This is a genomic window from Candidatus Binataceae bacterium (assembly GCA_036495685.1).
GTDB lineage: Bacteria > Desulfobacterota > Binatia > Binatales > Binataceae > JAFAHS01.
In genome coordinates this window covers 56,127-103,691 of record DASXMJ010000090.1, presented here as the reverse complement: position 1 = coordinate 103,691, position 47,565 = coordinate 56,127, and the positions used below count along the sequence as shown (strand labels likewise).

At 61.5% G+C, this 47,565-nt stretch carries 41 protein-coding genes (1 of these 41 cut by a window edge); 15 read left to right on the top strand and 26 right to left on the bottom strand.

Going from position 1 to position 47,565, the window contains the following annotated elements; genetic code table 11:
* The 11 genes from VGI36_09850 to VGI36_09800 all read right to left on the bottom strand — a co-directional run.
* Positions 1 to 197 (bottom strand): hypothetical protein (locus tag VGI36_09850; protein HEY2485441.1); only part of this gene is annotated, 197 nt, incomplete at its 3' end.
* A gap of 179 nt (positions 198 to 376) precedes the next feature.
* Positions 377 to 1,135 carry an isoprenyl transferase gene (locus VGI36_09845; protein ID HEY2485440.1) on the bottom strand — a complete coding sequence of 253 codons (759 nt, stop codon included), beginning with the start codon at positions 1,133 to 1,135 and terminating at the stop codon, positions 377 to 379.
* Between the two features lie 46 nt (positions 1,136 to 1,181).
* Positions 1,182 to 1,718 (bottom strand): ribosome recycling factor, encoded by a 537-nt coding sequence (frr, locus tag VGI36_09840; protein HEY2485439.1) that lies wholly within the window; start codon positions 1,716 to 1,718, stop codon positions 1,182 to 1,184.
* A 17-nt stretch (positions 1,719 to 1,735) separates the two neighbouring features.
* Positions 1,736 to 2,533 (bottom strand): UMP kinase, encoded by a 798-nt coding sequence (pyrH, locus tag VGI36_09835; GenBank protein ID HEY2485438.1) that lies wholly within the window; start codon positions 2,531 to 2,533, stop codon positions 1,736 to 1,738.
* A 54-nt stretch (positions 2,534 to 2,587) separates the two neighbouring features.
* Entirely contained in the window at positions 2,588 to 3,199 is a 612-nt protein-coding gene (gene tsf, locus VGI36_09830) for a translation elongation factor Ts (protein HEY2485437.1), read from the bottom strand.
* 98 nt (positions 3,200 to 3,297) lie between these two features.
* Complete coding sequence (gene rpsB, locus VGI36_09825) at positions 3,298 to 4,077, bottom strand: 30S ribosomal protein S2 (protein HEY2485436.1); 780 nt, start codon at positions 4,075 to 4,077, stop codon at positions 3,298 to 3,300.
* 98 nt (positions 4,078 to 4,175) lie between these two features.
* Positions 4,176 to 5,423, bottom strand: coding sequence for a transcription termination factor Rho (gene rho / locus VGI36_09820; protein HEY2485435.1), 1,248 nt, complete (start codon positions 5,421 to 5,423; stop codon positions 4,176 to 4,178).
* Positions 5,424 to 6,033: 610 nt separating this feature from the next.
* Positions 6,034 to 6,987 (bottom strand): RluA family pseudouridine synthase, encoded by a 954-nt coding sequence (locus VGI36_09815; protein HEY2485434.1) that lies wholly within the window; start codon positions 6,985 to 6,987, stop codon positions 6,034 to 6,036.
* Positions 6,988 to 7,081: 94 nt separating this feature from the next.
* The gene (leuD, locus tag VGI36_09810; GenBank protein HEY2485433.1) at positions 7,082 to 7,714 is read right to left on the bottom strand and encodes a 3-isopropylmalate dehydratase small subunit; all 633 of its coding nucleotides are present in this window, start codon (positions 7,712 to 7,714) and stop codon (positions 7,082 to 7,084) included.
* Positions 7,715 to 7,825: 111 nt separating this feature from the next.
* Positions 7,826 to 9,232 carry a 3-isopropylmalate dehydratase large subunit gene (gene leuC, locus VGI36_09805; protein HEY2485432.1) on the bottom strand — a complete coding sequence of 469 codons (1,407 nt, stop codon included), beginning with the start codon at positions 9,230 to 9,232 and terminating at the stop codon, positions 7,826 to 7,828.
* A 158-nt stretch (positions 9,233 to 9,390) separates the two neighbouring features.
* A complete protein-coding gene (locus tag VGI36_09800; GenBank protein ID HEY2485431.1) occupies positions 9,391 to 10,203 on the bottom strand; it encodes a methyltransferase domain-containing protein in 813 nt (270 codons plus the stop codon).
* 90 nt (positions 10,204 to 10,293) lie between these two features.
* Between VGI36_09800 and VGI36_09795 the strand changes: the two genes are divergently transcribed.
* Together VGI36_09795 and VGI36_09790 are read left to right on the top strand one after the other, a co-directional pair.
* Complete coding sequence (locus tag VGI36_09795) at positions 10,294 to 11,184, top strand: LysR family transcriptional regulator (GenBank protein ID HEY2485430.1); 891 nt, start codon at positions 10,294 to 10,296, stop codon at positions 11,182 to 11,184.
* Positions 11,185 to 11,330: 146 nt separating this feature from the next.
* Positions 11,331 to 12,236 carry an alpha/beta hydrolase gene (locus tag VGI36_09790; protein HEY2485429.1) on the top strand — a complete coding sequence of 302 codons (906 nt, stop codon included), beginning with the start codon at positions 11,331 to 11,333 and terminating at the stop codon, positions 12,234 to 12,236.
* A gap of 251 nt (positions 12,237 to 12,487) precedes the next feature.
* Here VGI36_09790 and dinB read toward each other — a convergent pair whose 3' ends face one another.
* From dinB to VGI36_09770, 4 genes are all read right to left on the bottom strand, one after another.
* Positions 12,488 to 13,741 (bottom strand): DNA polymerase IV, encoded by a 1,254-nt coding sequence (gene dinB, locus VGI36_09785; GenBank protein HEY2485428.1) that lies wholly within the window; start codon positions 13,739 to 13,741, stop codon positions 12,488 to 12,490.
* 7 nt (positions 13,742 to 13,748) lie between these two features.
* A complete protein-coding gene (gene hemG, locus VGI36_09780; GenBank protein HEY2485427.1) occupies positions 13,749 to 15,167 on the bottom strand; it encodes a protoporphyrinogen oxidase in 1,419 nt (472 codons plus the stop codon).
* 212 nt (positions 15,168 to 15,379) lie between these two features.
* Positions 15,380 to 16,657, bottom strand: coding sequence for an LLM class flavin-dependent oxidoreductase (locus VGI36_09775; GenBank protein ID HEY2485426.1), 1,278 nt, complete (start codon positions 16,655 to 16,657; stop codon positions 15,380 to 15,382).
* A 107-nt stretch (positions 16,658 to 16,764) separates the two neighbouring features.
* Positions 16,765 to 17,970, bottom strand: coding sequence for an amidohydrolase family protein (locus VGI36_09770; GenBank protein ID HEY2485425.1), 1,206 nt, complete (start codon positions 17,968 to 17,970; stop codon positions 16,765 to 16,767).
* A gap of 131 nt (positions 17,971 to 18,101) precedes the next feature.
* On the opposite strand from VGI36_09770, the gene VGI36_09765 reads away from it, so the two are divergent.
* The gene (locus VGI36_09765) at positions 18,102 to 18,728 is read left to right on the top strand and encodes a glutathione S-transferase (protein HEY2485424.1); all 627 of its coding nucleotides are present in this window, start codon (positions 18,102 to 18,104) and stop codon (positions 18,726 to 18,728) included.
* 87 nt (positions 18,729 to 18,815) lie between these two features.
* Here VGI36_09765 and hemH read toward each other — a convergent pair whose 3' ends face one another.
* Together hemH and hemE are read right to left on the bottom strand one after the other, a co-directional pair.
* Entirely contained in the window at positions 18,816 to 19,745 is a 930-nt protein-coding gene (gene hemH / locus VGI36_09760; GenBank protein ID HEY2485423.1) for a ferrochelatase, read from the bottom strand.
* 7 nt (positions 19,746 to 19,752) lie between these two features.
* Complete coding sequence (gene hemE, locus VGI36_09755; GenBank protein ID HEY2485422.1) at positions 19,753 to 21,717, bottom strand: uroporphyrinogen decarboxylase; 1,965 nt, start codon at positions 21,715 to 21,717, stop codon at positions 19,753 to 19,755.
* A gap of 130 nt (positions 21,718 to 21,847) precedes the next feature.
* Here hemE and VGI36_09750 point away from each other — a divergent pair, with 130 nt between their 5' ends.
* Together VGI36_09750 and VGI36_09745 are read left to right on the top strand one after the other, a co-directional pair.
* Positions 21,848 to 22,660, top strand: a complete 813-nt coding sequence (locus VGI36_09750) for a hypothetical protein (GenBank protein ID HEY2485421.1) — start codon at positions 21,848 to 21,850, stop codon at positions 22,658 to 22,660.
* A gap of 15 nt (positions 22,661 to 22,675) precedes the next feature.
* Entirely contained in the window at positions 22,676 to 23,560 is an 885-nt protein-coding gene (locus tag VGI36_09745) for an LLM class F420-dependent oxidoreductase (protein HEY2485420.1), read from the top strand.
* On the opposite strand, the gene VGI36_09740 is transcribed toward VGI36_09745, so the two are convergent.
* The 5 genes from VGI36_09740 to VGI36_09720 all read right to left on the bottom strand — a co-directional run bounded on the left by VGI36_09740 (position 23,557) and on the right by VGI36_09720 (position 29,535).
* Positions 23,557 to 24,843, bottom strand: coding sequence for an amidohydrolase family protein (locus tag VGI36_09740; protein HEY2485419.1), 1,287 nt, complete (start codon positions 24,841 to 24,843; stop codon positions 23,557 to 23,559). The genes VGI36_09745 and VGI36_09740 overlap by 4 nt on opposite strands.
* Before the next feature lie 3 nt (positions 24,844 to 24,846).
* A complete protein-coding gene (locus VGI36_09735) occupies positions 24,847 to 26,235 on the bottom strand; it encodes an amidohydrolase family protein (GenBank protein HEY2485418.1) in 1,389 nt (462 codons plus the stop codon).
* Positions 26,236 to 26,282: 47 nt separating this feature from the next.
* Positions 26,283 to 27,281, bottom strand: a complete 999-nt coding sequence (locus VGI36_09730) for an aldo/keto reductase (GenBank protein HEY2485417.1) — start codon at positions 27,279 to 27,281, stop codon at positions 26,283 to 26,285.
* 57 nt (positions 27,282 to 27,338) lie between these two features.
* A complete protein-coding gene (locus VGI36_09725; GenBank protein ID HEY2485416.1) occupies positions 27,339 to 28,424 on the bottom strand; it encodes a Zn-dependent alcohol dehydrogenase in 1,086 nt (361 codons plus the stop codon).
* A 367-nt stretch (positions 28,425 to 28,791) separates the two neighbouring features.
* Entirely contained in the window at positions 28,792 to 29,535 is a 744-nt protein-coding gene (locus VGI36_09720) for a TetR/AcrR family transcriptional regulator (protein HEY2485415.1), read from the bottom strand.
* 116 nt (positions 29,536 to 29,651) lie between these two features.
* Between VGI36_09720 and VGI36_09715 the strand changes: the two genes are divergently transcribed.
* The 10 genes from VGI36_09715 to VGI36_09670 all read left to right on the top strand — a co-directional run bounded on the left by VGI36_09715 (position 29,652) and on the right by VGI36_09670 (position 44,183).
* Positions 29,652 to 31,295 carry an amidohydrolase family protein gene (locus VGI36_09715; GenBank protein HEY2485414.1) on the top strand — a complete coding sequence of 548 codons (1,644 nt, stop codon included), beginning with the start codon at positions 29,652 to 29,654 and terminating at the stop codon, positions 31,293 to 31,295.
* Positions 31,296 to 31,313: 18 nt separating this feature from the next.
* A complete protein-coding gene (locus VGI36_09710) occupies positions 31,314 to 32,396 on the top strand; it encodes an NAD-dependent epimerase/dehydratase family protein (protein ID HEY2485413.1) in 1,083 nt (360 codons plus the stop codon).
* A 149-nt stretch (positions 32,397 to 32,545) separates the two neighbouring features.
* Complete coding sequence (locus tag VGI36_09705; GenBank protein HEY2485412.1) at positions 32,546 to 33,358, top strand: SDR family oxidoreductase; 813 nt, start codon at positions 32,546 to 32,548, stop codon at positions 33,356 to 33,358.
* A complete protein-coding gene (locus VGI36_09700) occupies positions 33,355 to 34,854 on the top strand; it encodes an MFS transporter (protein ID HEY2485411.1) in 1,500 nt (499 codons plus the stop codon). The genes VGI36_09705 and VGI36_09700 overlap by 4 nt, the downstream gene beginning before the upstream one ends.
* A 59-nt stretch (positions 34,855 to 34,913) precedes the next feature.
* Positions 34,914 to 35,870: an ABC transporter ATP-binding protein gene (locus VGI36_09695; GenBank protein ID HEY2485410.1), complete on the top strand. Its 957-nt coding sequence runs from the start codon at positions 34,914 to 34,916 to the stop codon at positions 35,868 to 35,870.
* 6 nt (positions 35,871 to 35,876) lie between these two features.
* Positions 35,877 to 36,983 (top strand): ABC transporter permease, encoded by a 1,107-nt coding sequence (locus tag VGI36_09690; GenBank protein ID HEY2485409.1) that lies wholly within the window; start codon positions 35,877 to 35,879, stop codon positions 36,981 to 36,983.
* Positions 36,984 to 36,987: 4 nt separating this feature from the next.
* Complete coding sequence (locus VGI36_09685; GenBank protein HEY2485408.1) at positions 36,988 to 38,070, top strand: ABC transporter permease; 1,083 nt, start codon at positions 36,988 to 36,990, stop codon at positions 38,068 to 38,070.
* Between the two features lie 21 nt (positions 38,071 to 38,091).
* Positions 38,092 to 39,969, top strand: coding sequence for an FAD-binding oxidoreductase (locus VGI36_09680; protein HEY2485407.1), 1,878 nt, complete (start codon positions 38,092 to 38,094; stop codon positions 39,967 to 39,969).
* Between the two features lie 142 nt (positions 39,970 to 40,111).
* The gene (locus VGI36_09675; GenBank protein HEY2485406.1) at positions 40,112 to 41,734 is read left to right on the top strand and encodes an SbmA/BacA-like family transporter; all 1,623 of its coding nucleotides are present in this window, start codon (positions 40,112 to 40,114) and stop codon (positions 41,732 to 41,734) included.
* A 577-nt stretch (positions 41,735 to 42,311) separates the two neighbouring features.
* A complete protein-coding gene (locus tag VGI36_09670) occupies positions 42,312 to 44,183 on the top strand; it encodes an FAD-binding protein (GenBank protein HEY2485405.1) in 1,872 nt (623 codons plus the stop codon).
* Between the two features lie 43 nt (positions 44,184 to 44,226).
* Here the strand turns inward: VGI36_09670 and VGI36_09665 are convergent, their stop codons facing one another.
* From VGI36_09665 to pal, 4 genes are all read right to left on the bottom strand, one after another.
* On the bottom strand, positions 44,227 to 45,360 hold the full coding sequence (locus VGI36_09665) for a MaoC family dehydratase N-terminal domain-containing protein (protein ID HEY2485404.1): 1,134 nt from the start codon (positions 45,358 to 45,360) through the stop codon (positions 44,227 to 44,229).
* Positions 45,361 to 45,600: 240 nt separating this feature from the next.
* Positions 45,601 to 46,524, bottom strand: a complete 924-nt coding sequence (locus VGI36_09660; protein HEY2485403.1) for a bifunctional riboflavin kinase/FAD synthetase — start codon at positions 46,522 to 46,524, stop codon at positions 45,601 to 45,603.
* 140 nt (positions 46,525 to 46,664) lie between these two features.
* Entirely contained in the window at positions 46,665 to 47,519 is an 855-nt protein-coding gene (locus tag VGI36_09655; GenBank protein ID HEY2485402.1) for a tetratricopeptide repeat protein, read from the bottom strand.
* A gap of 10 nt (positions 47,520 to 47,529) precedes the next feature.
* On the bottom strand, positions 47,530 to 47,565 hold the end of the coding sequence (gene pal, locus VGI36_09650) for a peptidoglycan-associated lipoprotein Pal (GenBank protein ID HEY2485401.1). The gene runs 483 nt beyond the window's last position; only the last 36 of its 519 coding nucleotides appear in the window; the start codon falls outside the window, past its right edge — the gene reads right to left on this strand; it ends in the stop codon at positions 47,530 to 47,532.

Sequence of the window (47,565 nt, the reverse complement as noted above, 5' to 3'; positions counted from 1 at the left end):
AGCGGTACAACCCCAAGTCCGAGCAACACCAGTATCGAAATCATCCCGCCAGTCGCCGTCATCGACGCGACTTCGTAGAGGCCCCATCCGCCCAGCAGCGCGATGAACACCGAGAATCCGGCGCTCGATAGAAAAATGATCGCCGCCAGCACCACCGGGAGGGCGACCGCTGCGGTCCAAAGCCTAGCGCGCAGCACCGATGCTCCGTGGTTTCGCTAGTGCTGTGCCTTTCCAGGTTGGAAGGAGGCAAGGCGGGAAGCCGCTCTCATTTTCTCGCGCGCGATTACGGATTGCCTTGCCGGCGGGGCCGCGACTTCCGTCACGCCTCATCGCAGCCCGGTACGGATTCGGCAGCAGCTGGATTGGGCGCGAACATTCAACCCGGGCTTAGGGTGCCGAAGCGGCGGTCGCGCATCTGATAGGCGGCCAGCGCGCTCAGCAGTTCGCGCTCGCGGAAATCGGGCCACAGCGTGTCGGTGAAATAGAGCTCCGTGTACGCAACCTGAAACAGGAAGAAATTCGAGACTCGCAGTTCACCCGAGGTGCGGATCAGCAAATCCGGATCGGGCATACCACCCGTGGTGAGCGCGCGTGCGAATACTCCCTCGTCGATCTGATCAGGATTCAATTCGCGGGCGGCCACCGCCTGCGCGATCTTGCGCGTTGCGGTGATAACGTCCTGCCGGCCCCCATAAGAGAGGGCGAGTGCGACCGTCATGGCGTCGTTGTCCTGCGTCGCCACCACCGTCTCCGCCAGCACCTGCCTAAGCCGCACCGGCAGCCGCTCGGTGTCACCCAGGGCCAGAATCCGGATCCCCCGCTTCATCAGTCGCTTGGTCTCGGTCACCAGGTAACGATGGAACAGCTGCATCAGGAAATTCACTTCGCCGGAAGGGCGCTGCCAATTTTCCGCCGAAAACGCGAACAAGGTCAGGTATGGGATCCCCAGCTCGCGCGCCGCTTCGACCACCGCGCGCACCGAATCCTTGCCGCGGCGATGGCCTTCGTTGCGACCCAACCCGCGCCGCCGCGCCCATCTGCCGTTGCCGTCCATTACGATTGCGACGTGCCGGGGAAGACGTGAGGGGTCGAGCGAGAGCTCGGGAAAATCGTTAAGTGGGAGAGTGATGGCCACTTGGCTAAAATCGGCGGCCGGGGAGTTCGCGGCAAACGCCGGCCGCTCAGACCTCCATAATCTCGGCTTCCTTGCCCGCCAGCACCTTGTCGATCCTCTCGGTGAACTCGGTCGTGAATTGCTGAATCCGGGTTTCGGCGCTGCGCATCTCGTCGTCGGTAGCCTGTTTTTCCTTGTGCAGATCTTTCACCATCTCGTTCGCGTCGCGGCGATGATTGCGGACGCTGACCCGGAATTCCTCCGCGATCTTCCGCACGTGCCTCACGAGCTCCTTGCGGCGTTCCTCGGTCAGCTCCGGAATCGCGATGCGGATCAGCTTTCCATCGCTCATGGGGTTGAGGCCCAGATCCGAGGTCTGTATGGCTTTTTCGATATCATGGAGCGAAGATTTGTCGTAAGGGGTTATGACCAGCAGCCGCACCTCGGGCGCGGCCAGCCCAGCCAGCTGGCGCAGCGGCGTCTTGGCCCCGTAGTAATTAACCGGCAGATTCTCGATTAGTGCAGTGGAAGCGCGCCCGGTGCGCACCCGGGCAAGTTCGTGCTTGAAAGCCTCGACGGCTTTCTCCATTTCTTTGCGGGCCATCTCGATGACTTCGCCGGTCATGAGGCTGCGCTGTCCACCCGGGTTCCGATGGTCTCTCCAATAACTGCTCTCCTTATATTACCCGGTTTGCGCAAATTGAAAACGATGATGGGGAGCTGATTGTCCATGCACATCGAAATGGCGGTGGAATCCATCACCTTCAGGTTCTTTTGCAAGACCTCGATGTACGTCAGCCGGTCAAATTTCCGCGCGTCGGGGTCCTTCATCGGGTCGCGGTCATAGACCCCGTCGACATGATGGCTGGCCTTCAGAATGACTTCCGCGCCGATTTCCAGCGCGCGCAGGCTCGCTGCGGTGTCGGTCGTAAAATAGGGATTGCCGGTTCCCGCCGCGAAGATCACTACCCGGCCTTTTTCCAGATGCCGCACGGCTCGGCGGCGGATATAAGGCTCGCACATCGCCTGCATCGCGACCGCCGACAATACCCGGGTGCTTACGCCGGCATGCTCGAGCGCGTTCTGCAGGGCGAGTGCGTTGATCACGGTAGCGAGCATGCCCATCTGGTCCGCGGTCGAACGATCCATCCCGCGCCGCTCGTATTCGCTGCCGCGGATCAAGTTGCCCGCGCCAATCACGATCGCGAGCTCGACCCCCAGCGCGCCGATCTCTTTGATCTCGAGCGCGATGGTGGCCAACGCGTCGAGGTCAACGCCGCCGTTCTGGTTGGCAGGGGCGAGTGCTTCGCCTGAGAGCTTCAGCAGGACTCGATTGAAGCGAGGTTTCCTTCCGGGAACGCTCTCAACCATCGCCGTGGTTTCCTCTCGGGCGCCTCCGTGCTCAGTCCCCTTCAGCATCCTGCAGAAATCTCTTATACGATGCCGAATCCTTGTCTGCTAAAATTAACCGCCCTAGGCCACGCCCTTCTGGTCGATACCTTCGCCCAACTGAAAGCGCGAGAAGCGCCGCACGTCGAGCTTTTCACCAATCTTCGCGGTGTACTCGCCGATCAGGTCGGTAATGGTCCGATTCGGGTCGCGCACCCAGCTTTGTTCCAGCAGACAGACTTCCTTGTAGAACTTGTCCAGCTTGCCGTCGACGATCTTGCCGATCACGTTCGCGGGCTTGCCCGCCGACTGCTGCGCGTAGATCTGGCGCTCCTGCTCGATAATCTCCGCAGCCAGCTCCTCGCGGCGTATGCAGCGCGGGTTGGTCGCCGCAATCTGCATGGCGATTTCCTTCACCAAGGCCTGGAAATCCGGGCCCTTGGCGGCAAAGTCGGTCTCGCAATTCACTTCCACCAGCACCCCCAATTTTCCGCCCGCATGAACGTAGGAACCAACCGTGCCTTCCGAGGCGATGCGACTGGAGCGCTTGGCCGCCGAAGCGATTCCCTTCTCGCGCAACCAGAGCGCAGCTTTTTCCGGATTTCCGCTGCTCTCGGCGAGGGCCTTCTTGCAATCCATCACCCCTGCACCGGTCTTCTCGCGCAGATCCTTAACCACTTTCGCGTCTATTTCCATGGTGAGAATGTCCTAAGCAGGTCGTCGCATTTCCGGCCTCCCCCCGGCGCGTCCTGGGCGACGGGCAGTGCGCAGAGAATCATGATGCACCGCGCGACTCAGACCGCGCTCGGCGATTCAGCAGGTCCGCTCCGATCCCCGCCTCCACCGCCGACCGGACCGCCATCGTCCTGGCCCTTCTGCCGTTCCTCGGCGAGCTGCTTGCCTTCCAGCACCGCATCGGCAACCGCCGCCGTGAACAGCTTGATCGCCCGAATTGCGTCATCGTTGCCGGGAATGCGATACGAAATGAGGTCGGGATCACAGTTGGTGTCGACCACCGCCGCGACCGGAATTCCCAGCCGGTTCGCCTCTGCCACGGCGATATCTTCCTTCTTGGTATCGATTACCCACAGCGCGTCCGGAAGCTTGCGCATGTTCTTGATTCCGGCCAGGGTCGCCATCAGCTTGCGATGCTCGTGCTCGTTTTCGCTCATTTCCTTCTTGGTGAGCGCGCGGATCATTTCCGGATCGGCCATGATCTCCTCAAGCTTTTTGAGCCGTTCGATCGAAGCGCGGATGGTCTGGAAGTTGGTGAGCATGCCGCCCAGCCAGCGGTTGTTCACGTAAAACATCCCGCAGCGTTCGGCTTCATCTTTCACGATATCCTGGGCCTGCTTCTTGGTACCGACCAGCATGATGGTTCCGCCCTGTGCGGCCAGGTCGCGCACGAAGTCGTAGGTGTCGCGGAACATCTTAACCGTCTGCTGAAGGTCGATAATGTAAATTCCGTTGCGCGCGCCGAAGATGTATTGCTTCATCTTCGGATTCCAGCGGCTCGTCTGGTGGCCGAAATGGACCCCAGCCTCGAGGAGCTGCTTCATGCTGATTTCGGTCATGTATTTGGCAACCTCTTATAACGGCTCTGGTTAATCGTCCATTATTAGCAGGACACCTCGCGCGGGTCCAAACCGGGGGCGGCGGCCAGCCTCGAAGATCAGGCGTTCATCGATTCCAGGAATTCCTCGTTGGTCTTGGTGCCTTGCATCTTGTCGATGAGAAATTCCATGGCTTCGACCGCGTTAAGCTGCGACAGGAGCTTGCGGAGGATCCAGACCCGGTTGAGCGTGCTGCGTGGGAGCAGCAGCTCTTCCTTGCGGGTGGTCGAGCGCTGCATGTCGATGGTCGGAAAGATACGTTTCTCGAGCAGACGGCGATCTAACGACACTTGCTGGTTACCGGTGCCCTTGAATTCCTCGAAGATCACCTCGTCCATCCGGCTGCCGGTATCGACCAGCGCGGTCGCGATGATCGTGAGGCTACCGCCGTCTTCGGTGTTGCGCGCCGCGCCGAAAAACTTCTTGGGCTTATGCAGCGCGTTGGAGTCGACGCCGCCGGAGAGAATTTTTCCGGAAGGCGGGACCACCGTGTTGTAGGCGCGCGCCAGGCGCGTGATCGAATCGAGCAGAATTACGACATCGCGCCCATGTTCGACCAGTCGCCGCGCCTTCTCGATCACCATCTCTGCCACCTGCACGTGCCGGGTCGCGGGCTCATCGAAAGTGGAGCTCACCACCTCGCCCTGCACCGAGCGCAACATGTCGGTCACTTCCTCGGGGCGCTCGTCGACCAACAGCACGATCAGCACGACTTCGGGATGATTATGTGAGATCGCCTTGGCGATCGCCTGCAGCATCATCGTCTTGCCGGTAAACGGCGCTGCCACCACCAGTCCGCGCTGGCCTTTGCCGATCGGCGCGACCAGGTCGATGATGCGGGTGGTCAGGTCTTCGTGATCGTATTCGAGCTTGATCCGCTCCTGTGGATAGAGGGGCGTCAGGTTGTCGAACAGGATCTTGTCGCGCGCTTTTTCCGGGTCCTCGAAGTTGATCGATTCGACCTTGAGCAGCGCAAAATACCGCTCGCCCTCCTTGGGCGGCCGGATCAGGCCGGAGACGATATCTCCCGTGCGCAGGTTGAATTTGCGGATCTGGCTCGGGGAGATGTAGATGTCGTCGGGCCCCGGCAGGTAGTTGTAGTCGGGTGCGCGCAGGAAGCCGAACCCGTCGGGCAGGATTTCCAGCACACCTTCACCGAGGATCGAGCCGTTGCGCGCGGCCTGCGCCTGCAGGATCGCAAAGATCATCTCCTGCTTGCGCAGGTTGGTCGCATTGTCGACGCTGAAATCGCGCGCCAACTGCGCCAATTCGGTGATCTTGGATCCCTTGAGAGCCTTCAGGTTCAGATCGCCCTGATCGTTGATCACGATGAGCGGCTGAGTCTGAACGGTTTGAACCTGACGCGGCGGTGCCACCTCGAGATGATCGTGGCTTTCGCGCGCGGCGCTTCTGCCTTTAGCCATGTGCCTTCCCCGCAAACTAAAATCTCTCTTTTTTATTTTCGCTGCCGCACCGATAAGGTCCGTGCCGCAGGTTAGCGACGTTTTGGCGAACCGGAGTCGCAAACAGGAAATCTTTGTACAGTCACTTGCCCCAAGCGGTCGGGATTCGAACGAAAACGCCTTGAGTTCGGAATAGCGGGCCGGTTGAGGACGGGGAACAATCTCCTTCAACCCCGCCGCAGCGTCCTTGGTGTGGAAGCTAAGTGAAAACCGTAACCGAGCCGATGGGTTCTGTCAACGGCACTTGCGGCGGTCGCGATGGTCGAGGAGCGGCAAAAAAAGTAGGCGCAGGAGTGTTCCGGCCTTGCCTTCGTAATCCAGGCGACGCCTTCCGGCGCGGCTGATGCATCCGCGCCACTCAAAGCAACCAAACCATCTTTACTTCTCAAGAAGTGGCCGGCGAGCAGCGCGGGTCGAATCGATTGCGCGGGTCCTTTTTGGGTGTCGACGTGGGTTACTTGGAATCGATCCACTCGCGGAGCACCTCGCTAGTCGCCGGTATACCACGAGCGGACAAGAACTGCCGGAAGTCCTCCGGCAACGGCGCTACGAAGTCCAGCCTTTCACCCGATCGTGGATGCGCAATCGACAGGGCAAGCGCGTGCAGTGCCTGACGCGTGAACCCGGGTGTCACGCTATCCGTGCCGCGTCCGTACAGGCGGTCGCCAAGACAGGGATGGCCCATTGACGCCAGATGCACACGAATCTGATGGGTCCTGCCCGTCTCGGGTCGCACCCGCACCAGGGTCGCTCCGCGGTCGTCGTGCGCGCTGCTGGCAAACCGTGCCAACGTGGTGACGTGACTCACCGCAGCGCGCGGGGCGCGTGATACGACCGACATGCGCTTGCGCTCAGTGGGATGACGTCCGATTGCTCGGGTGAGCGTTGTGCGCTCGCGCGCGACCACGCCGCGCACGATCGCCAGATAGGTTTTTCGCACTACCCGATCCTTGAACTGGCGCGCCAGCGCGGTTCGCGCGAACGGTGTCCGCGCCACCACCAGCACACCAGATGTTTCGCGGTCGAGGCGATGAACGATGCCGGGGCGCAACACTCCGTCGGGCTCGGCCATCCGCGCCAGCTCGGGAAAACGCTCGAGCAAAGCATCCACCAGGGTTGCATCGGGATGACCAGGCGCCGGGTGCACCGTCATGCCTGCGGCTTTGTTAACCACGATGAATTCCGGGTCCTCGGCAAGCACCTCGATCGCGGGTGCGTCGGCGCGCGACTGCCGCGCCAATGGTGCAGAGGGAGGTGCGATTTCGATGCGGTCGCCGAGGCGGATGCCGCTCGACGCTCTGGTGGCCAGCCCGTTGACTGTCACCAGCCCCGCTTTGATCATTCGCGCCACCTGCGACCGTGAATATTCGGGCGCGAGACGCGCCGACACGAACACGTCAAGCCGCATGCCGGTGCAGCTACTATCGGCTGTGATGGTAGCCCCCGCGCTCATGCCACCAGATTATTTCACCACCGAGTCACCGAGGCATCAGGATCGGGGCTTACCTGCTGCCTTGCTGCTTCGACTCATTCAGGAAACGATAGGAAATCGGATGCACGGCTTCGAAGCGGGTAATTTCCTTTTCGTGGACCAGCGTCAGGGCGATATCATCGAGGCCCTCAAGCAGGCATTTTTTCTGAAAGGGCTCGATTTCAAACTTCGCCGACCAGCCGAAATCGTCGGTGACAGTCTGGCCTTCCAGATCGATCCGTAATTGGTAGCCTTCGTATTTCACGATCGCGCGCAGCAGCACTTCGACCTGATCGGGCTTCAGCACGATCGGCAAAAGCCCGTTCTTCATGCTGTTGTTGCGGAAAATATCGGCGAACGAAGGCGCGATGACCGCTTCGATGCCAAAATCCATCAACGCCCACACGGCGTGCTCGCGGGAACTTCCCGAACCGAAGTTGTGCCGCGCCACCAGCACCGAGCCATTCGCATAGCGCGGCCGGTTAAGAACGAAGTCGGGATTGGGGGAGCCGTCGGGATTGAGCCGCCAATCGAAGAATAAACCTTTTCCCATTCCGCTGCGCACAACCGCCTTGAGAAACTGCTTGGGAATGATCTGGTCGGTATCGACATTGGCGCGATCCAGCGGTACCGCAAGCCCGGTGAAGCTTCTAAATGGTTGCATCAGCCCCTCCACAGGAGCCGCTCCCACTGCGGGAGAAGCCGGATAGGGTTATTCTGCGTTTTGCCATCTTTATCCTCGCGCAACCAGGCAACCCCGTTGGTGACGGCGTTCTCACTTCGCCCACTCGCGAATATCCACAAAATGTCCGGCAATCGCGGCCGCGGCGGCCATTTGCGGGCTTACCAGGTGGGTCCGGCCGCCCTTGCCCTGGCTGCCTTCGAAATTCCGGTTCGAGGTGCTCGCGCATCGCTCGCCGGGCTTCAGGATGTCGGGATTCATGCCGAGGCACATCGAGCATCCCACTTCCCGCCATTCAAAGCCTGCCTCGCGAAAGATGCGATCGAGTCCTTCCTTTTCGGCTTCGGCTTTGACCTGCTGAGATCCGGGAACCACCATCGCGCTCACGGTGCGCGCGACCTTTTTGCCCTTCACTATTCCGGCCGCAGCGCGCAGATCGCTGAGCCGGGAATTGGTGCACGAGCCGATAAACACACGGTCGACGCGGATTTCCTCGATCGGCGTGCCCCCGCGAAGCCCCATATATTCGAGCGCGCGTTCCACGGTCACGCGCTCGGTGGCATCCGCGATCGCATCCGGCCTGGGAACCCTCCCGGTTACCTCGGTGACCATTCCCGGATTGGTCCCCCAGGTCACCTGCGGCACGAAACTGGAAGCCGGGAAACTGATGGCGCGATCGAACCGGGCGCCTTCATCAGTGCGCATAGTGAGCCAGCGCTTTGCCAGCGCATCGAACTCGGCACCCTGCGGCACGTACCGGCGGCCGCGCAAATATTCCACGGTCTTCGAATCGGCGGCGAACATTCCCGCGCGCGCCCCCGCCTCGATGGACATATTGCAGACCGTCATTCGCTCTTCGATCGACAACGCCTCGAACGCGTCGCCCCGATATTCGATCACGCATCCGGTGGCGCCGTCGGTGCCGAGGCGCCCAATAATTCCGAGAATCAGGTCCTTCGCGGTTACTCCGGTTCCCACCTTGCCATCGACGCGGATCTCGAAGGTTTTCGGTTTCGTCTGCCACAGGCACTGGGTTGCAAGCACGTGCTCGATCTCGCTGGTGCCGATTCCGAACGCGAGCGCACCCAGGGCGCCGTGGGTCGAGGTGTGGCTGTCGCCGCACACGATAGTGAGACCGGGCTGCGAAACTCCAAGCTCCGGCCCGATGACGTGCACGATGCCCTGTTCGCGCGAGCCCAAATCGAAGAGGGTGATGTCGAATTCGCGGCAATTCTTGCGCATCATCTCGACCTGGAGCCGGGAATCCGGGTCGGCGATGGGCTTTAGCTGATCGATAGTCGGGATATTGTGATCGAGAGTCGCGAAAGTCCTCCGCAGGTCGCGGACCTTCCGGCCTGCAGCGCGCAGCGCCTCAAAAGCCTGCGGCGAGGTGACTTCATGGATCAGATGAAGGTCGATGTAGAGCAGGGCGGGCTCACCCGCTGTCTCGATGACCACGTGGTCGTTCCAAATTTTTTCGAACAGTGTCTGAGCCGCCATCTAAACGCGCCTCCGAACCGATACAAATCCCGTATTATTGGTCAACTTCCCAGTTTGGCAAAGCCGGGAGTTTCACTACAAGGCAACTGCCGGAACAACCAGCACGGTTTCCGTGCTCGCTGCCGGATGGTGTCGGGGAACCCGGGCGCTGCAATCTTTCAGTCCTTGGTCGCTGCGATCGCGATCTGTGGCACGCAAAAGCCGATTTGCTCACCCGCGATTTCGATTCTCAGGGCCTCGACCAACGCCGGCGTTGCGGTTCGGAAGAGACGCCTAAGCTCTTCTACCGCGCCGGCGGGAGTCTTCATGCGCCGCGTCCAGGCGTCGAAATCCATCGCCTGGCCGTTCTCCGTGTAGAAATCCAGATGCTCGGCGAGAATCCTCAGCCCCGCCCCCTGGATCATGGCGCGCCATTCACTCGGCCGCCAGTTGCGCACGTGTGAAGAGTCTCGCAGCTTCTCGATATGGTTGAACGCCCGATCGAGCTCATCGTCCTCGGGCGCCCGGCTGTCGATAATCACCACCCGCCCGAGTCGTTTCACAACCCGGGCCATCTCGCGCACCGCCAGGCGCACGTCGGCATAGTGGTGAGGTGCCTGGCGCACGGCGACTATGTCGAAGGTGGAATCGGGAAACGGCAGCCGCTCAGCGGCTCCCTGGCGGGTAACCACGTTCTTGAGGCCGCGCGCGGCCGCGTTACGCGCGGTTTCTTTAAGCATCTGCTCGGTGAGATCGAAGGCGACCACTTCCGCAACGTGGGGAGCCAGGACGAGCGCGGTGTGTCCCGCACCGGTGGCGATATCGAGTGCGCGATCGGAGGGCCGAGGCTGCGCCAACTCGACCACGCGCCGGAGCAGGGTCGGATCGCTATGACCGACACTAGTGGTGTACGCGCTCGCGGCCGCGCCAAACTGCGATCGGACGCGCGCATGTACATTGCTTGCGGGGGCAGAATCGGGGACCGGCTTCACGGCACTCTGTGTCCTCCAGCGGGTCCAAGGATACGAGATCAATGCATATCTGTCCAATATAATAAACTGATAAGTTGATATGTATAGCATATGGAATTGAGACACCTGCGCTATCTCGTCGCGGTCGCAGAAGAACTGCATTTCAGCCGCGCCGCCGAGCGCCTGCACATCGCGCAACCCCCGCTGAGCCAGCAGATCCGCCAGCTCGAGGATGAACTCGGAGTGCGACTGTTCGATCGCACCAAGCGGCGCGTGCAATTGACCGACGCTGGACGGTTGGTTGTGGAAGAGGCTCGCCGCGCACTCGCCCAGGCCGGGCGGGTTGCCGAGGCCGCCCGTCATGCCGCCCAAGGGTCAGCGGGGCTCTTGCGGGTCGGCTTTTCCAGCTCTGCCCCCTATACGACGCTGCCCGCGATTCTGCGCAGCTTTCGGGGCCAATTTCCCTGCGTGGTGTTGAACCTTTTCGAGCGTAGTACCGAAGAACAGGTTGAATTGCTGGCTGCCGGCACAATCGACATTGGGTTCGTGCGCCGTCCGATCGAAAACGCCCCCGAGTCCCTGGCCGTCAAAACGATTCTTAGAGAGCCGCTTGTGCTGGCCCTGCCCCATGACCATCCCCTGCGCACCCATCGTGCGGTGAATCCGCGTGCGCTGGCACGCGAGCCATTCATCCTGTTTCCGCGGCACGCGGCGCCTGGACTCTACGACCAAATTGCTTCGATTTGCCGGCGCGCGGGCTTCCGACCGCAAGTCGCGCAAGAGGCCGTCCAGATGCAGACCATCGTCAGCCTGGTATCCGCTGGGCTAGGTGTCGCAATCGTGCCCGCCTCCATCCGCAAGCTGCATCGCGAGCGCGTCCTCTACCGTCCGCTTCGGCCGGCAACTTCCGCGACCGAAATGGCGATCGCCTACCATCACGGCAGTCGATCCATGGTGCTGCAATCCTTTCTGCGCGTAGTGGCAAAAATCTCGGACCGCTGAGCGTTCTCCTCTAAGAAAAGCGGCTCGCGATAGCGAGCGGGCGATTGTTATGCTTGTATGAACGGTAGGTTACCGGTTCGCGAAGCCGTTCGACCTTAGACCCGATGTTTGACGATATCTCACTGCAAAGCAGCAATACCCCGCTCTTGAGTCGTAGGGCAGGCTATGGGGTACGTAGTGTGGTCGCGCACACTGCGGCGGGTCCTATCGAATATTTCAGCGTCGGCGAAGGTCCGGCGATCCTCGGGATGCACGGCACTCCGGGTGGCTTCGACCAGGTCGCACTGATTGGCGAAACGGTCGAGGCACGCGGATTCCGCATCGTGGGGTGGTCTCGACCGGGATACCTTGGAACTCCGCTCGAAGTCGGCCGGACCCCTGCGGAGCAAGCGGACGCCGCGGCGGCGCTTCTTGATACCCTCGGGATCGATCGCGTTTGCGTCTACGGCGCATCGGGCGGCGGTCCGGCCACCTACACCTTCGCGGCGCGCCATCCGGACCGGACCTGGGCGATGGTCACTGAATGCGCCATTAGCAAGCGCTTCGGAGACGATCTTGCCCCGCTGCAAAGGATGCTCCTGCGCGCAGCGATCAACGGTCTGACCGTACCGATTTTCGATTGGCTGGCCAACCGGTTTCCCGATACGCTTGCGCGTCAGATGATCCGCGTGGAGGGCACACTCGATCGCAGATCGGCGCGGGCTCTCGCATCTCAAGTGAGTGCCGACCCGGCCAAGGCCGCCTTCGTTACCGGCCTCTTTCAGACCCTCAATCCCTTGAGTCTGCGCAAGGCCGGGCTGTTGAACGACCTCGACCAATTCGAGCGAATCGATCGTTTGCCGCTCGACCAGGTACAATGTCCCGCGCTCGTGATTCACGGCACCCACGACGCCGACGTGCGCTTTGAACACGGCGAGTTTGCAGCGCGTTCGATCCGCGGCGCCGAGTTCGTTGCCGTCGAGGGTGGCACGCACGTGTTGTGGGTGGCGCAGCAGGCCGCGGAGCTGCAGGCGCGGCGTCTCAAGTTTCTGAGGTGGCACGCTCCAATCTGATTGGCGTGCGGGTAGGGAAGCGGGTGGAAAAGGCGATTGAGAAAATCGCCACAGCTCTCAAGCCCGCGTTGCCGCTGCAGAGGCGAATGAGACCTCTTTAGTCCGCTGCGACGCCTGCGGCGACGATGATGCCACTGTAGGTACTGGTGCTCCGCAGCTTCCTGCGAAAACTACCACGACGTCATGCGACTGGGTCCCGGTCTCTTGCCCGCGCGGACCGGAAGTCTTGTGCGGGGAGCGACACGGCGGAGTTATTTTATTCTCCTCGAGGGCGCGCTCTTGTCGGCCCGCGCCAGCCCGCGGGTGAGCGCATCTTCGCCGAAGCGGCTGGTTACTGCGTCCAGGGCACGGTTGAGGCGCGTTCGCTTAGATTCATCGAACAGTCGCGGGTCGAACAATCCTGACTGTGCGGAACTCGCGCGCTCCAAGTTGTGTACCTGTACTCCCGCGAGGCGAATCTTGTCACCGGTCGGAACCTTGTCGAGCAGACGAATCGCCGTGCCCGTGATCTCCGCTCCGTCATCGGTTGCCCTCTCCAGCGAAAAGCTGCGCGACAATAGCGGATAACGGCCCTGCCCGAGTGGACGCGCCAGTTTCAGTTTGACCGAGACAGTGCGCGCCCGCACCCGATCCGCGCGCAGCCGGCGCGCGATCGCCTCGCCGTGTGCAATCAGAATGCGGCGCAACTCCTGGGACTCGAGCGTGAGATCGGTCGCAAAAGTATTTTCCTCGCCGTAAGATCTGCGCTGCCAATCGCCGACCACCGGCCGTGGATCGATGCCGCTGGCAAGCGCATGAAGGTGTGGTCCCAGCGAACCGAGCGCCATCCGCAACTCGCAGACGTCGCGCCTGGCCAAGTCGGCGATCGTCCGAATACCGAATTGATTCAAACGGGCCAGAGTGACGCGGCCGACGCCCCAGATACGTTCGACCGGCAGGCTGTGCAGAAACGGTACGACCTCGCCGGGGCCGATGCTGAGAAGCCCGTCGGGTTTGGACAGGTCGGACAGAATCTTGGCGACCATTTTAGTCGGTGCGACCCCTACCGAGACGACCAGCCCCGTCTCTTCCGTCACGCGCCGCTTGAGGGCACGGGCCGCATCGAGCGCGGAGCCATGCATGCGCTCAGTTCCGGTCAGGTCGATGAACGCCTCGTCGAGTGAAAGCGGCTCGACCACTGGACTGAATTCCTCGAACACTCGGCGCACGACCTTTGAGACCTCGCCGTAGCGATCCATGCGCCCGCCCACGAAGATCGCCTGCGGGCAGAGCTTGCGCGCCTGCACTGACGGCATCGCGGAGCGGATCCCGAACTTGCGCGCTTCGTACGATGCCGAGGTCACCACGCCGCGCGCGCTCTTGCCCCCGACGACTACCGGCAGGCCGCGCAGAGCGGGATTGTCCAGTTGCTCGACCGACGCGTAGAAGGCGTCCATGTCGGCGTGCGCAATCACCCGCGGCCATTTTGCTTCGCCGGCGCCGTCGCTGTGCTCCAACCCACCCATCGAAATCTCACGCGGATTCCGCGAGCTGGGCGAGAATGGTTTGCGCGGCGTCCTCGCCGCTGCGGACACAATCCGGAATCCCCACCCCGCGATAGGCGGCGCCGGCCAGCACAAACCGCGGCAGGCGCGCGACTGCGTGTTCGATCTCACCGACTCGATCGAGATGTCCCACCTCGTACTGCGGCATCGAATCTGGCCATCGCTGGATTGCGACGATTCCAGGCACCGCCGTCACCCCGAGCAACGCGCGGAACTCGTCGCGCACCGCCTTGACGATCTCCTCGTCCGGCAACGCCATCATCTCGTTCTGCAACACCCCGCCGACGAAAGCACGCACAAGAGTTGAGTCGGAGGGAGCGCGCTCCTCGAACTTCAGGCTGGAAAAACTGCCAGCTATTATTTTTCGATGCTCCACAATCGGCACCACGAATCCGAAGGTACGCGGCGGACTCGGAAATTCACTCTCGCGAAACGTCATGTTGACAGTGGCCGCGGAAGCGTAGCCCATCTTTCCGAGCAGGTTGGCAAGGTCGGGATCAGCTGCCCTGAGAAACAGCGCGGCAGCGAACGCGGGGGCGGCACAGATCACCCCGTCCGCGTCTATTCGGCCGCCGTTGCCAAGCACCAGGTACCAGCGCTGATTGCGATATGAGATGGCGCTCACCTCGGTGCCGAAGCGGAGCGACCCGGCAACTCGCGAGACGACGGCGTCGACCAGTGATCCCATCCCTGCGCGCATCGATAGAAACAAGCTCCATCGGGCGCCGCTGGTGCCGGGCGCCTTGCTCGCCCGCACTTTCTCAGCCGCCTGCAGACCCCGAATCAGACTTCCGTGGCTTTTTTCCATCTCGACAAAGCGCGGCATGGTGGCGGCGACGCTGAGCCGTGCAGGGTCGGCGGTGTAGATTCCCCCGGCCAAAGGCTGCGCGACCCGGTCGAGCACTTCCCGACCCAGGCGGCGCGTCACGAATGAGGCGAGGCTCTCGTCACCACTCTCGGTTCGGCGCGGAATGGTCGGCTCCAGCGCGATTCTGCGTTTGCCGTCTTCCGAGAAAAGCGGACTCTCCATCACCGGTTCGAGATGAGTAGGCGCGAGCAGAGAAAACCCTTCTGGAATCTCCACGAGCTTTCCCTGGTGAACCACAAAGGTGCGGCGGAACTGCACGCGTGTGGGAATCAAATCGTTCGCGAGCCCGAGACGCTTGGCTAGCTCGGCAGCTGCGGGCTTATCGGTCAGGAACGAATCGGCCCCGGTCTCCATGACGAACCCATCTCGGCGAATGGTCTTGAGCGGTCCACCCGCGCGATCGCTGCGTTCGAGGATTACCGTTTCCACCGGGGTCTCGCGCTGCGCCGCGAGTTCGCCGATCCGATGGGCTGCCGCCAGGCCGGTAATGCCCGCTCCGATTATGGCAATGCGCTTCATTCGCGAACCCATGGCGCGTGCACGCGGCAGCCCCCCGCACCGGATTTTCCTCCCCCGGCGTGGTTCGGGAAAGAAGACCCACGGGGAGCTCGAACTACCGTGGGTCGCGCCGCGAGTCGAGGTAACTCAAGAGGCACGGGCCTGGAGACCGCTATCTTTATGCCGCGGGGAAGGTCGGCTGCGCAGTCGTGCGAGCTAGAGTGCAACGCCCGCTAGGCTTGCGCGCGGGTGCCCCCATTTGGCGCGTGTCGCGCTGCATTGGCGAGCACAAGGGCCTGACTTATCTCCGGGGTCCAACGGTCCGGCTGGTCCGCCCACAGATCGCGCAGATGGGGGGCGACCTCGAGCCCAAACAGGCGTGTGTTCTCCGCGCCTACTTCTTCGGGAAGATTGCCCATGTGCGGAGTAGCGATTAACTGTCCAACCCGCAGGTCCTTGATCAATTCTCTAAGCCGCTGCCGCACACGTTGCGGGGTGCCCGCGATGATGTAGCCCTTGTCGTCGTATTCCCAAAAGCTCATCTCGCCTCGGCCCGCGCGCACCCGGTCCTGCGAGGTCAGCCTAGTGTGCCCAATCTTGAGTTGCTCGGACTGCGACTTCATCGAGCGCACCGTGGTGTAGCCGGGCGGATTCAGGAACCCCTGCGCGGGCGCTGCATTGCGATGGAAATAGCGCACCGCCTGGTAATACTGCTTCTCCGCTTCGGCATCGGTGTTGGCGACGCATACCATCTGCGTGAAAGCCATCCGATGGGGGTTCAGCGTGCCGCCCCGCTTGTCTACATATTCCCAGAATGCATCAACCAGCGGCTTCGACGAAAACAGTCCTGAGAACGACAAGTGCCCGTAGCAGTAGTCGTGCTCGATAACCAAGTCCCAGGTCTCGACGCTGCCACCCCCGCCCGGTACCCAGATTGGCATGCGCTGTTGAACGGGCCGCGGCCAGATATTCACGTAGCGTAGCTGCGTGTATTTGCCGTTGAATGCGAACGGCTCCGGCTCTGACCATGCGCGCAGAATCAGCTTGCGCGCCTCCTCGAATCGCTCGCGCATTTCGACCGGAGTCACGCCATAGGCGAACGTCGAGTCCATCGGGGTGCCCAGCACGAATCCTGCGGTGAGCCGGCCCCCGGAAAGGCAGTCCAGATATGCATATTCCTCGGCGACGCGGGTCGGGGGGTTGTACAGGGCCAGCGAATTGCCGACCACCGTGATGGCTGCGCTTTTGGTTGAGGAAGCCAGGCTAGCTGCGAGCAGATTGGGCGAGGGCGTCACCGCGAGTGGTGTCTGATGGTGCTCGTTCACGGTCAGTCCGTCGAAACCGACCTGGTCCGCGACCTGCATCAGCCGGATAAACATCCGGTACATCTCGCCAGCTTTGCCCGGGTCGATCAGATGTGCCGGGGGAGTTACCCAGGCGGACTTGTAGCGTTCCTTAAAGTCGGCCGGCAGATGCGGATAGGTCACCTCGGCGAACCAGTGAAATTTCATGTTGTTGCAATCCTTTCCCCGAACATACCGATCGTTCAGGGTAACTGTAGCATGTTCTCCCCGACCGCCCTCAGGCTCTCACCACCCGCAGCGCGCGCTTCCAAGGATCAACTTTGTCGATAGGCGAGCAGCCGCTCGACCTCGAAGTTGAACATTCGCGCCGCATTCAGCCCAAGAATCCTCGCGCGCTGGTCTTCGTCGAAGCGGCCCATCTGCCGCTCGATTGCCTCGGCGGAATGCGGCCATGAGCCCTCGTGATGTGGATAGTCATTGGACCACAGGAAGTTGTCTACCAGGTCGAATTGCAGTGCCAGTCCGAGACCCGCGCGGTCTTCCTGGAACGCCACCGCACCATGGGAGCGAAAATATTCGCTGGGCAGCATCTTGAGCTTGGGATACGCCCACATGTGATGCTTGACATATGCCTCATCCATGGCGTCGAGCGCCCAGGGCACCCATCCAATGCCCGATTCGATCGCGGCAAACTTAATCTTGGGGAAACGTTCCAACACCCCCGAAGAGCACAACGCCGCCATCGGCTCGATGGCCTGGACCAGCGCATGCGCGACGTAGTTCATCACCGCGCCGCCTTCCTTGCTCGCTCCCCGCGGGTCGCGGCCCGTCCCGATATGAAATGTGATCGGCAGGCCGGTCTCCTCAATCACCGCCCACATCGGATCGTAGACCGCCATGTTGTAGTTGGGATCGCGTGCATCCTGCGAATTAAAAACCGGCTTGCAGGGCAGGGTTAGTCCACGGAAGCCGAGCCGCGCGACACGCTCGACCTCCTTGACCGATCCGGCGAGATCGGCGGTCGCTATCGATGCCATGGGTGACATACGGTCGTTGTACGGACCGAAGGTCTCCCACGCCCAGTCGTTCCAGACCCGGCACTGGGCCTGAGCGAATTCCGCGTCACGGGTGGCCCACATGAAGAGTCCCTTGTTGGGAAAAATGATTTCCGCGTCCACTCCGTCGCGACGGCGATCCGCCAAGCGCTGCGCGACATCTGCACCGGCACGGTTGCGCATCAGGTCTTCGCCCTCAAAAATACTCTCCTGCAGGCGAGTCCGCCGGAGTCCGTCGCTGACAACCCACTTAACGCCCTCCTTGTCGACCTCGATCTTCGGCAGTCGAGTCTTGTACTTTTCCTCGATCCGCTCTGCCCACAAGTTGGCTGGTTCGTTGGCATGACAATCGGAGGAGATCATCAGGAAGCGGTCTGGATCGTCAGGCCGCACGGTGCGCTTCCATCCCTCGTGTCCGGGAGTTTTAAGCCGCCATCGATTGGCGGGATCGACTGCTGTTTCCATCGCTTTCCCCCTCCGCCGTCAGTGGGCTGCTCCCGCACCGTACCACTTTTCCGTAGACTCTCAGCAAGCGCCGGTGCATGGTGGAGGCGCGCACTCAAAACCTTGGTTCGATTTGGAAAGTGAGGACTCCAATGATTGTTGTCCACCATCTGAACGATTCCCGCTCGCAGCGGATCTTGTGGTTGCTCGAAGAGCTCGCGCTGCCGTACGAAATCAAGCGCTACCAGCGCAACGCCGAGACGCGTCTGGCACCACCCGAGCTCAAAGCCGTGCATCCGCTTGGCAAGTCGCCGGTAATCACCGACGACGGTCGTACCATCATCGAGTCGGGAGCGATTGTCGACTACCTCATCCGACGCCACGGCGGCGGCCGCCTGCAACCACCCGCGGACAGCGCTGCCTACGATGAGTACGCGCAATGGCTGCACTATTCGGAAGGATCGGCAATGTTGCCTCTAATGCTCAACCTGTACGTCTCGCGGCTCGGCGAAGCCGGCGCGCCGCTACGCCCGCGAATCGACACCGAGCTCGCAAATCACCTCGGCTACATCAACGGTGCGCTCAAGGGTAAGCAATTCCTGGTCGGCAACGCTCTGACCGGCGCCGATGTGCAGATGAGTTTCGTGGGCGAAGTCGCCGGAGCATTCGGCGTTCGCGGCGCGTATCCGGAGCTTGATGCGTGGACCAAACGCCTGCACGAGAGGCCCGCATACCGGAAGGCCCTCGAGAAAGGCGGCGCCTACGCCTACGGAAACTAGCCCAGAGGAGGGCTTTGGCTGAATGTTGGGGGGCGGAGAGGCGACCTGACCCCTATCTATCCACCCCAAGGGCGGGGAGGGCAGATCTTACTCAATCAAGTGCAGGCGAACGATCTCCGCCATCATGGCGATGAATTCCGGGTGGTCGCAAACCGTACCTGCTCTCTCCATCCGCACCCCCGACTCGCGCGCGATTCGCGCAGCCTCAACGTCGAGATCATATAGAACCTCGACGTGATCGCACAAAAATCCAATCGGGACGAGCACCGCGATGGCCCCACCTTCAAGCTTCTGCAGCGCGGAACCAATCTCCGGTTCGAGCCACCGGTCTTGCGGACTTCCGCTGCGGCTCTGGAAGGCAAGGGTCCAGGGCTCGATGCCAAGGTGCGCGGCCACTAGGGCGCAGGATTCGGTGAGCTGCTCGACATAGGGTGCGCCGGACGCCATGCGGACCGGGATGCTGTGTGCGCTAAAGATAAGTCGCACCCGCCGACGTTCATCCGGTTTCAGGCGTGTGAGCGCTTCGGACGCGCGTGCGGCAACTGCGGCGATGAACTTCGGATGGGTGTGCCAGGGCTCCGGATACTCCACTTCGGGCGCGCGCGGTCCCATCGCCTCTCGGGCCGCTCGTACCACCCCCTGGTAGCGTTCCCAACTCGCCTCGCTGCGAAACGCGGCCATAATAAATCCGAGTGCTCGGCGTGCGCCTGCCCGCTGCAGTGCGACCAGCGCATCAACTACATATGGTTCCCAATTACGCATTCCGACTTCTACGGGAATCGTGATGCCTTCGCCGGCGAGCTGGTTGCGTAGCGCTCGGGCTTGAAGAAAGGTCAGTTCGTTGTATGGAGAACGTCCGCCCATACTTTCGTAGTGACGGGCAACCTCCTCGTAGCGTTCGTGGGGAACCGGTCTTCCGCGCAGGACGTTGTCGAGAAATGGGTGAATTTCCTCGGAGCGGGTTGGTCCCCCGAAACCGACGACCAACACCGCCTCGCATCGCCCGCTCGATGCCATCGCGACGTTATCTCCGGCTCAGCTCGTGAACGGCATCCACCAGCGCGATCACATGATCGACCGGAGTTTCGGGCAGAATGCCATGGCCTAGGTTGAAGATGTGCCCGGGCCGACCGGCGGCTTGGGCGAGAATCGCGCTGGCGCGGCTGCGAATTTCGGCGACCTCAGCGAACAATGCAATCGGATCGAGATTGCCCTGCACCGCGACTTCGAAGCCGAGCCTCTGCCACGCTTCGGCGAGATCGACGCGCCAATCCAGCCCGATCACGTCGCCGCCCGCCTCGCGCATCAACTCTAGAAGGTTTCCGGTGGTGGTTCCGAAGTGAATCACGGGAACACCCGGCTTCACTTTTGAAATCAGGGTCGCGGTATGCGGCAGCACAAAGCGGCGATAGTCGCCGGGCCCCAGGCTTCCGACCCAGCTGTCGAAGAGCTGTACCGCGCTGGCACCGGCGTCGACCTGGAGGTTCAGATAGTCCGCCGTGATGCCCACCAACAGCTCCATGAGCCGATGCCAGGTCTCGGGCTCGTTGTACATCAGGGTTTTCGTGGTTTGATACTGCCGTGAAGAACCACCCTCGATCAGATATGACGCCAGCGTGAAGGGAGCTCCTGCGAAACCGATGATCGGTGTCCTTGCCCCGATCGCTCGGTCTACCAGCTTGATCGCCTCCCCGACGAAGGCCAGTGCGCTTACCTCAACGTCGGGAATTCGCGCCAGGTCGGCGGCCGATCGCACTGGTCGATCGACAATCGGACCGTCGCCTTTCTCGTAGTGCAGTCCGACCTGCATCGGGATGAGCGGCAACAGGATGTCCGCGAAGATGATCGCAGCATCGACTCCGAGCCGCTCGACAGCGCCGACGGTGACTTCAGCGGCCAGCTCGGGCCGCGTGCACATCTCGATGAAGTCGTGCTGGTCGCGCACGCGACGGTACTCGGGCATGTACCGGCCCGCCTGGCGCATCAGCCATATCGGGGTGTAGTCGGCGGCTTCGCGTCGGCACGCCTTCAAAAACGGGTGGTCCCAGAGTTGTGGACGCGGAGCATTGCCCGCCTCGATTGGGCGTCTGCGCGGAGACTCAGTGACTACCAGCACAGGGCTGGATCGTTTGCTCGCGAGGATCGTTGCCGAGAGTAGCGCGGCTTCCTTTATCAGATGACCGAGTCGGGGATGCCCCGGCTCCAGGTCGGCGGGAATTCCGCGCGCACGCAACTCTTGCGAGCATACCGGCCCGACCGATCCGATAACCATCGTGCCGAGTCCGTGCCTGACCGCATCGCCAATTCCCAGCGCGTCTGCCATCTGCATCACGTTGGTGACCTGGTTGGAGCTGGTGAATAGGGCAACGTCGGCCTGGCCATTTGCGATCGCGCGCAGGGCTTGGGTGAGCGGTCCCCGATCGACCGGGAGCGTCCATCGGTACACCGGCACTATCAAAATCTCTGCGCCGCGTGCCTCGAGGGCCGACACGAGGTCGCGATTCGACACACCATATTCCTGGACCGCGATGCGTTTGCCCAGCAATTCGGAGTGCGCGGTAAGCACCTCCAGCAGTTCGCGCCAGGTATTCGGTTCGGGGGTCTGCAAAGAAGGTTCAAGTCCGTGGTCGCGGAGGGCGGCTAGAGGTTTGGGGCCGCGCACCGCTGTGACGATGCGCGCCAGCGCAGCCCTGAGCGCTGCGCGGGGATGCCGCGTCTCCATAACCTGGAACAGGGCGCGCACTCCCACACCGGTGAGAAAGACCGCGATATCAATCTCGCCTGCCAGGAGTCGCTCGGCAAATTCCAGCGCTGCCGGATTGTCGCCCAGCGGAATCTCGCGCATGGCTGGTGCGACCATCGCGCGCCCGCCGTTGCGCTCGATGAGCCGCGCGGTCTCGCTCGCCATCCTGCTTTCGAACGCCACCACCCGCAGGCCGCCAAAATTCGGCTCCCGCGGCGAAGCCTCGGTCCCCGTCTGCGCGCTCATCGCATTTATCTTGCCTGTGAGTGTCGGGCGAAGTCTACGCCCGCCTAGGCGCTCTGCTTATCATGCTTTGCGCGTGTTCGGGCCGGTGTGTTAGCACTCGCTGAGCGTCGAACCTGTTGGGGGAGGGAGCATGAAACCGCGATATCTTGTCCTGTCCGCGCTACTTGTCACTGCGACCTGGATCTTGGGCACAACCAAGGCACGTGCGCTGAATCCCGCGGTGCAAGCCACCGTGATGCAGACTGCGCCGATTCCCGAATCGCAAGTTCCAAAAAACATCAGAGACGCGGTCAATACGCCGGACCGTCCCGCGGATGACAAGGCGCTCGACGCGGGCCGTCAGCCCGAGCAGGTGTTGGCCTTCTTTGGCATCAGGCCGGGCATGAAAGTAGCCGACCTGTTTGCGGGCGGCGGTTACACCACCGAACTGCTTTCGCGGGCGGTGGGACCCACCGGCACCGTATATTCGGAGAACGGTCCATTTCCGGAGAAGTTCAAGAAAATCGGCGAAACCTGGCATTCACGGCTTCAGAAACCGGCGCTGAAAAATGTGGTTGAGGTCGACAAGTGGGTCGATGCTCCCGACTTGTTCCCGGTCGCGCCGGGGACGCTCGATGCGGTGCTCATTAATCTTAACTACCACGACCTGGTGTGGCTTAAAGCGGACCGCGCCAAGATGAACGCGTCGGTGTTTGCGGCACTCAAGTCGGGCGGCATTTACGGGATTGTCGACCACAGCGCCAAGCCCGGAACCGGCGCGCAGGACGCATCCACCTTGCATCGAATCGACGAGAATTTCGTGATCCAGGAAGTGGAACAGGCGGGATTCAAACTGGTCGGGGAGTCGAGCGCGCTGCGCCATCCCAACGACGATCGCACTTGGATCGTCTTCGCCCATCGCGGCGAGACCGACCGCTTCATTCTGAAGTTCGAGAAACCATAGGCGGCAGGGCTCCAGATGAAAACCGGACTCTTTGCACTAGGCATCGGCACAGCGGTTCAGCCGGCGATCGTTCGCACTACCGCCGAGCACGCGGAGCGCGCAGGCTTTTCCACGCTGTGGGTGGGAGAACACGTAGTCCTCTTTGATCGCCATGAGTCCAAGTATCCCTACTCGACCGAGGGCAACTTCCCGCTCCCCGCGGATGCGGACTGGCTGGATCCTTTAATCACCCTGACGTTCGCCGCTGCGGTCACCAGCGAGATCCGGCTGGCCACCGGGATTTGTTTGGTACCCGAGCACAATCCCCTGGTCCTCGCCAAGCAGGTGGCCTCGCTCGATCGTCTCTGCAGCGGACGCTTTGCGCTCGGGGTGGGTGTTGGATGGTCCGCCGAAGAATTTGCCGCTCTCGGGATTCCGTTTCAGCGGCGCGCCCCGCGCACCCGCGAGTACGTCGAGGTGATGCGCCGCCTGTGGGACGAGCAGGTGACCAGCTTTCATGGCGAGTTCGTAAATTTCGACCACGCGCGTGCGTTCCCCAAACCATCGCGCGGCGGAAATCTGCCGGTGCTCTTCGGCGGAGAGAGCGGGCCGGCGTTGAAACGGGTCGCCGACGTCGGTGACGGATGGTTCGGCTTCAACCTCGACCCGGCCGAGACCGGCGAAAAAGTCACCCGGCTTCACGCGATGCTGCGTGAGCGCGGGCGCCATCCGAAAGAGGTGGAAATCGTCATAGCGCCATACCTGAAACGGATCACGGTAGACGATCTCAAACGCTATCGCGATGCGGGTGTGGACGAACTGGTCTTCGTCACGAGTCCACCCGCGGAGGCGGCGCGGATTCCGGCCTGGATCGACAAGATGGCCGGCGACTGGCTCGCGCCGGCCTTGAGGCTTGGTTAAGCCGAGAGCTGCTTCCCCTTAAGCCCGAATTGCTCGACCGCGTTGCCGCCCAGCATCTTCGCGATAACCGGCTCTTCGACCCGGGCTTCGCTCAACATCGCGATCGCGTCCAGCGCGCTGGTGGCGTCGTGATGCGGATAGCGCGAGCCCCACACCACCTTCTCGACGAAGTCGTGCGGCAGTTTCTGGATGAGACGCTCTTCCGCATCGAAGCCGAGCATAACTTTACCTTCCTCCCACATCTCCTCGACGTCGGTGCGCACCGGGTAGGTATGCAGGAGCGGAATGGTGCGGGTCGACGCTTCCATTTTCTCCAACACCTCTTCCATCCACGATGCTTTTCCGTGCGCGACCACGACCCGCATGTTCGGATAACGCTGCATCACGGTGAAGCCGATAAGCGTCGATGCGACGAACATATGATTGTCGAGCCAGTGTGAAATTATCGGCGCAATCGGATGTCCCAGCGGGGGTGCCGCCGTGAAGGTGAACATCGATGAGGCGCCGCCTCCCGCACCCGGACCTCCGCCCGCACTCATGATGCCGAAGAACTGGTTGAGTCGGCCCTTGACCTTTTCGACAAACGGTCCGTGCGACGTCCATTCCGGGTTCCACAGGCCGGCGGTGGAGTGAACCGCCGCTGTGAGTTGGAGTTTTTCCAATTCCGCCCAAAGCGGATCGTAGACCGGATGGGTAAAGTAGTGCCCTTCCAGGAACATGGGCCGAATGAAGGCGCCCCGAAACGACGGGATCTTTGCGATTCGCCGGAGTTCCTCGAGCGCATAGTCGATATTTTGCAGGGGAACCATTGCGGCCGCGAACAGTCGATCCGGCGCGGCCTTGCAGAAGTCCGCGATCCAGTTGTTGTAGGCGCGCGCCAGCGCGTAAGCGACTTCGGGATCCTCGACCAAGTGGAATCCTTCCGCAAACCAGGTCGGATAGAGAAATGCCTGGTCCACGCCCATCGCATCCATGTCTTTGAGTCGCGCCTGCGGATTCGATGCACCCTCGGTCATCGGATGGCGGCGCCCGGGATCGAGCTCTCCGATCTTTTCCCAGGTCATACCCGGCCGCCAGATCGCGTGGCGCGGGATGTTGGAATTCATCGAGTCGCGGAAGATCTTGCCGTTGACCTTGAGATAGGAACCGTGCGCCCCCTCTTCACGCCACAGCGCGTGTTTGCCGAGGGTGCGATAGTCCGCTTCGAGATACTTGTCCCACACCGCGTTCGGCTCGACGACGTGCGAGTCGCTGTCGAACACCGGAAATGACTTCTTGCTCATGACTCAGTACCGGCGCAGTGCCGCTTCAGGTTTCAGTGCCTCTTGTACTTCTTGGTCCGTGGGCCACCAGTCGGGACGCTCAATCTCGGTCACGCGGTCGCCGATGAAACTCTTGGGCGGATCGATTCGGTACATCTTGCGGGCGTTGCCGCCGAGGAACTTCGCCTGGTACGGCTCCGGCAGCTCGCCCGTGCGCATGGTTTCGATTGCGCGCCACGCATCGTCCCCGTCGTGGTGGTACACATCGGATGACCACGCCAGGATGTCTTCGTAGAACTCCGGAAACCGCGATGGCGGCGACTCATCGCCCTCGAAGCCCGTCACGCAGTGCTGGAAGAAAGTCTCGCGAGGCAGGCGCTTCAGCGGAGCAAGCCTCCGGTCATTGCGGTAGAGTTTGTATGCCTTGTCGCATTCGTCGAGCACGAAGCTGAGCCAGGTCGAGGAGGCCTCGAACACGGCGGCGTGCAGCTTCGGAAAGCGTTCGAAGAATCCCGACATCAGGACCATCGTGACCCAGAGCGAAGCTTCCGCCTGGAAGTCCTGCACGTTGATCAGGAAAGTGTGCGGCAGCGAAGCCGAGGTCGCACTCAGTCCGATAAGCTCGGCGCCGGAGTACTGCTCGGTATAGCCCGGCGGCTTGAGCAGGCCGAGTGCGGGAAACGGATGCATGCCGTACACCACGCCGGTTTCTTCCATCGCGTGCCACACCCGCGCGTACTTCGGCTGAATCGGGTAGTTGCCCATCGCATCGATGGGCCGCACCAGGCCGACCCGGCAGCCCTTGTCCGCCACCCGATAGATCTCGTCTTCCGCGAGCTTGGGATCCTGCATCGGCAACAGCGCGGCAAAGAACAGGCGGTCGGGATTTTCCTGGCAGTATTCGTGCGCCCAGTCGTTGTACGCCTTGCACATCGCCCGCGCGCCGAGCGCGTTCTGGATCCACGGGTAGGTGTCGATGTCGCTGGGAATGATCATGACCTGGTCGATTCCCTGCACGTCCATGTCCTTGAGGCGCGCCTTGGGCTCATACGCACCCTTGTGGTCGATATAGTCGGCCTGCTCGGCGGTAAGCGCGGTTTTCGGATTGAGATTGCGTACGTTGATCGCGCGCTGAATATCGTGCTTGAGGCCAGGTCCTGCCAGCGAGAGCACGTTCACCATGCCCGGGGCGCCGTGGATGCGCTGCGAGCCGAGCCCCGAGTTGGCAACTCCGTTGACGACCAGCTGCTTGGATTCTGGGTCGAACCAGATGCTGCGTTTCAGCGCCTCGTACTCATCGTGAGTCAGCCACTCCTTGGCCCGATCCCACAGCCAGGGCGGCTCGGCGACGTGCGCATCGCAGTCGAAGGTCGGAAAGGTTTTGGTCATGGGTGCAAATTTCTGAACCGGCATTGCCGCACCTCCAAATCGCTATCGCAATTATATCCTAATCGTTCGCGCTATTCCGTTTCCAGCCATGCATCCGGAATCGGGTTCACCCCGTTGCGCGCAAAAATCGCATCGATCTCCTTCATGTCCGCATCCGAGATGTTCCATCCGACCGCGCCGACGTTGTCGTTCACTTCGCGTTCGTTGCGGCATCCCACCAGCGCCGTGCTGATCACCGGATTCGAGAGAGTCCAGCGGAGCGCGAACTGGGGCAGGGTCTTAGCGTAGCGTTGCGCGATCCGCTTGAGCTCTTCGACCGCACGAAGATTCTTAAGGAAATGATCGGGACCGAACAGGTGCTGAAACAGGTTGATATTGCCCAGGCGACCGCGGCGCGAACGCCAGTCGTCCGAGCCGAAGTCCATCTCCTCGCTCATGGTGCCGGTCAAAACTCCGTAGGCCAGCGAGCCGTATGCCATCACCCCGACCTTGTGGTCGCGACAGTATGGAAAAATTTCCGTCTGCATGCGCCGATCGAACATGTTCCAACAGTACTGAACCACGTCAACCCGGCGTGCCTGCATGCACCTCTCGATCTCGGCAAGCTTGAAATTGGAAAGACCGACCGCGCGGACTTTCCCCTGCTTGACCAGCTCATCGAGCGCGCGCATCGGCTCCTCGAACGGCACGTTGCGGTCGGGCCAGTGAACCAGGTAGACGTCGACGTAGTCGGTGTTGAGATTCTTGAGACTCTTCTCGATCGATTCCATTACCCGCTTGCGGGTGCTGTCGCGATAGTTCGGCGTGTCCGGATAGCCGACGCCAAACTTGGTCGTAATCACCGCTTCCTTGCGGCGTGCGCCCAGCGCCTTGGCGAGCGACTTCTCCGATGCGCCGAAACCGTACGCTTCGGCCGTGTCGAAACTGTTGATGCCCTGGTCAAGGGCGCGGCCGACGGCCTTGATGAATTCCGTCTCCTCGATGCTGCCGTAGCCCCCGCCAATCTCCCAGCACCCGACTCCGACCGCCGAAATCTTGATTCCCGTTTGGCCAAACTGCCGATATTCCATCGTGCTGCCTCCGCCAGTGACACAGTGTACAAGCCTGCGCCCGAGGTTCGCCACCGCTTAGTCGAACATGAGGACCGTGCGCGCGACTTTGCCCTTCTTCATCGATTCGAATGCCTCGTTCACGTTCTCGAGCCGCGCTCGTTTACTCACCATATCGTCCAAGTTGAGCCGACCCTGCAGGTAGAAGTCGATGTAACGAGGCATGTCGATGCGAAAACGGTTGCTGCCCATGTTGGTGCCCTGGATTTTCCGCTCGCTCAGCAGCTTGGGCCCGTCGATCTCGACCTTCTGCCCGACCGGTATCATGCCGATTATGGTCGCCGTACCGCCCGGACGCAGCGCGTCGTAGCACTGCTCGGCGAGGTGCTTTAGCCCGACCGCCTCGAAAGAATAATCAACCCCGCCCCCGGTCATCGCCTTGATTGCCTTGACCGCCTCGGTATTGGACGCGTCGATCGTGTCGGTCGCGCCGAACCGCTTCGCCATTGCGAGTTTGTTCTCGAATTGATCGACCGCGATTATCTTGCGCGCGCCGGCGATCCGCGCGCCCTGGATAGCCGAAATACCCACCCCGCCGCATCCGAAGACCGCGACCGTGCAACCCGCCTCGATGCGCGCGGTGTTCAGTACCGCGCCCACTCCGGTAGTGACCCCGCATCCGATCAGCGCAGCGCGGTCGAGCGGCATGTCGTTGCCGATTTTCACCAGCGCATTCTCGTGCAACAGCATCTTCTCGGCGTAGGTGGAAAGGTCGGCGAACTGCGTCAGCGGCGTACCCTGGAACGAGAGCCGCGGCTTGCTGTCTTTGGCGCGCTGGGTGGAAGCGCGGTTGGAGCAGCGATTGGGATGGCCCGACATGCAGTCTTCGCAATAGCCGCAGAACACCGAGGTGCACGCGATCACGTGATCACCGGGCGCCAGATAGCTGACCGCGGAACCAACCTTCTCGACCACCCCGGCGGCTTCATGTCCGAGCACCGCGGGGGCATGGAGCGGGTACAGCCCCTCAACGAAATGGAGATCGCTGTGGCACACGCCGGTGGCGGCGGTCCGCACCACGACCTCATGCTCGCGAGGTTCGTCGATGTCGACGTTTTCGATCTTGAGCGGCTGCTTGGGACCATGGAATACGGCAGCTTTCATGCGCACTAACTCCTCAAGCCAGAAAGTCCAGCGGAGCTGCCTTTTCTTCTACGCCTTGTTGGCTCGTCTTGTCCAAGAGTGCGCACATGCACTTGGCGGAGCACTGCCTTGCGCCGCAATGCATCAAATCCTAAGACAGGTCGAATCTCCGCGCGCGCGGTGGCTTGGCTTGGGTCCACGATTCACGGAAGGCGCGGTGATGGCGATGAGCGTGGCAGAAGCACAGGGCCGCAAGGCTGCGCAGCGGTTCAAGGCCGATTCGGCTAGGGGGTCTCGGGCCGAGAATGGCTGTCCGCGAGCAGCTGCATACGCGTTTCGGATAAAGGTTTGCAACGCCGCAGGTTGCGGAGGGACGGCTCAATCAAGGTCATGCGTCGGGTTGGCGCACGCTTCTAAGCAATTGTTCAGTGACCTGCTCGACGATCCATCGAGGTTTCCACTTGCCGCCCTCGCGATACCAGTTGGCGACGGTAAAGGCGGCGCGCAAGATTACGAAGGTCATCAGTTTTGGATCGCCGGGGACGAAAATATTCCGATCGATTCCACTGCGGACGATATTCGCGAACATCTGCTCGTAACGCCGGCCCAGCGTTCGTATGCGCTTTTGATTCTTCGGGCTCAGCGAAACGGGGTCGGGCAGTAGCGGCTCGTAGCGCTCTTCGGGGTTGCAGATCCTGGCAACCACGCCTGAAATTGCCTTGCGCAAGGACAACTCAGGATCCTTGGCCGCCAAAGATGCGACCGCGGCGAGAAGTTCCAGCGCCCGGTTTACCGCATCAATTCGGATCTCGGTGAAAATTTCCTCCTTGCTGCGGAAGTAGTGATAGATGTGCCCTTTTGCCAAGCCGCATTCGCCCGCAATCTGATCCATGTTGGTCGCGTTGTAGCCGCCCTTGGCGAAAGCACGCGCCGCGCCGAGCAGGATCGCGCGGCGGCGCTCTTCGGCCTTGGCGAGATCGCGGATGCGGTAGCCGCGCACTCCGACCGCCGCATCGCTCGCGTGCGTCGCTGTCGTTTCTCGCCTGAATTGCGGCGCGGCTATCGGCTTCTTCGGAAACTTTTCTTCCACAATCCTCTTTCCGGTGCCGCGAGTCTTGACTCGAACGACCATTTTAGAATATCCGTTCTAACAGGCGCTGGGAAGAGTCTCGGCATTCTCTCGACGGTTCATGGCGCGGCCGCGGAAATCGCGGAGGCTATTATCGGCATCAGAGTACGGAGAGCATAATGTCACATGAAATCGTAATCAAAGGCGGAACTATCGTTGACGGCACGGGCGCCGAGCCTCTCGCCGCCGACCTCGCGATCGATGACGGCCGAATAACCGCGATCGGCAGCGACCTCGGCGGCGGGCGCGAAGTAATCGACGCGCGCGGGTTAACCGTCACCCCGGGCTTCGTCGATCTCCATACCCATCTCGACGCGCAAATCGGATGGGATCCCGATCTCACCCCCGTGAGCTGGCACGGCGTGACGACGGCGCTCCTCGGCAACTGCGGGGTCACCTTCGCGCCGTGCAAGCCTACCGACCGCGAGCTGCTCGCCGGGATGATGGAGACGGTCGAGGATATCCCGCGCAACGCAATCCTCACCGGGCTTCCGTGGAACTGGGAGGACTACGGCGGCTACCTCGACGCGATCGAGAAGCTGAACCCTGGAATCAACGTCGCCGGGATGGTCGGGCACTGCGCCGTACGTTTCTACGTGATGGGCGAGCGCGCGGTCGAGGAGCAGGCGACCGAGGCTGAGCGGCGCAGGATGGCCGAGATCGTAGGCGAGTCGATCGATCGCGGCGCGGTCGGCTTTTCGACGAATCGCTACGCGCCGCACAAGCTGCCCGACGGTCGCTCGATCCCCGGCACGTTCGCCGATCCTATCGAGCTGGTCGAAATCGCCAAGCAGGTCGCGCCGCGCAACGCGCTGATGCAGGCCGTCGGCGCCGACCTCGAGGTGCTGAAGGCGATCGCGGATGCGGGCAAGAGCCGTATCCTGTTCAGCTTCGGCGCCGGCGAGGAAGACAACTCGGGCGTGCAGCGCCGCGAGTTTCTCGACCGCTTCTGTAGCCATCGCGACGTCACCGCGGTCACGCAGGTGCGCGGCTCAGGCTTCATATTCGGGCTGCAGGCAAACCTGCCGATCGCGGGCGCGACTTGGCATGCGCTGCGCGCGCGGAGTTTTCGCGAGCGCCTCGCCGCGATCAACGTTCCCGAATTCCGCACGAACCTGCTCGAGGAGGCGAAACGCGAAAATTCCACCTTCGTAGATATGAGTCAGGTTTTTTACCTGGGCGCGGGCATCTCGCCCGACTACACCGCCGCGCCGGAGAATAATCTGAAGGCGATGGCCGCGGCGGCGGGCGAGCATTGGTCGGATACTTTCCTTCGCCTCACGCGCGAGACCGGCGGCAAGGCGCTCTTCAACCTTCGAATGTTCAATCGCAACCTGAAGGCGCTCGGCGATCTGTTCAAAAGCGAGCACTGCCTCCCGAGCCTCGGCGACGCCGGCGCGCACGTGTCGCAAATCATGGACGCGGGATGGCCGAGCTTCGTGCTGTCATACTGGGTGCGCGAGACCCGGCTCTACTCTATGGCCGAGGCGATACGCCGCCTGACCTCGGGACCCGCCCGCGTGATCGGACTCAAGGATCGCGGGGCGCTCAAGCCTGGGATGCGCGCGGACGTGAACGTGTTCGACGCGGACCAGGTGGCGGAGCGGCAGCCGGAGCTGGTCAACGACTTTCCCGGCGGGGCGCCGCGATTTATCCAACGCTCGGGCGGCTACAAGGCGACTATCGTCAACGGCAGGGTGAACGTGCGCGACGGTAAGCATACCGGGGCCCATGCAGGCCGGGTGCTCCGCCACGGACGATAACTCGGAGAGCGGCGCTCGATGTCTCAGGTTAAATCATCCGACGGTCCCGTAGCTGTAACCGGCGCGTCCGGCCATATCGGCTCGCACGTTGTGCTCGCGCTGGTGAAGCGCGGATACACGGTGCGCGCCTGCGTCACCGACGAGAGCAAGCCGGAAAAGACCGCTCATCTGCTCGCGATGAACAGCAGCGTGTATCCGGGGCACGTCGAACTTCGAACCGGCAACCTGCTCGAGGAGGGTAGCTACGACGAGATCTTCACGGGCTGCGCGGCCGTGATGCATGTCGGCACGCCGATGGGATACGCGAACCTGAACCAGCCGCGGCAAATCTACGACGGCGCGGTGAACGGCACGACGAAGGTGCTCGAATCGGTTAAGAAGGCGGGCAGCGTACGGCGCGTTGTGTACACAAGCTCTTTCTCTGCGATCGCGCATCCGGCGCCGCCCGGATACGTATTCAATGAGAAAGACTGGGCGTCGGACAATCGCGGCAAGGATGCGAGCTGGACCCCTGAGAGTATCGACACCAACGGCGACGTCGCGTACGCGATGGGCAAGATTGCGACCGAGCGGATGGCGTGGCGCGTCGCGGAGGAGGACGGACGCTTCGACGTAATCACTGTGTGTCCGTGCGCCGGGCTGGGGCCGCTGCTCTCGCGCGCGCATGAGCTGCCGGGCTCGTGGCAATACTTCCTCGGACGGATGCTGATGGGAAAGCCGTGCGGGCGCGGTTGGCAGCATCTGTGGAATATCGTGGACGTGCGCGACGTGGGCGAGGCGCACGCGCTGACAATCGAAAGCGCCAGGTGCAAGAACGGCGGGCGCTATCAACTGACGGCAGCGGATCGATCGGGCGAGCTCAACGCCGCCGAGCTGCAGGAGCATCTGTCGCGCCTCTTCCCGCATATCGCGGTCGGCGGTCCGCCGAAGCAATACGCGGAGATTGTCGCGAAGCATGGCCGCCCGTATGACTCGCCACGCGCCTATTGCGATCGCGCGCGCGAGGAGCTGGGCCTTACGACGCGGCCGGTCGATGACACGCTCTTCGAGACTGGCCGCACGATGATCGAGCTCGGAATCGTCAAGCCGGCATTTAAATGATCGTCGAGATCGAAATCGTATGCACGCGTGACGCTGCACGCAGCGCCCGGACTGCGTTCGCGCGAACGAGGAATTGTGGAATTTGACCGACTTCGCCGATGGCATCGCGGTTGCTCCTACCCGAATCGCCGATGCCGGGAGTGTTAACGATGGATCGAACTTATGTCGTCACCGGCGCCGCTTCCGGAATCGGAGCGGCGACTGCGCGATGGCTTCGAGAGCGTGGCGGCCGGGTTATCGGATGCGATCTCCGCAATGCCGATGTCATTGCCGATCTTACGACCAGCGAAGGACGCAAGGCCCTGGTCGACAGCGTGACGCGTCTCTCGGGCGGCAAGATCGACGCGATCGCCGCGGTAGCCGGCGGCGGTCCTCCGCAGACCAGCCTGCAATTGAACTTCTTCGGCACGGTCGCGACGCTCGAAGGCCTGAGCCCGCTGCTCAAGTCGAGCTCGGCGCCTCGGGCTACCGCCGTCTCTTCGATAGCGTCGTTCAGTCCAATCGACCAGGGACTCGTTGATGCCATGCTGAGGATGGATGAGAAGGCGGCGAGCGACGGCGCGTGGAAATTTGCGGCGAAAATCGCGCCGATCAACGAAATGACACCGACGCAAGGGATGCAGGTGGGGTTGGCGCTGTACGCTAACGCCAAGTACTCGTTGAACTGCTGGTGCCGGCGCGCGGCCGGTTCTCCTGAGTGGGCAGGCGCGGGTATCACGCTGAACGTGATCGCGCCGGGATTTATCGATACGCCCGGCGCCGCGTACATCCTCTCGAATCCTGAGAGCAAGGCGGCGATGGGGCAGATGGTGCCGCTCAGCGGCGCGTATCCGGGACGGCCGGAGCAGATGGCCGCAATCATCGCTTGGTGCTTGAGCGAAGAGAACTCGCTGATGACAGGACAGATCCTTTTTGTTGACGGCGGCGTCGAGTGCACGCAGCGTGGAGAGCGTTCCTGGTGAGCGCGGAAAAATCATCGTCAAAGCCTCCGCGGCTCGCGTTTTCGACCAACGTTCTTTTCGGCGTCGGCTCGGTCGCCTTCGGAGTCCATCAGGCGACCCTCACCTCCGCGCTCCTGTTGTTCTTCAACCAGGTGGTCGGGCTGCCTGCGGCCTGGGTCGGCGCGATGATCATGATCACCCTGATCTTCGACGCCGTTTGCGATCCGTTGATCGGCGAATGGTCGGATCACACACGCTCGCGATGGGGCCGGCGGCATCCGTTCATGTACGCGTCGGCGCTGCCCGCCGCGATCGCGTTTTACTTCCTGTTTGCGCCACCGCTCGGATGGTCGAAGACCAGCCTGCTCGTTTACATGGGCGTGATGCTGGTCACGGTGCGCGTGCTGCTAAGCCTCTACGAAATACCGAGCTCCGCGCTGGGGCCTGAATTGACGTTCGACTATGACGAGCGCACGAGCCTGATGAGCTCGCGCTTCTTTTTCGGCACACTCGGCGGCGCGGCGATTTCGTTCGTGGCGCTGCAGGTCTTTCTGCGCAAGGACGCGACGCACCCTCTCGGCCTGCTGAATCCGGCAGGCTACCGCGAGACAGCGATCGCGGCGAGTATCGCGATCTTCTTTTCGATCATCATCTCGTGCGTCGGTACTCACCGCTTCATCCCGGTAGTGCATGAGCCCAGGGTTCGCACCAGATGGCGCGACAAGCTCCGCGAAATCAGCGGCACGGTGACCAACCGCTCGTTCTTGGCGCTGACGGTTTCCGGGATCGTAGGAGCTATTTCGACGGGCCTCAGGCAGGGCCTCGACTTCTACATCTCCGCGTACTTCTTCGAGCTCACTCCCGCGCAGATGTCGTATCTTGCACTAGCCACTTTGGTCGCTGCCTTCGCGGGTGTCGGACTTGCGCCCGCGATCTCGAAACGATTCGGCAAGAAGCCGGCGATGATCGCCGTCTTCTTCACGTCGCTGTTCGCGTCGAGCACCCCGATTTTGCTGCGCCTCATCGGCGTCTTGCCACCAAACGGTACGCGCGCAGTATTTATGACCGTCCTTGGCTTCACCTTTGTCGCGGCGACGCTCGGCCTGAGCGGGTTCATTATCGCGAGCTCGATGATGGCAGATGTGGTCGAAGATGCGGCGGTATCGACTGGGCAGCGATCGGAGGGGTTGCTGTTCGCGGCCAATGGCCTTATCGCGAAATGCGTCACGGGAGTCGGTACCTTCCTTTCCGGTCTAATCCTTACGTGGATCAGCTTCCCGCAGCACGCGCAGCAAGGTCATGTCGATCCCGCGATCCTCTATCACCTGGGAATGGTCTTCGTTCCGATTGTCACGATCTTCAGCGCGATCGCGATCACAGTACTGCTCTTTTACAACATCGACCGTTCTACGCACGAGAAAAACCTCGCGCGGCTTAAGAACGCCGATGAACCTGATTCGGGAGATGAACTGAAGGTGCTGACTCGCGAACAGCTGGATATCAGCGCGGCCTCGTGATGCGGCACGGCTGAGCTTGGTCGGGTTGGCGGACAAACCTGAGACTGGCGGCAAAGGCGATGAACCGGGAACAATCCAAGCCTCCACTGGTTGTCAAAGGGCTCAGCAAGAGCTTCGGTTCGCGGCTTGCTGTCGATGGTATCGGGTTCACCATCGCACCTGGCGAAATCTACGGACTGCTGGGACCCAACGGCGCCGGCAAAACCACCTCGATCTCAATGATCGCGGGAATCCTCGCGCGCGACGCCGGCGAAGTCGCGATCGATGGCACCGATATCGACGCGGGACCGGCGGCACGTGCCCTGATCGGAATCGTGCCGCAGGCGATCACTCTCTATCTCGATCTCACCGCGCGCGAAAATCTCGATTTCTGGGGACGGATGTACGATCTCAGCGGCGCCGCACTGCAGCAAGCGATTGACGCCGCTCTTGACGCGGTGGGTCTGACCAAGCGTGCCGACGATATCGTCGGCACCTACTCGGGCGGCATGCAGCGGCGCTTGAATCTCGCGGCCGGCATTCTGCATCAGCCCAAACTCCTCATTCTTGATGAGCCGACGGTGGGCGTGGACCCGCAGAGCCGCAGCGCCATCTTCGATCTGGTGGAGCGGCTGCGCGACGAGGGCACTGCGATCCTCTACACCACGCACTATATGGAGGAAGCGGAGCGCCTGTGCGCGCGGATCGGGATTATCGACTCGGGCAAGCTCATTGCCGAAGGCACCCGCGCCGAGCTGGTCGCGGGCCTGGGACAGGATTCTCGCATCGAGATTGGATTGGGCCGGGGCGACTCCCCGGAACGCGCCGAACGCATCGTCGGCGCCCTCGACGGGGTGATGTCGGCGACCGTGGAGAACAACCATCTTCACGTAGTTGCCGACCGTGGCGCCAATCGGTTGCCCGCGATGCTGACGGCGCTGCTCAATGCCGGGGCGATGGCGGAGAGCGTGCGGGTGGTGGAACCGAATCTTGAGGACGTGTTCCTGAGGATGACGGGACGCGCGCTGCGGGACTGATCTCCTATGGGTCACGCGCTCATCGTTTGTATCAAGGACCTTCGCCAGCGGCTGCGCGATCGTACCGCGATTCTGACGGCTATCGGCGCACCGCTCGCGCTGACCTTGCTGATGGGTTCGGCGCTCGGCGGTTCACACGGCGGATCCGGGATGCGGCTTGCTATCGCGGATCTCGAGCATTCAGAGCTCTCATCGCGGTTTGTCGCCTTCCTTGAGAGGCCGACGCTGCAGGGAAAGGTTCACGTGGAAGCCGCCGATTCGGTCCTGGCAGCAGAGACGATGATTCAGCAGCATCAGGCGGAGTGTGCAGTAGTACTGGGCGCTGGATTTGCGCAGGCGATCGAGCGCGGCGATCCTCCGCCCGCGGAAATTCTGGCCGCACGTGGCGAGCAATTCGCGATGCTGGCGACGCGCGGGCTGCTGCGCGGATTCATGAACCGTGCGGTACTTTCCGGCGACCATACGATCCGCGAGGTGATTCCGGTCTCTGCGGGCGGGCAGTTGCGGGTCGTCGATTTCTTCGCCGTGTCGATGACGGTGCTCTTCCTCATCTTCGGAGTGTTGTCGGGGGTTCGTGCGATGCAGGCGGAGGTCGATTCGCGCACGATCTTGCGGCTGATCGCGTCACCGTCGCAGCCCTACGCGATCTTCGTAGGAAAATTCGCTGCCTTGATGCTTATAGGACTACTGCAGATGGGGACTATGGTCCTCGCAACCTCGGTCTTGTTCGGCACGCGCTGGGGAAATCCGCTGCCTGTGACGGCGCTGATGTTTACCAGTGTGCTGATGGCGATTGGGCTGACCGGGTTCTTAATGAGCCTCGCCAACAATGCCGAACAGGGCACTGCACTGGCGGCAATAGTTATCACCCTGCTCTCGATCGTCGGTGGCCAATTCCTGCCCCCGCAAGGACTACCTGATGTGTTCGAAACGCTGACTCGACTCACACCAAACGGGCAGGCCCAGTTCGGCTTTATCGACTTGTCGGCCGCCGGCGTGGGTGGAAGCCTGCTCACAATCGCTCAGCCCCTGGCATTCACCGCGGTAGTTGGGTTGAGCGGAATCGCGTTCGCGGGACTTCGGGCTCGCGGCGCGCTGCAGAGGATGACGTAACCCGATGCCGCACAGCTGGAATGTCATCTTCGGCGCTGCTTCCGCCAGCGGTGCCGGAGTAAGCCGCGATCGCCGCCGGCTCACGGCGCTGTTCCTGGTGCCGGTGACGGTGATGGCAATCGTGGGATTCGCAATGGGCGGCTACAGCAGCCAATCGTTCGCGGTCGGGATAATCGATCGCGCGCACACCCGGGAAAGCCGCGCGCTAGCTCAAGCGCTGGTAGCAAACGAGCAGTTTCGCATTCGTGAATATACCGATCAGGACCGGCTTCGGATGGCAGTGTTCCGGGGCAGAATGAACGCGGGAATCCTGATTCCACCCGGATGGCACGGTGAGCGAAACCTGCCTGTGTACTTCTCCAGCGCCAGCAGTACCTCAACCATCGTGCGCGTTGGTATCGATGCCGAACTGAGCGCGATGGCGCACGGTGGCAAACCGCTCGATGCTCGGGTTCGGTATCCAGCGGGAGGGCACGCTGGTTCTCCTCGACTGGGATTCGCGTACACCGCCCCCGCGAACCTGGTGCTGTTCGTGATGATCAACGGCTTCGTGTCGGCGCTTACCATTCTCCAGCTTCGCGAACGAGGAATTTCGCGCCGACTTTTGGCCGCGCCTAGGCGCACCTGGGAACTCTTTGCGATGCTCGCGGTCGGACCGGCGCAGCAAATGATCGCGCAGGCGGTGTTCGTGATTCTCAGCGCGAGGTTTTTCTTCGGCGTTCACTGGGGCGATACGCTGGGGCTGTTGTTGATCACGGCGGCGGTCACCTCGCTGGGGGTTGCGATCGTATTGTTGATGGGAACGGTGTTCCGCACTCCGCAGCAAGCGACTTCACTCGGACCATGGATCGGGGTGGCACTCGGAATGCTGGGGGGATGCATGTGGCCGCTCGAAGTGGTGCCGCCATTCATGAAAACTCTTGCACATCTGTCTCCGGCATCGTGGGCGATGGACGCATATCTGGGTTTGATTTTCGATCATGCGACAGCGTTCGAAGTGGTTCCGGACGCAGCGATGGTCTTCGCCTTTGCGGTGGTTATCGCAATGTTCGGCATTGTCCGCCTCCGCCCGCAGTTGTCGCGGTGAGACTGCGCGGAAGGGTCATTGATGAATAGAAGAGCATTCCTCAAAGCAATCGGATCAGCGGCGCTGCTGCCTATCCTGCCGCATCCACTATCGGCGGCTACGAACACAAACTTCACGCGAGTTCGTCCTAGGGATCCGGCGTGGCCCTCTAAGACCGCGTGGAAGCAGCTTGACGAAACGGTCGGCGGCAATCTTATTCCCGTCGATTTTCCGATTTCGATCCTTCAGAAGGATCCGGACAGCGACGCAGCCAAGCAGCTTTGGAAGAATCTGAAGAATCCTTTTTTTATCGGCGATCAGCCGGGGCTTACTCAGTCACTCGGTTGGGTCGATGCGTGGGACACCAAACCAAGTGTTTACGCAGTCGCGGCGAGGAACGCTGAAGACATCGCGGCGGCGGTTAAATTCGCGCGCGACAACAATCTGCGCCTCGCGGTCAAAGGCGGGGGGCATAGCTACCAGGGGACGTCCAACGCGGCCGACTCACTGCTCATCTGGACGCGGCACATGCACGATATCGAGATGCATGACGCGTTCGTGCCGCAGGGATGTGAACAGACTCTGAAGCCACAGCCCGCGGTCACGCTCGGCGCAGGAACGATCTGGATGCAGGCGTATCAGGCGGTCACCACCAAGGGCGGGAAGTATGTCCAGGGCGGAGGATGTACAACGGTAGGTGTCGCGGGCCTCATCCAGAGCGGTGGCTTTGGAAGCTATTCGAAACACTATGGCACGGCAGCCGCGGGCCTGCTCGAGGCCGAGGTCGTCACGGCGGACGGCCAGATTCGAATTGCCAACGCAACCAATAATCCCGATCTGTTCTGGGCGTTGAAAGGCGGCGGTGGCGGAAGCTACGGGGTGATTAGCAAGGTGACGCTGCGCGTTCACGATCTTCCCGAGCACTTCGGCGGGGCCAACTTCAAAGTCAAGGTCTCTTCGGACGATGCCTATCGGCGGCTTATCCGCCAGTTTGTGAGCTTCTACAAAGAGAATCTCTTCAACGATCATTGGGGAGAGCAGGCGCGCTTCCGGCCGGACAACGTATTTGAGATCAACATGTCCTCGCAGGGACTTGACCGAGCCGAGGCGAACAAGGTGTGGCAGCCGTTTCTCGAATGGCTGAAGAGTTCATCGAGTGACTATTCGTTCCAAGGACGAGTTGTGATCGGAACCGTGCCGGCTCAACGTTGGTGGGATGTCGACTGGTGGAAGGAGCATTGGCCCGAGATCGCAATCCCCAATACAGGAATGTTGAGCGGTCTTCTCGATCGTGTCCTGGTTGACGTCATTCCGCAACCAGTCTTCAAGCTCGACGAGCGGCCGGGTGCGAATCCGAGTAACGCGTGGTGGCAAGGCGATGCCGGTCAGTGCGGTTGGTACCTCTGGGGAATGGAGTCGCTATGGATTCCAGGCGCGCTGCTCGAGGGCAACTCGCAGCAGCATCTCGCCGACGCCTTGTTTGCGGCCTCGCGCCATTCAGGTCTCGAGTTGCATTGCAATAAGGGACTCGCGGGAGCGCCACCGGACGTGATCGCAGCTGCAAAGGATACAGCAACCAATCCCGCGGTGCTGGACGCATTTGCGCTCGCGATCGTCGGTGACGCGCAGGGCTCAGCCTATCCTGGAATTCCGGGTCACGAGCCTGAAGTTGCGCAGGGGCGCGCCGCTCGAAAGCGCGTTGATGATTGTGTCGATCAGCTACGCGCCGTGACCGGGGCGACCGGAGCTTACTGGAGCGAGAGCAATTACTTCGAGAAGGATTGGCAGCAAGCGTACTGGGGCAGCAATCATCCGCGGCTCGCTCAGCTCAAAGCTAAGTACGATCCAGACGGGCTATTCTTCGTTCACAATGGAGTCGGCTCCGAACAGTGGAGCCGCGACGGATTCACCAAGCTGTAAGTTTGAATCTGATCGGCATACCGCTTGCTGAAGAGCACCCCATCGCGAGGGAAGGTCATTGAACAGGTTTGACAGGACTTTCTGGAAGCGAGTCTGGTCACTGGTCAGACTCTATTGGGTATCGAGGGATCGGCGTCGCGGCGTGAAGCTGCTGATGTGTGTCGGGGGGCTCGGGGCGATAGGACTCGCGCTCGGCGCATACGGGACGTACCTGAGCCGGGACGTCACCAACGCGCTGCTGGGGAAGCACCTGATCCCCTTTTACCACTTAATGTTGCTGGCCGTGGCGGCGACGATAGCCGGTGCGTTCGCAAAAGTCTTTGAGGAATACACGGGCGGCCTGCTGTATATCGAGTGGCGCGAATGGCTCACGCATTATTTCGTGGACCAGGGATTTGCGCATCGTGCGTTCTACCGCATGAGTCTGGTCGGCAAGGTCGATAATCCCGACCAGCGAATCGCCGACGATATCGGCTCGTTCGTCGAATGGACCGAACGGCTCACAGTTCCGCTGGTGTTTGCGATCGCCGGGGTAGCTACGTACTTCGCGATCCTGTGGTCGATCTCATCGTCGCTTGCGCTGTTCCTGATTGCCTATGCGATCGCGGGCACCTACTTCTCGGTAGTCATAGGACGGCGGCTCATCGGTCTCAACTATTTCCAGGAAAGGTACCAGGGGGATTTCCGCTTCGGCCTGGTTCACGTGCGCGACAATATCGAGCCGATCTTCATGTACGGCGGCGAGCGGCACGAATCGGATCAGTTGCGCCACCGGTTCGCGGCGGTGGTCAGAAACTTCAAGGACCTGATCCTGTGGAAGCGCAATCTCGGATTTCTGACCGATTCGTACGGCGGCCTGGCCGTGCTGGTTCCGACTTTATTCCTGGCCGCGGCCTATGTCGCGGGCCGGATCCAGTTCGGACAGGTGCCGCAAGCCGCCGCCGCCTTCGCGGCGCTGCACACGGCGCTGTCGATCATCGTGACCAACTTTGTGGACATTACCAATTACGCAAACGTCGTGGTCCGCCTGGGCGAATATCTCGAGGAGGCGGACGCCGCGCGTAAATTCGACGCCGATGGTGATCACAAAATGATCGAAATTGCCGACGGACCCGGCGTGGAGCTCGACCAGCTGACCGTGATGACTCCCGATGGCGGCAGGACGCTGATCCAGGACCTGAACGTGGACGTGAGCGCGCTCGAGCCGGTGCTGGTTCAGGGGCCCAGCGGAACCGGCAAGACTTCGCTGATGCGCGCGTTGGCGGGAATCTGGCGCGAAGGAAGCGGCACTGTTACTCGCCCCCCGCTCGCCGACGTTATGTTTCTGCCGCAGCGTCCTTACATGGTGTTAGGCTCGCTGCGCGATCAGCTCACCTATCCAAAAGCTTCTGGAAAGAGCGACGAACAACTTTATGAGATGCTGCGAACGGTGAATCTGTCGAATCTGCCCGAGCGATTCGGCGGGCTCGACGCGGAGATGCATTGGGCGGATGTACTGTCGCCGGGTGAGCAGCAGCGGCTCGCATTCGCGCGTCTGCTTCTGAATCGCCCACGATTTGCGTTCCTGGACGAAGCGACCAGCGCGCTTGACGTCGCAAACGAACAGTTGATGTATGAGTTGTTGAGCAAACAGGCGATTCCATTCCTGAGCTCGGGTCATCGTCCCACTCTTCTGAAGTTCCATCGCAACGTCCTGCAACTCTCGCCCGATCGCGAGTGGAAGATTGGAGCAAGTGACGACTTCGAGGTGCAAACGGCAGCATAGCCGCTTCCACCCACTCGAATGTGGTTCCGGTCATATCGTCGAGGCCGAACGCATTGGGGCGGTATGCGCCTACACGCTCCGGTCCGCTACTGCAATTGTGATAGTTCGCGTAGAGGCAGACCGCCGCTGCTTCATCGCCCCACCAGAAAAACGTCGTCGATCCGGCTCGTTCCGCGTATTCGTATTCTGATTCGGAGAGGAGTCGATACCGGTGGTTCGTTTTCGCGCTTAGCCATTGCACATAAGCCTGCGCGTCGTCCCAGTCTACATTCACTACAGGATCGTCACTTTTCTTGTCGATAGATTGCCACGACCGATCGGCGGAATATCCAGTGTCAGTCACAAACACCTGATATTCCTGTCGCGTGACCAGGTCCTTGGCAACCGCAAAAGGGGTCTTGATCTTAACCCGATGTGGCGGACGCCCGTAGACGCTATCCCCGATCAGAAAACTACCCGCGGGTATAACGACCATCGTGGGTAAGATACATTTCGAGCTATGCCAACGTGCCGCACCACGAGTGCGATGACGTGAGATGGTCGACATCGCATTGGAATGATTTCTGAGGCGGGTTAGATGAACAGAAGAACATTCCTCAAAGCGTCGGGTGCGGCTGCCTTGCTCACGATGATGCCGCCAGGGGTGCGGGCGGCGGCGCCATCCAGCCGTTACCGTCCGAGTGATGCGGCGTGGCCGTCGCAGACCGCATGGAAGCAGCTTAACGAAACCGTCGGCGGAAATCTTATTCCGATCGACTTTCCCCTCTCGATACTCAAAAACAATCCGGACAGTGATGCCGCAAAGGCTTTTCTGAAGAATCTCAAGAATCCGTATTACATCGGTGACCAAGCCGGCCTCACGGAAACACTAGGATGGGTCGATGCGTGGGAGACTAAACCAAGTGTTTACGCCCTCGCGGCGCGAAATGCGCAGGATATCGCCGCCGCCGTCAATTTCGCTCGCGAAAACAATTTGCGGCTCGCGATCAAGGGGGGCGGCCATAGCTACCAGGGCACATCCAACGCGCCCGAATCGCTCCTCATCTGGACGCGCCACATGCATGAGATCAAGATGCATGACGCATTCGTACCGCAGGGATGCGAGCATACGCTCAAGCCTCAACCTGCGGTGACCCTCGGTGCCGGCACGATCGGGATTCAGGCGTACGATGCGGTTATCAGTAAAGGAGGGAAGTACGTCCAGGGCGGTGGATGCCTGACTGTCGGACTGGCGGGCCTAATCCAGGGCGGTGGCTTCGGGAGTTTTTCGAAGCACTACGGCACTGCCGCCGGAAGCTTGCTCGAAGCCGAGGTCGTAACCTCCGACGGCCAAATTCGAATCGCAAACGCATGCACCAATCCCGACCTGTTCTGGGCACTCAAGGGTGGTGGCGGCGGCACCTTCGGGGCCGTAAGCAGGTTGACGGTGCGAGCCCACGATCTTCCCGAGTACTTCGGAACCGTCAACTTCAAAATCACGGCGGCGTCAGACGATGCTTATCGGCGGCTCATCCGTCAGTTTGTGAGTTTCTACAGCGAGAACCTTTTCAACGATCACTGGGGTGAGCAGGCGCGCATGCGTCCCGACAACACCTTCGAAATCGCGATGCTCTCTCATGGATTGGACGCCGAGCAACCAAAGAAGGTCTGGCAACCGTTCCTCGACTGGGTCAAGCGTTCCAACGACTATTCCGTCAAATGGCCGGTGACGATTGGAAGTATTCCAGCGCGGCATTTCTGGGACGTAGCGTGGTGGAAAGAACATTGGCCCGAAGTAATTCTCCCTCGAAACGGCAATCCGGTGCACGCGCTGCTCGACGACGTGCTCCTCCACCTGATTTCTCAACCTATTTTGGACTATGACAATCGGCCTGGCGCGGGATCGAACAACGCATGGTGGAAGGGCAACACGGGCGAGTGTGGTTGGTACATATGGGCATACGAATCGCTATGGCTGCCCGAATCGCTGCTTGATAGCAGATCGCAGCAGCGGCTAGCCGACGCACTATTCGCCGCCTCCCGACATTCGGGTCTGGAACTGCACTTCAATAAGGGGCTCGGGGGAGCACCGCCCGAGGCGATCGCCGCGGCCAAGGACACGGCGACCAATCCTGCGGTTCTGAGCGCTTTCGCGCTGGTGATTGCGGCCGACGGGCAGGGGCCAGCGTATCCTGGAATTCCCGGGCACGAGCCGTCGGTTGACGAAGGCCGAAGGGCAGCGGAGCGCATCGATCGGTGCGTTAATGAACTTCGCGCGGTCAGCGGAGAAACCGGAGCGTACGTGAGCGAGAGCAACTATTTCGAGAAGGGATGGCAGCAATCGTATTGGGGAGGCAACTACCCGCGATTGGCTGAAATAAAACGGAAGTACGACCCCGATGGGCTTTTCATCGTCCATAACGGCGTTGGTTCCGAGCAGTGGAGCCGCGACGGTTTCACGAAGCTCTGAACGTGCTGCGCCCAGTTCGCGCGCAGCCGGCCGACCTCAAAACTCATGCTGTGCGAGATGATAGCCGGACGATGCCGGTGGCCAGCACCGACAGTTCGCTGTCTTGATTCACCGCCTTCTGTTTGATCTCCACATAGTGCGCGCCGTTCTCCGCAAAGGACCGCGATACTTCGCCATCGATGTAGAGCGTGTCGCCGACGGGATTGTGGCGGCGAATCTCGACGTGCAGATGGCGCAGGGAACCGTCGTCGCCCATCCAGTTGGTCAGATGGTGCGCCATCCACGAGCACCGCTCGGGGCCGTAGTCATATGCCGCAGGGGTGCCTACTAGTGCTGCCAGGTCGTCGTCCCAATGAACCCGTTCGGGTACGTCGGGAATGCCAAACCGATTCGCGATGCCCAGCCCCGGATGCTTCTGGAGTTGCTTCCACGCAAGTTTGTTGGCGCGGATGTAGAGGCCGCCCCAGCCCTGCGCGAACGCGATAAAGCCGGTGACGGTCATCGGCCCCTTGACCATCCTCGGCAGCTGGTCGCCGACGTGCACGTCTTCGACGTAACGCGGCTCGGCACCCCGGATTTGCTCGGCGGCGTAGAGCGCGAAAATTTTCGCGAGCTCGTCGCGGGTGTAGTGCACCGCCGCCTTCTTCTTCACCGCCTCGTACTTGGTGCCTTGTTCGCGCGCGGTGTCACGTTCGGTGCGAAAACACCAGCTATCGCCTTCGGCGACCAGCTGCCGATTCTGGTTGTAGAACTCACACCGATAGATCTGTTGAATGGAGCGACCGGCGAATCGCGTCTGATGCTCTACGAGTTCCTTGAGCCATACCTTGGTCGTGAACTCGTCGCCGAGCAGCATCGGATGGTGCCAGGTTACATCGATGCCTGCGAACATCGCATGGATTCCCGGCAATCCAGCGACATAGCCGCTGAAGGAGCGGTTGAGCGGAAAAATAAAAGAGGGCGGCGCTACCAGCCGGCCGTAGCCGGTATTCCCGGCATATGCCGGGTCGCACCACAGCGGATTGTCGTCACCGATGCCGTGGGCCCAGTGGCGGATATTGTCGCGAGTCGCCTCGTAACACCACGGCTCAAGCGAGTCTTGAACCGGTACGCCGACGAGCTTGCGCAGGTCGGACATCCCCTTCTCGGTAATTACGGAAAAGCGTTGCTCAGCCATAACGCCATCCGTAGCGCGTAGTCCCGCGTCTTGTCCAAGAGGCGGGCGGTAGGGAAATCCAAGCAAGCACCGTGCGCTGTCTTCATCAGTCGCTAAGATTTCCGATCTCCAATGTGCTGGGGTGCGCAGGGCGACCAAACAATTGCGCCCAGGCTACCGCTTGGGTCGCAATTCCGAATCCGCACTTCGCACTCTCCCGCCGGCTATAAGGCCAGTGAAAGGAAAGGCCAGGGAACCGCTTTAGACCGTGGCCAGAATTTGCCTGGCCCTGGTTAAATCGATAGCGATCTGACTGCGCAGGGCGTCACCGCTCGCGAATTTCCTCTCGCCCCGGATGCGTTCGATTAGCTCCAGCTTCACGCGCTGACCGTATATGTCGCGACTGAAGTCGAAGATGTGCGCCTCGACCGAACGTACCCCTTCGTTAAATGTCGGGCGCATTCCGATGTTGGTTATCGAGCCGAACGCACCGTCGTCCAGCACCACCCTGGTCGCGTAAACCCCATCGGGCGGGATGCATTCGGTGTCGCTCTCGATGTTTGCGGTTGGAAAGCCGATCGTGCGCCCGCGCTCACGCCCATGCACGACCGGACCGTGCAGGAAGTGATACCGGCCCAGCAGCTCGGAGGCGCCGCGCAAATCGCCGCCCGAGATGAGCTCGCGAATCTTGGTCGAGCTGACTTCCGTCCCACCGACTCTGACGGGTCCGACCACCGCGGTGTCAAATCCCAGCTCGTGCCCCAGTTCGACCATCACCGCTGCGTTCCCGGCGCGCTTATGGCCGAAATTGACGCTGTGACCGATGATCACTTCGCGTGCGCCGATTTTCCCCAGCAGGTACTCGCGCACGAAATCGCGCGGCTCCACCTCGCTAAGTCGCAAGTTGAATTCCAGCACGATCACACCATCGAGTCCCGACAGGCGCAGCAGTTCCAACTTGTCCGGCGGCGCCAGGATTAGCTGCGGAGCACGCTCCGGGAATAGGAATTTTTGGGGTAGCGGTTCGTAAGTGAGCGCAAAGGCGGTGCCCCCCGCGGCGCGAGCACGATCGATGGTGGCCTTCAGGATCGCCCGATGGCCCAGATGCACCCCATCGAAGTTGCCGGGCGTGACCACGGGGTGAGAGTGGCGCGTGAGCCGCTCCAGATCGCGAATTATCTCCATAGGCGTGTGCAGAACTGACTCATGTGCTCTGAAGCCGTGGCGCCTTCAAGCGTAGAAGGGACTTAACCACAAAGGCACCGGGACACAAAGTTCTCGTGATACCCTCTCTGGAAACTTGGGTATTGGGCGCCCTGACTTTTCTAGCCCGAGAGGCTCTTCATCAGGGCGGTCGCGGTGGGCGCCTCGGGTGAGTCGGCGTGATCAGCGAGTAGCTTCTGCAGCGTAAGCCGCGCGTCGATACTGTCGTTCAGCTTCATGAAGGCCTGCGCTTCGCGCAGCAGGGCCTGACTTGCATACTTGCCCTTGGGGTCGCGCATCACCGCGTCATTGAACTGCAAAATCGATTGATCGTATTTGCCGCTCTCATACAGCGCATTGGCGGTGAAATATTCCGCAGGTGTGACCAGTGGCGACTTCGGGTAGTGGTGCGCCAGTTCGGTGAACTTGCTGATCGCGAGCGGATACTGGCTGTCCTTCATGGCCGCCAACCCCTCCCGATACGTCTTCACGCCCGGCTCGTGTGAACTCTGCGCCGCGTCGATTTCCGCGTCGAGTTCCTGTGGCCAGGTGGGTTGCGCTTCCGATACCGCGGCCGCCGGAGGCGGCGCTGTGACGGAAGGTGCGCTTGGCACCGACGCGACCGTTTCCCCGGGCGCAACGGGCGTCGCGCCGACCGGCGCCGCGCTCATTCCGGCCTGCAAGCCGCTCACCTGCGCGTCGAGTTTGTTCAACCGGTCGTTGAGCGACGAAGCTTGCTCGCCGTTGGCTCCGCCCCTGCCATGCGAAACCTCGTTGACCTGCTCCTTGAGCGCGCGAACCTGCGCTTGCAGCGAGTCGATTTCCTGCCGATCGTTCGCAATCATGCCGCGCAGGGTGAACTGGTTCTGGTTAAGTTGCTGAATGTCGCTGTCCGTGGTGCATCCGCCGAGTGCGAGACCGCCCAGCGTCAAACCACAGACAAGCAAGCGTGGAAGGAAGGGTGCGATTCTCGGCACGGGTCAGCCTCTATTGTTGCACGACGAAGTGATCGCGCCGATTCTG

Coding starts and splice junctions, on each gene's coding strand:
- VGI36_09660 (HEY2485403.1), bottom strand. CDS start 46,524: ATGGAGATAATTCGCGATCTGGAGCGGCTCACGCGCCACTCTCACCCC.
- VGI36_09770 (HEY2485425.1), bottom strand. CDS start 17,970: ATGGAAACAGCAGTCGATCCCGCCAATCGATGGCGGCTTAAAACTCCC.
- hemE (HEY2485422.1), bottom strand. CDS start 21,717: ATGAGCGCGCAGACGGGGACCGAGGCTTCGCCGCGGGAGCCGAATTTT.
- VGI36_09690 (HEY2485409.1), top strand. CDS start 35,877: ATGGGTCACGCGCTCATCGTTTGTATCAAGGACCTTCGCCAGCGGCTG.
- VGI36_09710 (HEY2485413.1), top strand. CDS start 31,314: ATGTCTCAGGTTAAATCATCCGACGGTCCCGTAGCTGTAACCGGCGCG.
- frr (HEY2485439.1), bottom strand. CDS start 1,718: ATGGCCCGCAAAGAAATGGAGAAAGCCGTCGAGGCTTTCAAGCACGAA.
- tsf (HEY2485437.1), bottom strand. CDS start 3,199: ATGGAAATAGACGCGAAAGTGGTTAAGGATCTGCGCGAGAAGACCGGT.
- VGI36_09750 (HEY2485421.1), top strand. CDS start 21,848: ATGAAACCGCGATATCTTGTCCTGTCCGCGCTACTTGTCACTGCGACC.
- VGI36_09815 (HEY2485434.1), bottom strand. CDS start 6,987: ATGCGGCTTGACGTGTTCGTGTCGGCGCGTCTCGCGCCCGAATATTCA.
- VGI36_09745 (HEY2485420.1), top strand. CDS start 22,676: ATGAAAACCGGACTCTTTGCACTAGGCATCGGCACAGCGGTTCAGCCG.
- VGI36_09725 (HEY2485416.1), bottom strand. CDS start 28,424: ATGAAAGCTGCCGTATTCCATGGTCCCAAGCAGCCGCTCAAGATCGAA.
- VGI36_09730 (HEY2485417.1), bottom strand. CDS start 27,281: ATGGAATATCGGCAGTTTGGCCAAACGGGAATCAAGATTTCGGCGGTC.
- VGI36_09795 (HEY2485430.1), top strand. CDS start 10,294: ATGGAATTGAGACACCTGCGCTATCTCGTCGCGGTCGCAGAAGAACTG.
- VGI36_09715 (HEY2485414.1), top strand. CDS start 29,652: ATGTCACATGAAATCGTAATCAAAGGCGGAACTATCGTTGACGGCACG.
- VGI36_09695 (HEY2485410.1), top strand. CDS start 34,914: ATGAACCGGGAACAATCCAAGCCTCCACTGGTTGTCAAAGGGCTCAGC.
- VGI36_09680 (HEY2485407.1), top strand. CDS start 38,092: ATGAATAGAAGAGCATTCCTCAAAGCAATCGGATCAGCGGCGCTGCTG.
- VGI36_09775 (HEY2485426.1), bottom strand. CDS start 16,657: ATGAAATTTCACTGGTTCGCCGAGGTGACCTATCCGCATCTGCCGGCC.
- VGI36_09720 (HEY2485415.1), bottom strand. CDS start 29,535: ATGGTCGTTCGAGTCAAGACTCGCGGCACCGGAAAGAGGATTGTGGAA.
- VGI36_09685 (HEY2485408.1), top strand. CDS start 36,988: ATGCCGCACAGCTGGAATGTCATCTTCGGCGCTGCTTCCGCCAGCGGT.
- hemH (HEY2485423.1), bottom strand. CDS start 19,745: ATGGCATCGAGCGGGCGATGCGAGGCGGTGTTGGTCGTCGGTTTCGGG.
- leuD (HEY2485433.1), bottom strand. CDS start 7,714: ATGCAACCATTTAGAAGCTTCACCGGGCTTGCGGTACCGCTGGATCGC.
- VGI36_09705 (HEY2485412.1), top strand. CDS start 32,546: ATGGATCGAACTTATGTCGTCACCGGCGCCGCTTCCGGAATCGGAGCG.
- hemG (HEY2485427.1), bottom strand. CDS start 15,167: ATGAAGCGCATTGCCATAATCGGAGCGGGCATTACCGGCCTGGCGGCA.
- dinB (HEY2485428.1), bottom strand. CDS start 13,741: ATGGGTGGGTTGGAGCACAGCGACGGCGCCGGCGAAGCAAAATGGCCG.
- rpsB (HEY2485436.1), bottom strand. CDS start 4,077: ATGACCGAAATCAGCATGAAGCAGCTCCTCGAGGCTGGGGTCCATTTC.
- VGI36_09765 (HEY2485424.1), top strand. CDS start 18,102: ATGATTGTTGTCCACCATCTGAACGATTCCCGCTCGCAGCGGATCTTG.
- leuC (HEY2485432.1), bottom strand. CDS start 9,232: ATGGCGGCTCAGACACTGTTCGAAAAAATTTGGAACGACCACGTGGTC.
- VGI36_09665 (HEY2485404.1), bottom strand. CDS start 45,360: ATGGCTGAGCAACGCTTTTCCGTAATTACCGAGAAGGGGATGTCCGAC.
- VGI36_09670 (HEY2485405.1), top strand. CDS start 42,312: ATGAACAGAAGAACATTCCTCAAAGCGTCGGGTGCGGCTGCCTTGCTC.
- VGI36_09735 (HEY2485418.1), bottom strand. CDS start 26,235: ATGCCGGTTCAGAAATTTGCACCCATGACCAAAACCTTTCCGACCTTC.
- pyrH (HEY2485438.1), bottom strand. CDS start 2,533: ATGCTGAAGGGGACTGAGCACGGAGGCGCCCGAGAGGAAACCACGGCG.
- VGI36_09740 (HEY2485419.1), bottom strand. CDS start 24,843: ATGAGCAAGAAGTCATTTCCGGTGTTCGACAGCGACTCGCACGTCGTC.